General features: G+C 61.9%; 49 protein-coding genes, 1 tRNA gene and 1 riboswitch (1 of these 51 running past the window's edge). Of the genes, 15 read left to right on the top strand and 35 right to left on the bottom strand.

What is annotated here, in order from left to right:
• Positions 1–1244: the 3' portion of a phosphoglycerate dehydrogenase gene (gene serA / locus HX899_RS04610; protein ID WP_180196186.1), read on the top strand. Its footprint begins 352 nt before the window's first position; the window shows 1244 of its 1596 coding nt (coding positions 353–1596); the start codon falls outside the window, past its left edge; it ends in the stop codon at positions 1242–1244.
• 91 nt (positions 1245–1335) lie between these two features.
• Here serA and HX899_RS04605 read toward each other — a convergent pair whose 3' ends face one another.
• Positions 1336–1602, bottom strand: a complete 267-nt coding sequence (locus HX899_RS04605) for a hypothetical protein (RefSeq protein WP_011653392.1) — start codon at positions 1600–1602, stop codon at positions 1336–1338.
• Between the two features lie 164 nt (positions 1603–1766).
• Here HX899_RS04605 and HX899_RS04600 point away from each other — a divergent pair, with 164 nt between their 5' ends.
• The 3 genes from HX899_RS04600 to HX899_RS04590 all read left to right on the top strand — a co-directional run bounded on the left by HX899_RS04600 (position 1767) and on the right by HX899_RS04590 (position 5779).
• Positions 1767–3920: a bifunctional diguanylate cyclase/phosphodiesterase gene (locus HX899_RS04600; protein WP_181291725.1), complete on the top strand. Its 2154-nt coding sequence runs from the start codon at positions 1767–1769 to the stop codon at positions 3918–3920.
• A gap of 447 nt (positions 3921–4367) precedes the next feature.
• Entirely contained in the window at positions 4368–5567 is a 1200-nt protein-coding gene (gene mnmA, locus HX899_RS04595; RefSeq protein ID WP_181291724.1) for a tRNA 2-thiouridine(34) synthase MnmA, read from the top strand.
• A 135-nt stretch (positions 5568–5702) separates the two neighbouring features.
• Positions 5703–5779 (top strand) — tRNA-Met (locus HX899_RS04590).
• A 451-nt stretch (positions 5780–6230) separates the two neighbouring features.
• Here the strand turns inward: HX899_RS04590 and HX899_RS04585 are convergent.
• From HX899_RS04585 to pobA, 7 genes are all read right to left on the bottom strand, one after another.
• Entirely contained in the window at positions 6231–7064 is an 834-nt protein-coding gene (locus tag HX899_RS04585; RefSeq protein ID WP_138390900.1) for a VCBS domain-containing protein, read from the bottom strand.
• 406 nt (positions 7065–7470) lie between these two features.
• Positions 7471–8187, bottom strand: a complete 717-nt coding sequence (locus HX899_RS04580; protein WP_181291723.1) for an ABC transporter ATP-binding protein — start codon at positions 8185–8187, stop codon at positions 7471–7473.
• Complete coding sequence (locus tag HX899_RS04575; protein WP_181291722.1) at positions 8168–8932, bottom strand: ABC transporter ATP-binding protein; 765 nt, start codon at positions 8930–8932, stop codon at positions 8168–8170. Before HX899_RS04575 ends, HX899_RS04580 begins: the two co-directional genes overlap by 20 nt.
• Positions 8929–9933: a branched-chain amino acid ABC transporter permease gene (locus HX899_RS04570; RefSeq protein ID WP_181291721.1), complete on the bottom strand. Its 1005-nt coding sequence runs from the start codon at positions 9931–9933 to the stop codon at positions 8929–8931. The genes HX899_RS04575 and HX899_RS04570 overlap by 4 nt, the downstream gene beginning before the upstream one ends.
• 1 nt (position 9934) lies before the next feature.
• On the bottom strand, positions 9935–10798 hold the full coding sequence (locus HX899_RS04565) for a branched-chain amino acid ABC transporter permease (protein WP_026158858.1): 864 nt from the start codon (positions 10796–10798) through the stop codon (positions 9935–9937).
• A 75-nt stretch (positions 10799–10873) separates the two neighbouring features.
• Entirely contained in the window at positions 10874–12046 is a 1173-nt protein-coding gene (locus tag HX899_RS04560) for an ABC transporter substrate-binding protein (protein ID WP_181291720.1), read from the bottom strand.
• A gap of 209 nt (positions 12047–12255) precedes the next feature.
• Positions 12256–13428 (bottom strand): 4-hydroxybenzoate 3-monooxygenase, encoded by a 1173-nt coding sequence (pobA, locus tag HX899_RS04555; protein ID WP_181291719.1) that lies wholly within the window; start codon positions 13426–13428, stop codon positions 12256–12258.
• 127 nt (positions 13429–13555) lie between these two features.
• On the opposite strand from pobA, the gene HX899_RS04550 reads away from it, so the two are divergent.
• Positions 13556–14446, top strand: coding sequence for a helix-turn-helix domain-containing protein (locus tag HX899_RS04550; RefSeq protein WP_171600605.1), 891 nt, complete (start codon positions 13556–13558; stop codon positions 14444–14446).
• A gap of 22 nt (positions 14447–14468) precedes the next feature.
• On the opposite strand, the gene HX899_RS04545 is transcribed toward HX899_RS04550, so the two are convergent.
• From HX899_RS04545 to HX899_RS04535, 3 genes are all read right to left on the bottom strand, one after another.
• Positions 14469–14747 (bottom strand): hypothetical protein, encoded by a 279-nt coding sequence (locus HX899_RS04545; RefSeq protein WP_171600604.1) that lies wholly within the window; start codon positions 14745–14747, stop codon positions 14469–14471.
• Between the two features lie 79 nt (positions 14748–14826).
• Positions 14827–17211, bottom strand: coding sequence for a phosphoketolase (locus HX899_RS04540; protein WP_171600603.1), 2385 nt, complete (start codon positions 17209–17211; stop codon positions 14827–14829).
• A gap of 71 nt (positions 17212–17282) precedes the next feature.
• Complete coding sequence (locus HX899_RS04535; protein ID WP_181291718.1) at positions 17283–18461, bottom strand: acetate/propionate family kinase; 1179 nt, start codon at positions 18459–18461, stop codon at positions 17283–17285.
• Positions 18462–18753: 292 nt separating this feature from the next.
• Between HX899_RS04535 and HX899_RS04530 the strand changes: the two genes are divergently transcribed.
• Positions 18754–20355, top strand: coding sequence for an inorganic phosphate transporter (locus tag HX899_RS04530; RefSeq protein ID WP_171600602.1), 1602 nt, complete (start codon positions 18754–18756; stop codon positions 20353–20355).
• A gap of 71 nt (positions 20356–20426) precedes the next feature.
• Here HX899_RS04530 and HX899_RS04525 read toward each other — a convergent pair whose 3' ends face one another.
• The gene (locus tag HX899_RS04525) at positions 20427–21998 is read right to left on the bottom strand and encodes a bifunctional diguanylate cyclase/phosphodiesterase (protein ID WP_181291717.1); all 1572 of its coding nucleotides are present in this window, start codon (positions 21996–21998) and stop codon (positions 20427–20429) included.
• A gap of 416 nt (positions 21999–22414) precedes the next feature.
• Complete coding sequence (locus tag HX899_RS04520; protein WP_181291716.1) at positions 22415–22969, bottom strand: histidine phosphatase family protein; 555 nt, start codon at positions 22967–22969, stop codon at positions 22415–22417.
• Between the two features lie 106 nt (positions 22970–23075).
• Positions 23076–23151: riboswitch (cobalamin riboswitch) on the top strand.
• Between the two features lie 51 nt (positions 23152–23202).
• Here HX899_RS04520 and HX899_RS04515 point away from each other — a divergent pair.
• The 3 genes from HX899_RS04515 to HX899_RS04505 are packed head-to-tail and all read left to right on the top strand — an operon-like array spanning position 23203 to position 24869.
• Entirely contained in the window at positions 23203–23412 is a 210-nt protein-coding gene (locus HX899_RS04515; protein WP_003542661.1) for a CbtB domain-containing protein, read from the top strand.
• 26 nt (positions 23413–23438) lie between these two features.
• Positions 23439–24185 carry a CbtA family protein gene (locus tag HX899_RS04510; RefSeq protein ID WP_138390886.1) on the top strand — a complete coding sequence of 249 codons (747 nt, stop codon included), beginning with the start codon at positions 23439–23441 and terminating at the stop codon, positions 24183–24185.
• 51 nt (positions 24186–24236) lie between these two features.
• Entirely contained in the window at positions 24237–24869 is a 633-nt protein-coding gene (locus tag HX899_RS04505) for a hypothetical protein (protein ID WP_138390885.1), read from the top strand.
• Here HX899_RS04505 and HX899_RS04500 read toward each other — a convergent pair.
• The gene (locus HX899_RS04500; protein ID WP_181291715.1) at positions 24854–25516 is read right to left on the bottom strand and encodes a sulfite oxidase-like oxidoreductase; all 663 of its coding nucleotides are present in this window, start codon (positions 25514–25516) and stop codon (positions 24854–24856) included. The genes HX899_RS04505 and HX899_RS04500 overlap by 16 nt on opposite strands.
• 112 nt (positions 25517–25628) lie before the next feature.
• On the opposite strand from HX899_RS04500, the gene HX899_RS04495 reads away from it, so the two are divergent.
• The 6 genes from HX899_RS04495 to HX899_RS04470 all read left to right on the top strand — a co-directional run bounded on the left by HX899_RS04495 (position 25629) and on the right by HX899_RS04470 (position 33622).
• Entirely contained in the window at positions 25629–27503 is a 1875-nt protein-coding gene (locus tag HX899_RS04495) for a sensor histidine kinase (protein WP_281408831.1), read from the top strand.
• The gene (locus HX899_RS04490) at positions 27500–28834 is read left to right on the top strand and encodes a sigma-54 dependent transcriptional regulator (RefSeq protein ID WP_017961950.1); all 1335 of its coding nucleotides are present in this window, start codon (positions 27500–27502) and stop codon (positions 28832–28834) included. Before HX899_RS04495 ends, HX899_RS04490 begins: the two co-directional genes overlap by 4 nt.
• A 229-nt stretch (positions 28835–29063) precedes the next feature.
• Positions 29064–30047: a tripartite tricarboxylate transporter substrate-binding protein gene (locus HX899_RS04485; protein ID WP_029872004.1), complete on the top strand. Its 984-nt coding sequence runs from the start codon at positions 29064–29066 to the stop codon at positions 30045–30047.
• Positions 30048–30260: 213 nt separating this feature from the next.
• Positions 30261–30722, top strand: a complete 462-nt coding sequence (locus HX899_RS04480) for a tripartite tricarboxylate transporter TctB family protein (RefSeq protein ID WP_029872005.1) — start codon at positions 30261–30263, stop codon at positions 30720–30722.
• A gap of 9 nt (positions 30723–30731) precedes the next feature.
• Positions 30732–32237 (top strand): tripartite tricarboxylate transporter permease, encoded by a 1506-nt coding sequence (locus HX899_RS04475; protein ID WP_028742172.1) that lies wholly within the window; start codon positions 30732–30734, stop codon positions 32235–32237.
• A gap of 215 nt (positions 32238–32452) precedes the next feature.
• Positions 32453–33622: a M20 aminoacylase family protein gene (locus HX899_RS04470; RefSeq protein WP_181291713.1), complete on the top strand. Its 1170-nt coding sequence runs from the start codon at positions 32453–32455 to the stop codon at positions 33620–33622.
• Positions 33623–33704: 82 nt separating this feature from the next.
• Here the strand turns inward: HX899_RS04470 and HX899_RS04465 are convergent, their stop codons facing one another.
• From HX899_RS04465 to HX899_RS04365, 21 genes are all read right to left on the bottom strand, one after another.
• Positions 33705–34550, bottom strand: a complete 846-nt coding sequence (locus tag HX899_RS04465) for a metal ABC transporter permease (RefSeq protein WP_138391220.1) — start codon at positions 34548–34550, stop codon at positions 33705–33707.
• Entirely contained in the window at positions 34547–35407 is an 861-nt protein-coding gene (gene sitC, locus HX899_RS04460) for an iron/manganese ABC transporter permease subunit SitC (protein ID WP_173883602.1), read from the bottom strand. The genes HX899_RS04465 and sitC overlap by 4 nt, the downstream gene beginning before the upstream one ends.
• Positions 35404–36309, bottom strand: coding sequence for a manganese/iron ABC transporter ATP-binding protein (locus HX899_RS04455; protein WP_181291712.1), 906 nt, complete (start codon positions 36307–36309; stop codon positions 35404–35406). Before HX899_RS04455 ends, sitC begins: the two co-directional genes overlap by 4 nt.
• Positions 36306–37238 (bottom strand): metal ABC transporter substrate-binding protein, encoded by a 933-nt coding sequence (locus HX899_RS04450; RefSeq protein WP_181291711.1) that lies wholly within the window; start codon positions 37236–37238, stop codon positions 36306–36308. The genes HX899_RS04455 and HX899_RS04450 overlap by 4 nt, the downstream gene beginning before the upstream one ends.
• A gap of 311 nt (positions 37239–37549) precedes the next feature.
• On the bottom strand, positions 37550–39337 hold the full coding sequence (locus HX899_RS04445; protein WP_138335023.1) for an adenine deaminase: 1788 nt from the start codon (positions 39335–39337) through the stop codon (positions 37550–37552).
• Positions 39334–40254, bottom strand: coding sequence for a nucleoside hydrolase (locus tag HX899_RS04440; protein WP_138335024.1), 921 nt, complete (start codon positions 40252–40254; stop codon positions 39334–39336). Before HX899_RS04440 ends, HX899_RS04445 begins: the two co-directional genes overlap by 4 nt.
• Positions 40255–40258: 4 nt before the next feature.
• Entirely contained in the window at positions 40259–41284 is a 1026-nt protein-coding gene (locus tag HX899_RS04435; RefSeq protein WP_138335025.1) for an ABC transporter ATP-binding protein, read from the bottom strand.
• The gene (locus HX899_RS04430; RefSeq protein ID WP_181291710.1) at positions 41277–42056 is read right to left on the bottom strand and encodes an ABC transporter permease; all 780 of its coding nucleotides are present in this window, start codon (positions 42054–42056) and stop codon (positions 41277–41279) included. The genes HX899_RS04435 and HX899_RS04430 overlap by 8 nt, the downstream gene beginning before the upstream one ends.
• Entirely contained in the window at positions 42053–42880 is an 828-nt protein-coding gene (locus tag HX899_RS04425; RefSeq protein ID WP_138335026.1) for an ABC transporter permease, read from the bottom strand. Before HX899_RS04425 ends, HX899_RS04430 begins: the two co-directional genes overlap by 4 nt.
• A 68-nt stretch (positions 42881–42948) precedes the next feature.
• A complete protein-coding gene (locus tag HX899_RS04420; RefSeq protein ID WP_171600592.1) occupies positions 42949–43971 on the bottom strand; it encodes an ABC transporter substrate-binding protein in 1023 nt (340 codons plus the stop codon).
• A gap of 1 nt (position 43972) precedes the next feature.
• Positions 43973–45016, bottom strand: coding sequence for a LacI family DNA-binding transcriptional regulator (locus tag HX899_RS04415; RefSeq protein ID WP_181291709.1), 1044 nt, complete (start codon positions 45014–45016; stop codon positions 43973–43975).
• A 174-nt stretch (positions 45017–45190) separates the two neighbouring features.
• A complete protein-coding gene (locus HX899_RS04410; RefSeq protein ID WP_181291708.1) occupies positions 45191–46624 on the bottom strand; it encodes an efflux transporter outer membrane subunit in 1434 nt (477 codons plus the stop codon).
• A 150-nt stretch (positions 46625–46774) separates the two neighbouring features.
• Positions 46775–49885 carry an efflux RND transporter permease subunit gene (locus HX899_RS04405; RefSeq protein WP_181291707.1) on the bottom strand — a complete coding sequence of 1037 codons (3111 nt, stop codon included), beginning with the start codon at positions 49883–49885 and terminating at the stop codon, positions 46775–46777.
• Positions 49886–49933: 48 nt separating this feature from the next.
• The gene (locus HX899_RS04400; RefSeq protein ID WP_138335031.1) at positions 49934–51145 is read right to left on the bottom strand and encodes an efflux RND transporter periplasmic adaptor subunit; all 1212 of its coding nucleotides are present in this window, start codon (positions 51143–51145) and stop codon (positions 49934–49936) included.
• A gap of 169 nt (positions 51146–51314) precedes the next feature.
• Entirely contained in the window at positions 51315–51917 is a 603-nt protein-coding gene (locus HX899_RS04395) for a TetR family transcriptional regulator (RefSeq protein WP_011653308.1), read from the bottom strand.
• Between the two features lie 108 nt (positions 51918–52025).
• Positions 52026–52970: a phosphoribosylaminoimidazolesuccinocarboxamide synthase gene (locus HX899_RS04390; RefSeq protein ID WP_181291706.1), complete on the bottom strand. Its 945-nt coding sequence runs from the start codon at positions 52968–52970 to the stop codon at positions 52026–52028.
• Positions 52971–53054: 84 nt separating this feature from the next.
• Positions 53055–54800 (bottom strand): SLC13 family permease, encoded by a 1746-nt coding sequence (locus HX899_RS04385; protein ID WP_181291705.1) that lies wholly within the window; start codon positions 54798–54800, stop codon positions 53055–53057.
• Between the two features lie 103 nt (positions 54801–54903).
• Positions 54904–55590, bottom strand: a complete 687-nt coding sequence (locus HX899_RS04380; RefSeq protein ID WP_181291851.1) for a phosphoribosyltransferase — start codon at positions 55588–55590, stop codon at positions 54904–54906.
• 14 nt (positions 55591–55604) lie between these two features.
• The gene (locus tag HX899_RS04375; protein ID WP_138335034.1) at positions 55605–56411 is read right to left on the bottom strand and encodes a pseudouridine synthase; all 807 of its coding nucleotides are present in this window, start codon (positions 56409–56411) and stop codon (positions 55605–55607) included.
• Positions 56412–56568: 157 nt separating this feature from the next.
• Positions 56569–56775: a hypothetical protein gene (locus HX899_RS04370; protein WP_012758797.1), complete on the bottom strand. Its 207-nt coding sequence runs from the start codon at positions 56773–56775 to the stop codon at positions 56569–56571.
• 139 nt (positions 56776–56914) lie between these two features.
• Positions 56915–57253, bottom strand: coding sequence for a hypothetical protein (locus HX899_RS04365; RefSeq protein ID WP_017961927.1), 339 nt, complete (start codon positions 57251–57253; stop codon positions 56915–56917).
• Between the last annotated feature and the right edge of the window lie 418 nt (positions 57254–57671).

Genomic DNA, 57671 nt, shown 5'->3' with positions numbered 1-57671 from the left:
AGCTTCCGGCAGCCGATACCTCGACGCAGGCCGGCAAGTGGGAGAAGTCGAAATTCATGGGCGTCGAGATCACCGGCAAGACGCTCGGCGTCATCGGCGCCGGCAATATCGGTTCGATCGTCTGCGCCCGGGCCATCGGCCTGAAGATGCACGTCGTCGCCTACGATCCGTTCCTCTCCAAGGAGCGCGCCGAAGAGATGGGCGTCACCAAGGTGGAGCTGGAAGAGCTTTTCGCCCGCGCCGACTTCATCACGCTGCATGTGCCGATGACCGACAAGACGCGCGGCATCCTCAACAAGGAAGCGCTGGCAAAGACCAAGCCCGGCGTGCGCATCATCAACTGCGCCCGCGGCGGCCTGGTCGATGAGGCAGCGCTTGCCGAGGCCATCAAGTCGGGCCATGTCGCGGGTGCAGCCTTCGACGTGTTCGAGGTCGAGCCCGCCAAGGAAAGCCCGCTCTTCGGCCTTCCGAACGTCGTCTGCACGCCGCATCTCGGCGCCTCGACGACCGAGGCTCAGGAGAACGTCGCTTTGCAGGTGGCCGAACAGATGGCGGATTACCTCGTCAATGGTGCGGTCTCCAACGCCATCAACATGCCGTCGATCACGGCTGAGGAAGCGCCGATCCTGAAGCCCTTCATCCGTCTTGCCGACGTTCTCGGCGCCTTCGTCGGCCAGGTCACCGAAGAGCCGATCAAGGAAATCGAAATCCTCTATGACGGCATCACCGCCAACATGAATACGCGGGCGCTGACGAGCGCTGTGCTCGCCGGCCTCATCCGCCCGCAGGTTGCCGACGTCAACATGGTTTCGGCGCCGATCATGGTCAAGGAAAAGGGTGTCGTGCTTTCCGAGGTCAAGCGCGACAAAACCGGTGTCTTCGACGGCTATATCAAGCTGACGGTGACGACGGAAAGCATGACGCGCTCGGTTGCCGGCACGGTGTTTTCGGATGGCAAGCCGCGCTTCATCCAGATCAAGGGCATCAACCTCGATGCCGATGTCGGCTCGCACATGATCTATATCACCAATACCGACGTCCCCGGCATGATCGGCTTCATCGGCACGACGCTTGGTGCTGCCGGCGTCAACATTGCCAACTTCCAGCTCGGCCGTGACAAGCAGGGCGGCGACGCCATCGCGCTGCTCTATGTCGACGGCAAGGTTGATGACGCCGTGCTTGCTGAGTTGACCGCCCACCAGGCGGTTCGCCAGGCAAAGCCGCTGACCTTCAATATCGACTGAGTTTCCTTCTCTGGAATCTCGATCAAGGAAGAACGAAAAACCCGGCGCGGGAAACGGCGCCGGGTTTTTTCCGTGTCAGGAACCAGTGAATTTAGTGGTGCCGGCGTTTCCGACGAAGGATTTTGCCGAAACGGGCGACATCGTCTTCAGCCTTGGTGCGGTGGAGGAAGGCGAGCCTGCTGCCGTCGAGACCCTGGAAGAATTCGTCCCAGGAAATCTCTTCCTGCGTTTCAGAGGAAAAATCGACGCGGACGGTTTCGCTGTCCGGTGCGTTCTTGATCCGGGCGGGATGGCCGCCGCGCTCCTCGATCCAGTGTCTGATCCTGCTGTAATCCGTCGTCGTGCCGAACCTGCCCATGAAACCCTCCTCAGCAATTCGATTGCGACTTCGATGCCCAAGAACGCACGATCGAAGGAATTGTTCCACGGTGCCTCAAATATTTTATCGAGGACCGAGATCGCGATGGCAAACCGCCGTTTTTGCACATTCTGAAGGCGAAAGCCTAAAGTTTAACCCTGAGTATGATTCTGATTTTATTTAACTTTTCCCAGTATATCCCTGTCATCGGCATCAACCGCACGCGAATTTCGATGGCCCCCTTGCAGAAGCCCGAGCAGACCGAAGCACCGAACGACGACTTCCGGTCATTGTTTGCAACGCATCCGTCGCCGATGTGGGTCTATGATCCGATATCGCTGCGCTTTCTCATCGTCAACGAGGCGGCAGCAGCACTTTACGGCTATGGGGCGGACGAGTACCGGCGCATGACGGTTCTGGATATCCGTCCCGAGCATGAGCGGGAGCGGATGATCGACGCCGTCAGCGGCCGTACCGACATGGAAAAGGCGGAACGCTGGGTTCACCTCAAGGCGAGCGGCGAGACCTTCGAAGTGCTGACCTATGGCCGAGAAGTGCGTTTCGAGGACCGGGCCGCAATCCTGGCGATCGTGCAGGATCGCAGCGAGGTCAACGCCGCCAGACGCCAGATGAGCGATACGCGCTCGCTTCTCGACAGCATCGTCGACAACCTGCCGGTCGGCGTCTTCGTCAAGGACATGGAAGCGGACGGGCTTTACGTTCTCTTCAACGAGGCCTGCGGCGACATCGTCGGCATGAGGGCGGAGGACGTGGTCGGCCGAACCGACCGGGCGCTGTTTTCCCCCAGTCAGACAGACGCCTTTCGCGAGCAGGATCGCCGGGCCTTCAAAGCCAATGCGACGATCAGCTTTGAGGAGACGATGCTGCGCGCCGATGGGGCGCCACGCCTCTTGCGCACCGTCAAACGCGCCCTGCCGACGCCCGAGGGCCATGCGCCGCGTTATCTGCTCGGCATCTCGCAGGACGTGACGGAGGAGCGGACCGTCGAGGCAAAGCTTGCCCATCTCGCCATGCACGATTCGCTCACCGGCCTGCCGAACCGGGCGGCGTTTTCCAGGCACATCAACCAGCGGGCGGTCGAGGCGACCGCCGACAGCCCGATCGCGCTGCTTTATATCGATGTCGATCATTTCAAGCATATCAACGACAGCAAGGGACATGCCGCCGGCGATGCGCTGCTTTGCCAAGTGTCGGAGCGGCTGCTTCAGCTGGCGGAGGAGGGCGATCTGGTTGCCCGTCTCGGCGGCGACGAATTCGCCGTCGTGCTGGAACTCGACGAGCCGGAACGGGCCGGCCGTTTTGCGCAGCGGCTGCTCAAGGCGCTGAGCCATGCCTTCGATCTCGACGGCGCCCGGGAGCATGTCACCTGCAGTATCGGCATCGCCTTGGCGCCCGACCATGCCGGCGACGCGGATGTGTTGATGCGGCATGCGGATCTGGCGCTCTATGCCGCCAAGGAGAGTGGACGCTCGACCTATCGTTTCTACGAGACGGAGATGCGGCTTGCCGCTGAACGCCGGCACGTGATGACCGCCGAGCTGTGGGAAGCGCTGGAGAAGCGCCAGTTCGAGCTGCATTACCAGCCGATCGTGCAGCTCGACAATGACGGCATCGCTGGCTTCGAAGCGCTGATCCGCTGGCGCCATCCCAAGCGCGGTCTGGTGGCGCCGATGGAATTCATTCCGCTCGCCGAGGAAACCGGCCTTATCGTGCCGATCGGCGACTGGGTGATCCGGGAAGCTTGCCGCGCGGCCGCCGGCTGGCCCGCCCATCTGAGGATCGCCGTCAATCTCTCCGTCAGCCAGTTTCGGCATGCGAGCCTGCTTTCGACCGTGGTCGCGGCGCTCGACGAGACGGGCCTCAATGCCGACCGGCTTGAAATCGAAATCACCGAATCCGTATTCCTGACCGACGCCGACCAAAGCTTGCCGCGGCTGCGCGCATTGAAGGAGCTCGGCCTCCGCATCGCCATCGACGATTTCGGCACCGGTTATTCGTCGCTGAGCTATCTCCGATCCTTCCCCTTCGACAAGATCAAGCTCGACCGCAGCTTCGTTTCGGGCATCGAGACGGATGCGGGCAATCTCGCCATCGTGCGTGCCGTCGTTGGCATCGGCTCCGGCTTCAACGCGACGACGCTGGCCGAAGGGATCGAGACGGAAGAGCAGTTGCAGAAGCTGCGTGCCGAAGGTTTCAGTGAGGTGCAGGGCTATCTGATCGGCCGGCCGATGCCGCAGCACGAGGCAGAGGCGTTGATCCACGGCCGCGCGCTGAAGGCCGCTTCGTCACGCAGATAGAGTCGCTTAAGCGACAGCTGGCAGTGGCGTCCAGGGAAAGGTATTCGCCGGATGCCATCAAGCATTCGTCATTTTGAGAAAGCCGGCAGAAGCGGCATAATTGTCGTGGGCTGGAAAGGAGGATGTCTATGAAACGCTATTCATTATCGATGATCGGACTGGCGCTCGTAACCGCCATTATCGCCAATCCGGGCATCGCATTCGCCTGCAACAAGCTGATCGGCACTTGAGCCGCACCCCCTGCTCCAAGGCGCGGCTTCGGCTGCGCCTTCTCTTCAGGCGGGAATGCGAAATATCGGCGCCCGAAGGCTGCCCCTTGCGCCCAAGGACAATCCTTTCTATATCGGTGCCTCATCGAGAGACGGCGGCCGATCCCGCCGGAGATCAGCAATCCGCCGCAATTGCAGCGCAAGGGCGGATCGTGACCGCGCAGAATTGGCACCATCGTTGAACACACTGGATTTTGACAAGAAGCCGGAAGAGACCCGCGTCGTCGTCGCCATGTCGGGCGGCGTCGATTCATCCGTCGTCGCCGGCCTTCTCAAACAGCAGGGCTATGATGTGCTCGGCATTACGCTGCAGCTTTACGATCATGGCGCCGCCGTTCACCGCGCCGGCTCCTGTTGCGCCGGCCAGGATATCGACGACGCGCGCCGCGTCTGCGAAACGCTCGGCATTCCGCATTACGTGCTCGATTACGAAAAGCGCTTTCGTGAGACGGTGATCAACCCATTCGCCGAAAGCTATGTGGCGGGCGAAACGCCGATCCCTTGCGTTTCCTGCAACCAGACCGTCAAATTCGCCGATCTTCTGGCGACCGCCAAGGAGCTTGGCGCCGATGCGCTGGCGACCGGCCATTATATCCGCTCGGGACGGAATCCTTCGCCGGACAATCCCGGCCGCCGCGCGCTTTTCCGCCCGGCCGATGCCGACCGCGACCAAAGCTATTTCCTCTTCGCCACGACGCAGGAACAGATCGATTATCTCCGCTTTCCCCTGGGCGGCCTGCCGAAGGCCGAGACCCGCAGGCTCGCCGAAGAGATGGGGCTCGTCGTTGCCAAGAAGGCCGACAGCCAGGACATCTGCTTCGTGCCGCAGGGCAAATATTCCGACGTCATCACCAAGCTGAAGCCGAATGCGGCGCTCGCCGGCGAGATCGTCCATCTCGATGGGCGCGTGCTCGGCACCCATGAGGGCATCCTGCATTTCACGATCGGCCAGCGCCGCGGCATCGGCATCGCCACCGGCGAGCCGCTCTACGTCGTCTTTCTCGATGCTCGCTCGCGCCGCGTCATCGTCGGGCCAAAAGAGGCGCTGGAAACGCACCGCGTTTACCTGCGTGACGTCAACTGGCTGGGTGACGAGACGCTTGCGGAAGCCGCCGCCGGCAAGGGCTTTGCCTGTTACGCCAAGGTCCGCTCGACAAAGGCGCCGGCGCCCGCCGTCCTGCATATCGATGCAACAGGCACCTATGTCGACCTGACGGTCGGCGAGGCGGGTATCGCGCCCGGCCAGGCCTGCGCGCTTTATTCCGCGCCCGGCGACAACGCCCGCGTCTTCGGCGGCGGTTTCATCGAACGCTCCGAGCGTGAACCTTCGGCGGAAGCCTGCCTGAAGGCCCTTTTGGCCAGCCCCGTCGCCGCCTGAAACCGATCGGAAACAGGAGGCGGTAAAGCCCACCCTTTTTCTCGATCATGCGCTTGACACAAAGCCGAAGCGCACCTTATAAGCCGCTCATCCCACGAACCGGCATCGCTTCGCGAGCGGGTGTCGTTGACCAGTGGCGGAGTAGCTCAGTAGGTCAGAGCAGAGGAATCATAATCCTTGTGTCGGGGGTTCAAATCCCTCCTCCGCTACCATCTGTTTTCATTACATAAAATGCGAATTTTGGAGGCCGAAAAGACGGCCTCTTTTTTTGGCGTGATGGCACACTGGTGGCAACCACCAAACGTGGCGGTGAGGGGACAAAACCAGTCCGGCCCTGATCTGCAGGATTCCCGCCAACGCTGAGGACAGGCCTATCTGTAGAGCGTCAGAAGCAACAGAGGCATCTTCGTCGCCCAAAGGTGGGATGCGACAGCGATAATAATAGCCCATACGGCGAGCGAGAACATGACCGCCGCTAACCTGATCCCGACTGGCTGCATCATTTCCTCCATCCCAGCATAATCGTGCCCCCTCGAACGATCCAATGCTAGCAAGATGCAGGCCCGTCAGCTATCGCAAGAAATTGGTACCCAGATAGGCGCCGCAGAGCGCAGTCTGTGAAGGTGCACAGATTTCGGTGATGCGGCGCCCTTTCCCCATCAATCAGACGATGAAATGAAAGTTGTCGTATTGCGCGCCGTAATAATCCGGGCCGCTCGTTTCGTTGATGACCGGTTCGGTGTCGAGCACGAGAGAGTCGATTTCGCCGTAGGCGCTGAGATCGATCACTTGCGGGTCATGAATGCTGTCGGCGGTGACGTTGACTGTGACCAAGAATACGGTATCGCCGTCCAGCTTACCTTCGATCGTCAGAACGTTGTCATAGTCCGATGTGCCGTTTGCGACACTGAATTGCTCGATCTGAAAGTTGCCGCCATCGGCGGCTTGGATGGGTGTCCAGAACACGCCTCCTCCCAGATAGTGGTTGCCATCCGCTTCCTCCCGCACAGTCGCGTCGTCACCATCGTACCAGGCGCCCCAATCGAAGCCTTTGTAGCCCGTCGGGAAGTCGTGGTTGCCGACATCCTCGAAATTGACGAAGACGTCGCCGCGTTCCGGCAGGTCGACCGCGATGTTGAGCAAGCCGAAATCGGTGGCGCCTTTGCCATCCGAGATCTTGAAATTGAACTGGTCGACGAGTTGGTCTCCCGGGCCGAGCGCTGATACCACCGGGTTGGTGTGATCGAGCTCATAGGTGTAGTTACCGTTGGAATAGACGGTCAGAGTGCCGTATTTTCCCTCGACTGTGGTGGTCGTGGCAGGCCCGTTCGGATCGGCCGGTTGCGGAATTCGCTGTCCATTGACGAAGTTGAGACGCACCTGATCTCCGTCGGCATCCACCGAACTTGTATTGTCCAGGATGTTGCCGTCGATCGGGTTGTCGATGTTGAAAATAGGCTGGTATACATCACCTGCGACCGGCTTGTGGTTTGCCATTTCTACCTCCCGTGTGATTTTCTGCTCGACTATGCAACCCTATCGGGTATCTGGCAACCGAAATTGAGGGAGCGTCAGAGCAATTCCGCCCGTCAACGCCACACATTCCGGTCGATTACAGCTCAACTGTTCAAGTAAAGGGAGCGGCATAAACGTCGATCCCGTTTATGAACCAGGATTTACGTCTGGTCTTACGTTGCAGCCGCTTCATCGATCATGGTGTTTCTCGCCCTTTCAGGCGATCCATCAATTCGGCCAGCGGAAAACTTTCAGGCAAGCTAATAATCGCAGGTCAATGATGACGCGATCATGACGATATACTGCATGAATTGCTCGGCGTGCCAAGAGCAACCTGGAAGGCGGAATGGCACCTATCGGCAGAGGCCAAGCTTCAGCCGACCATCAATCAATGCAGGCCGCCGACCCCGAGCAGCCTCTCGACAGCCTCGTGATCCCTGGTGAGGTTCTCCGGCGTTCCGGTCCAGGCCAGTCTGCCGCGTTCGAGAATGACGACCTGATCGGCGAAATCGAGCGCGCTCTGGATGCGCTGCTCGACCAGCACGATGGTCATGTCTCCCGTCTTGGCAAGGTCGGCGAAGGCCGCCATCAGTTCCTCGCAGATAACGGGCGCGAGGCCCTCCAGCGGTTCGTCGAGCAGCAGGACGGACGGGCGGCCGAGGATGGTGCGGGCCGTGGAGAGCATCTGCTGCTCGCCGCCGGAAAGCTGGCTGCCGAGATTGCGGCGGCGCTCCTTCAAGCGCGGGAACATCGTATAGGCCTCCTCCAGCGCCGTTTTCGGTCGCGCCTTCAAGCCGACGAAGAGGTTCTCTTCGACCGTCAGCGTCGGGAAGACGCAGCGTGCCTGCGGCACATATCCGAGGCCTTTATGCGCGCGTGCAGCACTCGGTGCCGTCGTGACATCCGAATCGCCGAGGCGGATGCTGCCCTCGTATCGCCTGGTCTGCCCGGCAAGCGTCGCGAGCAGCGTGGTCTTGCCCATACCGTTGCGGCCGAGCACGGCAAGGCGAGCGCCTGCCGGCACGGAGAAGGAAATACCTTCGAGCACTTTTGTCGGCCCATATCCGGCCGACAGATTCTCGACCTCAAGCGATATGGCTGGCATTGGCATAGCTCCCGAGATAGGCCTCGCGCACGCGCGCATCCTTGGTGACGTCTTCCGGCAGGCCATCGAAGATGATCGTGCCTGATGCAAGCACGATGACGCGTCTGGCAAAACGGAAGACGAGGTCCATGTCGTGTTCGATCATCAGCACGGCGAGATCGGCAGGCAGATCGGCCAGCGCCTGCTCGATGCGGCCGGTATCGCTCTGCGGCACGCCGGCTGCCGGCTCGTCGAGCAGCAGCACCTTCGGCTTCAATGCCAGCGCCACGGCGATCTCGAGAAGTCGCTGCTGGCCATAGGCGATTTCGCTGACCTTGCGATGCATCAGGAAAGCCAGTCCGAGCTTGCCGAGGAGATCGTCGACCTCGGCCATGACATCGGGCATACGCAGGAAATTGCCGAACATGTGCCCGGTCTTTCCGTCGCGCTGAAGGACGGCAAGTCCCACATGTTCGGCCGGCGTCATGTCCTGGAAGAGCCGCGTCACCTGAAAGGAGCGGACAAGGCCGCGTCTGACCCTGCCGATCGCACCGACCTTCGTCACCACCTCGCCGCCGAGGCGAACCTCGCCGGAATCGGGCGATAGATTGCCGGTCACGAGGTTGACGAAGGTGGTCTTGCCGGCGCCGTTCGGGCCGATCAGCGCGATACGATCGCCAGGCGACATCGTGAGCGAGACATTATTGGTCACGGCAAGGCCGCCGAAGGCTTTCTTGAGATTGGCGACTTCGAAGACCGGGCTCATGAGCGCTGCTCCCTGCGGCGGCTAACGAAGGCTGCGGCCGTGCCATAGAGACCTTTCGGCGCAAAGAGCACGACGGCGATCAGCAGCGCGCCGACCATGGTCAGCCAATGGAAGGGATTGGCGGCGGAGACATAGTCCTCGAAGAGCATGAAGATGACGGTGCCTGAAAGTGCCCCGAAGAGAGAACCGGTGCCGCCGAGGACCAGCATCACAAGCGCTTCCGCCGACTGCGTGAAAGACAGGCTGTCGAGGCCGACGACCTGTGTCGAAATCGCGTTCAAGGCGCCGCCGACACCGGCAACGGCACCGGAGATCGCGTACATCCTGATCAGAGCTGCCTTCGGCGAAGCGCCCATGGCGCGGATGCGCAGCGGGTCCTGCTTGATGGCGCGGCAGAGCATGCCGAAGGGCGAGCGGACCAGAACCCTCAGCAGCACGAAGACGGTCAGCAGCAGCGCCATTCCGAAGAAGAAGGCGGTGTGACCGTAGAGATCGAACTCGAAGAGGCCGAAGACCGGGTCCGGCGCAATACCGGAAAGTCCGTCGCTGCCGCCTGTCCATGACGAGGCCTTGTTGGCGAATTCATGGAAGAGGTTGATCAGCGCAATCGACAGCACCAGCTGCGGCAGTCCATGCGCACGCAGGATGATGGCGCCGCAGAGCAGCCCGGCGACCACGCCGCCGACAATGCCGGCCAGCATCATCAGCAGCGGGTCATTGATGCCGTAATGCGCCGAAAGGATCCCGGCGGCATAGGCGCCGGAGCCGAAAAGTGCTGCATGGCCGAGCGTTGCGACGCCGCAATAACCGGTCACGAGATCGAGCGACAGGACGAGCAGCGCGATGGTGATCATTCGGGTCAGAAGGGCGAGATTATCGGGGAAGGCGAAATAGCCGATCGTGGCAATGGCTATGATGACCGCTATTCCGATGAAATCGCGGCCGATAAAGCCGCGACGATGCTGTAGACCTTCGTTTTCGTCGTTCATGACAAGCGCCATCCTATTTCGCCCTTCCGGCAAGGCCGCGCGGGAAGACGCAGATGATTGCGATCACCGCGAGATAGAAGAAGAATTCGCCGAATTCCGGCATCAGATACCGTCCTGTGGTATCGATCGCGCCCAGCAGCAGACAGGCGATCAGCGCGCCTGGAATGGAGCCCGCGCCGCCGACGGAGACGACGACCAGGAAGGTCACCATGTAGCGCAGCGCGTAATAGGGTTCGACGGGTAGGAGTTCGGCGCCGACCACGCCGCCGAAGGCGGCAAGCCCGACGGCAACGGCAAAACTCACCGCATAGATGATCTCTGTGCGCACGCCGAGTGCTGCAGCCATCGCCGCATCGTCGACGGAGGCGCGTAGCTTGACGCCGAAGCTCGTCCTGTCGATCGTAAACCAGAGGGCGAGAGCCACGGCGAGGCCGCAGAGGATGACGAAAAGCCGGTGAACGGGAATGGTGCGGAAGCCGAGATCGGCTGACCCCTGTAGCGCACCGGCAAGCGGTATGGTCTTCAGCGTCGGCCCCATGACATAATTGGCGATGCCGATGACGCAGAAGGTGATGCCGATGGTCATCAGCACCTGGGTCAGTTCCGGCGCGCCATAGATCCGGCGGTAGAGAAAACGCTCGATCGGAATGGCGACGATGATCGTGATGACAACGGCGGCGATGACCGCCGCGGCATAACCGAGGCCGAGGTCGCGTGCGACATAGGAGGCGATATAGCCGCCGATCATTGCGAAGGCGCCATGGGCCAGGTTGACGACACGCATCAGCCCCATGGTCACCGAAAGGCCGATCGATATCACGAACAGCACCATGCCGTAGGCAAGGGCGTCGACGGCTATGCTGAAGACTGTCTGCATGGAAATACCTTGCTTCCAAGCGCCGGGCTCGGCCTGATCGCAGGCCAAGCCCGTCACCTGTCTTGACGCTCGATGTTACTTGACGGCCGCCAGACCCGGATCGCCCTGCTTCTCGAAAGTCTGGACCTCCTTGTTGATGTAGGTCCCGTCATCGGCTTTCGTCACTTCGCGCAGATAGATGTTCTGCGTGATGTGACGACTTTCCGGATCGATCGAAACCGGGCCGCGCGGGCTCGTCCAAGCAAGGCCCTTGACCGCATCGACGGCCTTTTCAGCATCCTGCTTGCCGCCCGTCGCCTCGATCATCTTGTAGATGACATACATGCCGTCATAGGCGCTGACTGAGGGGAAGGAGAGTTCGGCCTTGTTGCCGATCGCTTTGGTCGCCGCCTCGACGAAAGCCTTGTTCTCCGGAGAATCGTGCGACACGGCATAGTGGAAGGTCGTCTGGATGCCGAGTGCGGCATCGCCGAGCGCCGGCAGATCGGATTCCTGCGTCAGGTCACCCGGCGCGAAGAACTTGATGCCGGCAGCCCTCAGGCCATTGTCGTTGTAAGCCTTGACGAAGCCGAGCGTCGTCGGGCCGGAGGGCAGGAAGGCGAACACGCCCTCAGCGCCAGAATCCCTGATGCGCTGCATGATCGGGCTGAAGTCGTTGGTCGCAAGCGGCATGCGGATCGCCTCGACCACCTGGCCGCCGGCCTTTTCGAAGCCGGCCTTGAAAGCGTTCTCGGCATCGATGCCGGGGCCGTAATCGCTGACGACGGAAATCACCTTCTTGACGCCGGCGTCGAAGGCGACCTTGGCGATCGGCGTCGAGGTCTGCCAGGTGGTAAACGAGGTGCGGACGACGAGCGGGCTCTTGGTGACGATCGCCGAGGTGGCAGCGTTCATGATGACCATCGGCACATTGCCCTGCTTCAGGATCGGCGTCACAGCCATGGCATCGGGGGTGAAATAGAAGCCGGCCAGATACTGGACCTTCTCCTTGACAATGAGTTCCTGCGCAAGCGCCTTGGATTGGGCGGGATCTGCCTGCGGCACATCGCGATAGACGATCTCGACCGTATCGTTGCCGACCTTGTTGCCGTTGACCGCCATATAGGCATCGATGCCGGCCTTGAAGTTCTTGCCTTGGAGCGCGAACGGACCGGAGAACGGCCCGATGACCCCGACTTTGATGGTGTCGGCATAGGCGCTCGTGCCCATGGCGACTGCCGCAATGGCGGCCAGAAATAGTTTCTTCATTCTCTCTCTCCCTTTTGGGCGCACTCCAGCGCCGTATTCGCTAGCCGCTAGAAATTTAGCGCTAACCTGTCATGCGAAATGGTGATGTAAAATGAAATAAGTACTGCAATCCATAACTGTACAATTATGATTGTGTTTCGAAGAGCTGAACTATCGACGGCCGGTTCTACGGTCGAATTCTGGTCCATGGCCCACCTCAGACAACCCTATCAGAATGGCAGTCCCACATAGTTCTCCGCAAGCGCCGTCGAGGCGGCGCGGGAGTGGGTGAGATAGTCGAGCTCCGCCTCCTGGATCTTCTGGTCAAAATCCCCGGTATCCGGAAAACGATGCATCATCGTCGTCATCCACCAGGAAAACCGCACGGCTTTCCACACGCGGGCGAGCGCCTTTTGCGAGTAGGCGTCGATGCCGCCATCCGATCCCTCGCGGTAATGCTCGATCAGCCCTGAGAAAAGATAATGAACGTCGCTGGCGGCAAGGTTCAATCCCTTGGCGCCGGTCGGCGGGACGATATGGGCAGCGTCGCCGACCAGGAAAAGCCGGCCGAAACGCATCGGTTCAGCGACGAAGGAGCGCAGCGGCGCGATCGATTTTTCGAAGGATGGCGCGGTCGCCAATGCTTCGGCATGATGCGTCGGCAGACGCCGTCTCAACTCGTCCCAGAAGCGATCGTCGCTCCAGTCCTCGATCTTCTCGTCGAGCGCACATTGGATGTAGTAGCGGCTGCGGGTCGCCGAGCGCATCGAACAGAGCGCAAAGCCTCTCGGATGGTTGGCATAGATCAGCTCATGGCTGACAGGCGCCACGTCGGCAAGGATCCCCAGCCAACCGAAGGGATAGATCTTCTCGAATGTCTTGATTGCCCGTTCCGGGACGGCCTTGCGGCTGGCGCCGTGAAAGCCGTCGCAGCCGGCGATGAAGTCGCAATCGATGCGCTCGACAACACCGTCTTTCAGATAGGTGACGAAGGGAGAATGGCCGTCGAAGTCATGCGGCGCGACATCGACAGCATCGTAGATCGACAGGGAGCCGCTTTCTTCGCGCCGCTCCATGAGATCGCGCGTTACCTCGGTCTGTCCATAAACCGTAACGCGCCTGCCGCCGGTCAATTCGTGGAGGTCGATACGGTGGTCGCGTCCGTCGAAGGCCAATGAGAAACCGTCATGCGGCAGGCCTTCGGCATGCAGCCGCGTCCCCGCTTTTGCCTGATCCAGCAGCCCGACGGTGCCTTCCTCCAGAACGCCGGCGCGAACCCGGCCGAGGATATAATACTTGTTCACACGATCGAGAATGACATTGTCGACGCCGGCTTCGGTCAGAAGCTGGCCGAGCAGTAGGCCGGATGGCCCCGAACCGATAATGGCGACCTGCGTTCGCAAATGCTGCCTCCCTGCATTTTTGCGTTTTGCCAGATTCTGCCGCGCCGCGCCTGCCGCAGCAATGGACATCCCAACCTAAAAATTGCACTAATCGAACATTGGTGCCGGAGAAGCCCCACGGAGCCCCATGAGCAGACAGGTCCCCACCTATGAACTCTACGGCGAAAAGACCGGGCGAGAACCGGATTTTTGGGTGCATTGCGAAACAATTCGCTCTCGCAGCAGTTTGCATCACTGGGAGATTCGCCCGCACCGCCACGAGAGTTTCTTTCAGATATTGTACATCGAAAGCGGTTCCGGCGATGCGATCTTCGGCGAAAGGAGCCATGCCATCCGTCCGCCGGCCATCATCACCGTGCCGCCCGGGCTCAATCACGGCTTTCGTTTTTCACGCGATATCGACGGCCTGGTGATCACCCTGTTGAGATCCCATCTCAGCCATCCGCTCGGTGATCGAAGCCAACTCGGCGAATGGCTGGCGGCGCCGCATCTGACGCCGCTCGATCCCGATAATGCCGAGGCCGTCTATGTCATGCAGACGTTGAAGCGGCTGGGCGACGAATTCGAAAACCGCCGCAGCGGCCGCAACGAGGCGTTGGCAGCCTATGTAGCTCTGGCGCTGCGGCTGACGGCGAGGATTTCTCATGAAGGGAATACGCGCGAGCTTCCGCCCAACGAGAACGAGCGGCGGATGGAAATGCTGAGCGAGCTCATTCAGCAACATTTTCGGTCACACAAGCCCGCGTCGTTCTACGCCAGAGAGCTTGGGCTTTCGCCGACTCATCTCACCCGCATCGTCCGGTCGATGACCGGCAACACGCCGCATGAATTGATCGCTGGCAAACTCGTCGAAGAGGCGAAACGCCAACTGGTTTTTACACTGGGCAGCGTGCAGGAGATCGGATTTCGGCTCGGCTTTGCCGATCCCGCCTATTTCTCGCGCTTCTTCGTTAAATACACCGGAGAAACGCCGCGGGTCTGGCGCATGAAGGAGAAGGTTCGGCTTGAACGTGTATAGGCCACCCGCAAGGTTTCCCGGTTTACCAGGCTTCGACGCCCTCTTCCGTGTTGCGGGCGCGTTCGCCGGCGCGGGTCTCGTATGCGTCTCGTTGCTCAGCTGATTTGACGGCATCGTCTGAGCCATCGCGCTGGGCTGCGGGCGTCATGTAGAAGGCGAGCGCCTTTTCCAGCCGGGCGGCGGTAAGCGTGGCAGCGAAACTTTTCATGTCGTTTCCTCGGTCGACGGCCTTGAAGCTTGCCCGAGACACATAGCCTACGATGCGGTCTTGCAGGAACAGTGCGCCGAGGGTTTTCACCAACTTTAGACTTTGCTTGACGATCGCTTCCGCCGGATGATCTCCGCCGACCAGTTCCGTGCGATTCCGTTTGGTTTTCGCTTCACGCCATCGGCCATGTCCAGTTCCGCACCTCCGGCATGTCCTCACCATATTCGCGGACATAGTCGTGATGTTCCGCAAGCTTGCCACGGAAGGCGGCGAGCGCTTCTCCTGCCTTTTCCTTCAGGCCCGGCACACGCTCGATCGCTTCGATGGCGAGGTGGAAGCGGTCGAGTTCGTTGAGGACGGTCATGTCGAAGGGGGTCGTCGTCGTGCCTTCCTCGATGAAGCCGCGGACGTGGATGTTGCGGTGGTTGGTGCGTTTATAGGTCAGGCGGTGGATGAGATAGGGATAGCCGTGATAGGCGAAAATGACAGGCTTGTCGGCGGTGAAGATCGCATCGAATGCCTCGTCGGTCAGGCCGTGCGGATGCTGATCCCTGGATTGCAGTGCCAGGAGATCGACGACGTTGACGGTGCGGATCTTCAGCTCGGGAATGGCCTTGCGCAGCAGATCGACCGCTGCAAGCATTTCCATGGTCGGCACGTCGCCGGCACAGGCCATGACGAGATCGGGCAAAATGGTGTCGTCCTCGTTGCTCGCCCAGCGCCAGATGCCGATGCCGGCCTCGCAATGTTTCACCGCCTCGTCCATCGATAACCATTGCGGCTCCGGTTGCTTGCCAGCGACGATGACATTGATGCGGTCATAGGTTCGCAGACAATGATCGCCGACCCAAAGCAGGGTGTTGGCATCCGGCGGCAGGTAGATGCGGACGATATCGGCCTTCTTATTGGCGACGAGGTCGACGAAGCCGGGATCCTGATGGCTGAAGCCGTTGTGGTCCTGACGCCAGACATGCGATGTCAGCAGGTAATTCAGCGACGAGATCGGCTTTCTCCACTCGAGTTCCCGCGTCACCTTCAGCCATTTGGCGTGCTGGTTGAACATGGAATCGATGATGTGGATGAAGGCCTCGTAGCAGGAGAACAGGCCGTGCCGGCCAGTCAGCAGGTAGCCTTCCAGCCAGCCCTGGCAGAGATGTTCGCTCAGCACCTCCATGACACGTCCATCTGGGGACAAGTGGACGTCGTAGGGTTCGATACGCTCCATCCAGACACGGTCGGTGACTTCGAAGACGCTGCCGAGACGGTTCGATTCTGTCTCGTCGGGGCCGAAGATACGGAAATTGGCAGCCTTCGCGTTGCGCTTCATCGTGTCGCGCAAGTAATGGCCGAGGATTTCCGTCGATTGCACCATGGCGCTGCCGCGCTTGCCGATATCGACCGCATAGTCGCGGATATCGGGAACATCGAGTTCCTTGCGCAGCAAGCCGCCATTGGCATGCGGATTGGCGCCCATGCGGCGCTCGCCGACGGGGGCTAGCGCCCGCAACTCGGGTTTCAGCCGGCCGTCGTTGCCAAAGAGGTCCTCCGGATCATAGCCACGCATCCAGTCCTCGAGGATCTTGCGATGCCCTTCATTCTCGCGGCAATTGGAGACCGGCACCTGGTGGGAGCGCCAGAAGCCTTCAACCTTCTTGCCATCGACTTCCTTCGGTCCCGTCCAGCCCTTCGGGCTGCGCAGCACGATCATCGGCCAGCGCGGGCAGATATCGGGTGCCTTGCCCTTGCGGGCTTCCTCCTGGATTTCGCGAATGCGATCGAAGACCCTGTCGAAGGTTGCGGCCATCTGCTGGTGCATGTCGCGCGGCTCGTGACCCTCGACGAAGAAGGGCTCGTAGCCGTAGCCTTCAAAGAGGCTCTGCAAATCCTCGTGACTGGCGCGGCCAAGAATGGTCGGATTGGCGATCTTGTAGCCGTTCAGATGCAGGATCGGCAGCACGGCGCCATCGCGGGCAGGGTTCAGAAACTTGTTGGAATGCCAGCTCGCAGCCAGTGGCCCGGTTTCGGCTTCGCCGTCGCCGATGACGCAGGCGACGATCAGATCGGGATTGTCGAAGGCGGCGCCATAGGCATGGACGAGGGCATAGCCGAGTTCGCCGCCCTCGTGGATCGAGCCCGGCGTTTCGGGTGCCGCGTGGCTCGGAATGCCGCCGGGGAAAGAGAATTGTCGGAAAAGCTTGCGCATGCCTTCGGCATCCTCGGAGATATCGGGATAGATCTCGCTGTAGATGCCTTCGAGATAGGTGTTGGCGACCATGCCCGGCCCGCCATGGCCGGGGCCGCACATGTAGATGATATCGAGGTCGCGAGCGCGGATGAGACGGTTCAGATGCGCATAGATGAAGTTGAGGCCGGGTGTCGTGCCCCAATGGCCGAGCAGGCGGGGTTTGATGTGCTCTGGTTTCAGCGGCTCGCGCAGCAGCGGATTGGCCAGCAGATAGATCTGGCCGATGGAGAGATAATTGGCGGCGCGCCAATAGCGGTCGATCAGGGTGAGTTCGGCATCGTTAAGGGCGGCGGTCGAGACATGCTTTTCCATGGGTTTCTCCCGTTCGAAAACGTCTTCAACGTCAATTCTACCGGCTGCTGCCGGCAAGCTGTTGATCTGGATCAGCCACTGCCAAGAACGGACAGCGCCTCCTCGGCGATGATCTGCTCCTCATCGGTGGCGATGACATGGGCGGCGATGCGGCTTTCCCTGGTGCTGATCGTAAAGTCATTGGCAGCATTGACCTTTTCGTCGATTGCAAAGCCAAGCCAGCATAGCCGTTTAGCCACGCCTGCGCGGATCTCCGGCTGATGCTCGCCGATGCCGGCGGTGAAGACGATGGCGTCAAGGCCACCAAGCGTCGCCGCCATGCGGCCGATTTCGCCGGCAACGCGCAGGGTGAAGAGGTCGATCGCCAGGCGCGCCTCCGGCCGTCCGTCCTTCAGCAGGTCGCGCGTATCGGCGCTGATGCCGGAGACGCCGAGCAGGCCGCAACGGTGATAGAGCAAGTCCTCGATCTCCTCGAAGGATTGTTTCCTCTGACGGGCCAGATGCAGGATGATGCCGGGATCGAGCCAGCCCGGGCGCGTCGCCATCGGGATGCCGTCGAGCGTCGAAAAGCCCATGCTGCAATCGCGGCTGATGCCGTCATCCAGCGCACAGAGGCTGGCGCCGCTGCCGAGATGGGCGACAACCACCTTTGCCGTGCGCGGCGCCTTGCGGCGAAGCTCTCCGGCGATGAATTTATAGGACAGGCCGTGGAAGCCGTAGCGCTTGATGCCCTCGTCATGCAGCGCGCGGGGAATGGCGAAGCGGCGAACGAGATCGTCCTGCGTGGCGTGAAAAGCCGTGTCGAAGGAGGCCGTCTGGGCAAGATGCGGTTTCAGATGCCGGAGGGCGCGGATGAAACGCAGCGCCTGCGGCTGGTGCAGGGGCGCAAGCGGGGTCAGCGCATCGACGGCATCGATTGCGGCGGCGTCGAGGGCGATCGGCCTGGTGAAGCGGTCGCCGCCATGGACGACACGGTGGCCGGCAGCACGCGTCGCTGTCATGTCGAAGTGATCGGCGAGACGCGCGAAGGTCTCATCGATGACGCCGTGCAGGTCTTCCGTCACCTCGGCCTTCAACGGCATCTCGACTATCTGCAGCCCTTTCGTCAGGCCGAGCGACAGCGGTTCGGCGCGGAAATCGATCACGCCTTTGCCGATGCGTCGTGCCTCGGCGCCATCTATCGCGAAGATGCCGATCTTAACGGTCGAAGAACCGGTGTTGAAGGTCAGCAGCAGGTCGGTCGATGACATGTCGTCTAAGACTCCGCGCGGGTGTGAGATGACCGAACTTAGCGTCGGAGTCCCAGGCGGGAAGGATTTATTCGCTCGGGGCGCGATTTTGTCACTGCGCAGCCAGTCATCTTGTGCGGCTGGGATTGTGACGCGTCATCCTTCGTGAAGGCGACGGTACCAAGCGCTTCACCGTCAATATCGTCCGACATCAGTGGCTTACGGGGCGGGCCGGGTGGGGCGTCATGAGAGCTTCACGCTGCGGAATTATTAACAAAAGGCAAATTTGCAAAACGGAACAAGGAACTATGCCATGGCCGATATTGCCCCCAGCCAGGTTCATAGCGACGCTTCCCACCCGCTCCACAGTTCGAATTCGGCCAGCAAGTGGTTCTTGCCGCTGTTTGCGCTCGTTCTGGTTTGTGGCCTTGGATATGTCGCCTATGCACTCGCCCGCGACCTGACAACTGCAGTTGCCGTTCCCTGGATTCTCCTAGGCCTTGCGCTGCTCATCGCGCTCGGCTTCGAGTTCGTCAACGGTTTTCATGATACGGCCAATGCCGTCGCCACCGTGATCTACACCCGTTCCATGCCGGCGGAATTCGCCGTCATCTGGTCCGGCTTCTTCAACTTCCTCGGCGTACTGACCTCGAGCGGCGCCGTCGCCTTCGGCATCCTGGCGCTGCTGCCGGTGGAACTGATCCTGCAGGTCGGTTCCGGCTCCGGCCTTGCCATGGTCTTCGCGCTGCTGATTGCCGCGATCGTCTGGAACCTCGGCACCTGGTATCTCGGCCTGCCATCGTCGAGTTCGCACACGCTGGTCGGCTCGATCATCGGCGTCGGCCTTGCCAACCAGTTCCTGGCGCCGGCAGGCACCGCGACCAGCGGCGTCGACTGGTCGCAGGCGACCAATATCGGTCTGTCGCTTTTGATCTCGCCGCTGATCGGCTTCGGTCTTTCCGCTGTTCTCCTGCTGGTCATGAAGTTTTTGGTGCGCAACAAGGCGCTCTATGCGGAGCCGAAGGGCAACCAGCCGCCGCCGCTCTGGATCCGCGCCATCCTGATCTTCACCTGCACCGGCGTCAGCTTCGCCCACGGCTCCAACGACGGCCAGAAGGGCATGGGCCTCATCATGCTCATCCTGATCGGCCTGGTGCCGACGGCTTTCGCGCTGAACCGCACGCCCGATGTCAACTATCTCGAAGCCTACAAGTCGGCATCGGCCCAGGTGGAAACCGCGCTCGGCAAATATGTGAAGCCTGGCGTGACGGTTGCGGACTACAAGGCCGAGGTCAGCAACGCCGTCAAGAACAAGACCTGGACGGATGCGACGACGCTGGCTCTGCAGCAATATATCCACCAGACCAGTGCTGAGGTCGCCGGCTTCCCGACGCTCGAAGCAGTACCGACCAATCTCGTCGGCAACGTCCGAAACGACATCTACCTGATCGGCGAGGCGCTGAAGCTGATCGACAAGCAGAAGCTGCTGCCGATGGATGCCGGTGACCTTAGCGCGGTGACGAACTACCACAAGGCGGTCGACAATGCGACGAAGTTCATCCCGCTCTGGGTGAAGGTGGCGGTCGCAATCGCGCTCGGCCTCGGCACGATGGTGGGCTGGAAGCGCATCGTCGTCACTGTCGGCGAAAAGATCGGCAAGACGCATCTGACCTATGGTCAGGGCGCGGCAGCCGAAGTCGTGGCGATGGTCACCATCGCTTCGGCCGACCATCTCGGTCTGCCGGTCTCGACCACGCATGTGCTGTCATCAGGCGTGGCCGGCACCATGGCGGCGAACAGCTCCGGCCTGCAATGGTCGACCGTGCGCAACATGCTGATGGCCTGGGTGCTGACGTTGCCGGCCTCGATTGCGATCGCCTTCGTGCTGTTCGTGATCATGCGCCAGGTTTTTTAGAGAAAATTCCCGGCAAAGCGCGAAGCGGTTTTGCCGGGAATTGCGTCAAAACAAAAGATTAGAGCATACCGTCAGGCCGTGGAGGCCAGACTGGCATTGCGATCGCTGATGAAGATGCCCGCCTCGGCGGCGGGCATCGCCTTGCCGAAGAGATAACCCTGGCCGATGTCGCAGCCAAGCTGCAGCAGGGAGGCGAGCTGGCCGTGCTCCTCGATGCCTTCGGCCGTCGTCTTGATGTTGAGGCTCCTGCCGAGGCCGAGCATGGCGCGGACGATCTTCTCCTGGCGCTCGTCGTCGCGATAGGTGGCGATGAAGCTTTTGTCGATCTTGATCTTGTCGAAACGATAGCGGGCGAGCTGGGCGAGGCTCGAATAACCCGTGCCGAAATCGTCGAGCGCGATCTGGATGCCGGCGGCGTGCAGCTCGTCGAGAATAAGCGCGGCGATGGCGGGATCCTGGATCAGCGCGTTTTCGGTGATCTCCACTTCCAGACGCTGCGGCGGCAGCCGGCTTGCCGAAAGAACCTTGAGAATGCGCGACGTCAACAATTTGTCTTCCATCTGCACCGGCGAGACGTTGAAGGACAACATCACATGCTCTGGCCAGGTGAGGGCGTCGCTGCAGGCCTGGGTGAGAAGGTCCTCGAACAATGCGGTGATCATGCCGGTTTCCTCGGCAATATCGATGAAGACCGGCGGCGGAATGTTGACGCCGTCGTCGCCGATCCAACGCGCTAAGGCCTCGAAGCCGCAGAGCTGGCCGGTCTTCAGGTCGATCAGCGGCTGATAGAAGGGCTTGATCGCCTTGTTGGAGATTGCGGCGCGCAGCCTGGTTTCCAGCGCGGCGCGTTCCGTTACCTTGTCCTGCATCGAAGGTTCGAAGACCAGGTAGTGGTTAGGCCCACGTGATTTCGCCTCGTACATGGCGAGGTCGGCACGGTGGGCGGCATCTTCCAGCGGCTCGGCTCCCTCCGCCCAGCGGTCATAGCCGACGCTGGCGCCGACTTCGACGGCAAAGCCATCGATATGGATCGGCCGGGTGACGGCCTGGATCAGCAGTTTGGCAAAACGCTCCTCGCGCTGCGCCGTCAGGGCGAAGGCGACGATGATGAATTCGTCGCCGCCGAAGCGATAGACGCAATCGGCATTGCCGAGCGCGCAGATGCGTCTGGCAACCTCGATCAACAGGATGTCGCCGCCCTTGTGACCGACGAGGTCATTGACCTTCTTGAAGCCGTCGAGGTCAACGGAGAAGATGGTGACGTTGCGGTCCCACTCCTCGATCTCGGCCTCGTCGTCCTTGATCGGCCGGGAGAGGATCTTGCGCTCGAAGGCGTATCGGTTCGGCAGCTTGGTCAGATGGTCGTGGGTTGCGGTCCAATCGGCTTTTGCCTGGGCGGCGGCGCGCAGGTCCATTTCCTTACGCAGGTCGGCGATGCGCAGCACCGAATAGACGAAGCTCATGGCGCCGGCGATGCCGAGCGCCAGAACGAGCTTGTCGGCGCCGTACTCGCCGAAACCAGTCATGAAGGCGACCAGACTGTCGTCGAGCTGTAGCAGCGTGCCGAGGAGCCAGAGCGTTACCCCAAATCCGACAATCGACACACATTGCCTTCCGGCCCTGCTTTGGAAAAACACCGGCATTATGCCTTCTCCATCTCCACCCTCGCGGAAATATCACGAAAGTCTGAAATGTTTGTTGAAACCAGAAGGCGAATTATCGGAGGCGGCAGCCTGTTGCTGTGCCGCAGAGAGACCCGACAGGGCTTGTGGGGAACCACGGCGTCGATGCGGGAAAAAACGAAGGCGAGCGTGCTAATGCATCGCTCGCCCTTTCTCGTGCTTCAGGCGGTGACGATCAGCAGCGGGACGCTGACGATGAGACCGACCAGAACCGTGACTGTGGCGACACGCATGAAACGCAGGCGCCGCGTGCGCTCGCCACTCCAATCATATGTCATTCTTCCATCTCCTTGGGACAAGGAAGTAGTCCCCGCAAAGCCGGGTTCAACAGAGATGACGCGATTTGCTTGTGCAAAGCTGGATAAGATCAGCAGTCTCTAATGCTGGAAGCGCAGAGACCAGCGCTGTCCGTTGCTGGTCATGCGGATGACGGAAAGCGGCTCCACGTCGCTCAACCAGAAGGAGGAGAGGGGCGCCTGCAGCACATGCACGATCGCGACCCGGATGACAGCCGCGTGGCTGACGGCAATGACATGGCCGCCGAGGACGGTCTGGCCATCCATCCAGCCGGCGATGCGCTTGCGCAGATCAAGAAGACTCTCGCCGCCATGCGGGGCCGCTTCTGGATCGCTCATCCACTCCATGAGGTTCTCCGGCTCTTCGGTTCCGATCGCCGCGATTGACCTGCCGGCCCAGCGGCCATGGTCGCAGTCGCAAAGCGCCTGATCTACCCGGGCTTCGAGGCGGAGCGCGTCAGCAGTCTGGCGGGCGCGCAAGACGGGGCTCGTGGCAATACGGTCGGCGCGGGGCGGGGCGATCATCCTGCCGGCTTCCTCCACTGCCTTGTCCTCCAGCGGTTCGTCGAGCGGGAACAGGGCCTTGCGGCTTGCTGCCGTCGCGCCATGGCAGATCCAGGTGAGGCGCGTGTTCACGGTCGTTCTTGTCTCCCGGAATGCGGCGACAGCGTCCTTCGCCGGCTTGTGAAGTTTCGTTGACAGTCTCTTCGGCGTGCAGATATAACCGTGCTGTTGCGGGTTTGGAAGCCGGTGTAAGTCCGGCGCGGTCGCGCCACTGTGACCAGCGTGTCGAAAGCTCTTCGCGCTGGAAGTCAGACCCTACTGCACAAGCACTCTTTCGACTGAACGCGTCATTCCCGGAGGAATACATGTCTGACACCACTTTCGCGCCCGTAGCAGTACCGGCGCCGATCCCTGTAGGAGAGATCCTGCCCTGGGCGATCTTCGGCGGCCTGCTGATGCTCATCGTCCTCTATTTCGTCGGCACCGAGGAAGGCGCGATGGCGCTGTTCAACGGCATGTATGTGCACGAATTCGTGCATGACGGCCGCCATCTCCTCGGCTTTCCCTGCCACTAAAGCGCTTCGCGATCGGAGTTCCTGACATGGTTGGAAACCTTCTGCTTCGCGGCATGCTCGCGGGCCTGATTGCCGGTATCCTCGTTTTCGCTTTTGCCCATACCTTCGGCGAGCCGATGGTCGATGCTGCGATCGCCTTCGAGGAGGCGAGCGCCCAGGCGGCCGGCGAAGCTGCCGAACCTGAAATCGTCAGCCGCGCCACGCAGGCCGGTCTCGGCCTTTTCACCGGCGTCATGGCCTACAGCGTCGCCGTCGGCGGGCTCTTCGCGCTCGCCTTCGCCTTCGTGCATGGTCGCTTCAGCCGCCTTTCGGCGCGCGGCACCTCGGCCGTCATCGCCATTGCCGCCTTCGTGGCGGTCGTGCTTGTTCCCAGCATCAAATATCCCGCCACTCCGCCGGCGGTCGGCAATCCCGACACGATCGGCGTCAGGACCGAACTGTTCTTCCTGATGATCGTCGTGTCGCTTGCCGCACTCATTGCCGCGGTGGCGCTGTCACGTCGTGTCTCCGAGCGCTTCGGTCCCTGGAACGGCGCGACTATCGCCGGCATCGCCTATCTCGTCTTCATCGGCCTCGTGCTCTCTCTGCTGCCGCCGATCAACGAGGTGCCGGAGAACTTTTCGGCGATGGTGCTCTGGGGCTTCCGCACGACCTCGCTCGGCATGCATGCGATCCTCTGGGCAACGCTCGGCCTCGCCTTCGGGGCGCTGGCGGAAAAGCGGCTTGCCGTTAAGGGCGGGCAACGTGGCCGACCGGCAACGGCATTTCACTGAACGCATTGAAGGGCGCCGCTTTTGCCGGCGCCCTGAACTTCTCGGGCGATTATGAAAAACGACAGAGCCAGACCACTGCTGCTGACGGCGTTTTCTGCCGCCGCGTTTTTTTGTGTGGTCGCCGGAAGCGCTTTTGCCCATAGCCGCGGCGACGGCGGCAGCCATGCCGGGCTGAATATCCCGCAAATCTCCCATGGCGAGATGGCTGTCATATCTGACTATCGCGGTCGGATCATCGATCTTGCATCCCGCGCCGTCGATACGAACGAGCCGTTCCGGCGCGTGCTGAACTATGCCGCGATCCAGTATTCCTACTGTCTGTGGGGCCGGATGCCGGGCAGCGTGACGGATGAGGAAAGCCCGTTCAACGAATGCGCCCATGCTTATCTCGCCGCGACCAAGGCCGTCTTGCTTTCGATGCGCGAGATGCCGCGGGAGGCTGCTGCGGCGGATGAAATCATTTCTGCGGTCGACGCCGACATGGTGCGGCGCGGGCTTGCGCTGATCAGCTGCCGCTTCAGCGGCGAAGCCTTCAACACGGCCGATATCGTCAAGCCGCGCTGGAGCGGGATCCCGTTTCATGCCGCCAGCATGGCGTCGCTGACGGGGCTTGCCTCTTTGTTCGGCTTTGGCGTGTTTGCGCTTCGCCGTTTCTCGCGGCCGAAAGCTCAATCGTCGGAATAGCGCTGCTCGCGCCACGGATCGCCATAGATGTGGTAGCCGTTCTTTTCCCAGAAGCCGGCCTCGTCGGCAGGCATCAGCTCGATGCGGCGCAGCCATTTGGCGCTTTTCCAGAAATAGAGATGCGGCACGACGAGGCGCATCGGGCCGCCATGCTCCGGCGTCAGCGGTAGGCCTTCCCAGGCGGTGGCGAGGATCGCATCCTCGGCGGCGAAATCGGCGAGCGGCAGGTTCGTGGTATAGCCGTCGTAGCTCGTCAGCATGACGTAAGCTGCTTCCGGCTGCGGCATGGCGAGGTCAAGCAGATCGCGCGTCGAAACGCCCTTCCATCTGTTGTCGTAGCGCGACCAGGTGGTGACGCAGTGGATATCGCTGACCTTGGTGCTCTGTTCGATCGCCTGGAAGTCGGCCCAGGTGAGGGTGAGCGTCGTTTCGACGAGGCCGCGCACCTCGAGCCGCCAGGTCTCGGTCGAGATGACAGGCTGCTGGCCGAGATCGAGCACCGGCCAGTTCTTGACAAGGTGCTGGCCGGGCGGCAGGCGCTCGGCTTCCGGACGGCTGATGCGGCCGGTCAGGAACTTGCCCTCTGCCGCCCAGCGACGCTTGGATGTGGTGAGTTTGCTATCGGCGGGCGTCTGGTCGTCGCTCATAGGCGGGATCTCCTTGCGATGCAGCAATAGGACATCCGCCCCTACCGGGTGTCAAGTTTCAGCAGCCCCTTGGAAATCGCGGCCGGCCTCATTAGACTTGGCGCCGTCGGGTATGCCTCGCTGGGGAGCGGAGGCAGAAAGGGAGGAGCTGGATCTGTCTTCGAGATATCGTGCGATAGCGGCGTTGCTCGTCGTGCCGCTCATCATTTTCGCCTTCTTCACCTATGGGAGCGCGATTGCGACGCGCGCCTATATGGAGGAAGCCTCGGCGCAGGCGGGGACGGCGCTGCGCCTTGCCGTTTCGGCACTCAGCGGCCATCTCAACCGCTACGAGGCGCTGCCGGCGCTGATCGCCGATCACGACGACATCAAGGAACTGGTGAGCGCGCCTGAAGATGCGGCGCTGCGCGATGCGGCCAATCTCTATCTCAAGGAGATCAATGGGCTGCTGAAATCCTCCGATATCTATGTGGTCAAGCCGGATGGAGAGACGATCGCGGCCAGCAACTACGATGGGCCTGCAAGCTTCGTCGGACAGAATTTCAGCTACAGGCCCTATTTCCAGGATGCGATCGAAGGCCGGCAGGCACGGTTTTACGCGCTCGGCACCACCTCGCTGAAGCGCGGCTATTATTTTGCCGCACCGATCCGAACCGACGCGGATATTCGTGGCGTCATCGTCTTCAAGGTCGATATCGACATGATCGAATCCTCCTGGGGCGGCGGCGAATACAAGATTTTCGTCTCCGATCCGGAGGGCATCATCTTCATGTCCGGCAGCCCGGAATGGCTCTATGGCGCGATCCTGCCGCTGACGGCCGACCGCGTCGCCCGCACCGAGGCGTCGCGGCGTTATGCCAATGCCAGGCTGGCGGCGCTGCCGGTGACGCGCCACCACTTCGAGCAGCATGAGCTGATGACGCTGGCCGGCGAGCGCGGTTCGAGCGAATATCTGGTGCTCTCGCATTACATGCCGGCCGAGGACTGGACGGTGAACGTGCTGATGGAGACGAGTTCCATCCGTGCCCAGGCACGCACGGCGCTTGCGGCAGTCTTTCTCTTCCTCTGCATCGCCGGGCTCGCGGTCGCGGTTCTGCGCCAGAGGCGGGCGCGGCTTGCCGAGCGCATGCAGATGCAAGCCGAAGCCCGCAACGAGCTGGAGCGGCGCGTCGAGGAGCGCACAGCCGATCTTGCCCGCGTCAACAGCCGCATCGAAGAAGAAATCGCCGAAAGGCGGCTGACCGAGCAACAGCTCCGACAGACGCAGGCCGATCTGATCCAGGCGGGCAAGCTTGCCGGGCTGGGGCAGATGTCGGCTGCCCTTTCGCACGAGTTCAACCAGCCGCTCGCCGCCGCCAAGACCTATACGGACAGCGCCTCGGTTCTCATCGACCGTGGGCGGACGGAGGAGGCGCGGGACAATATCCGGCGGATCGGCGGGCTGATCGACCGTATGGCTGCGATCAGCCGGCACCTGCGCAACTTCGCCCGCAAGCCGAACGAGAAGCTCGGTCCCGTTTCCCTCGACGAGGCGATGCGCGATACGCTCGAGATCATTGCCTGGCGGCTGAAGGCGGCAGATGCCGAACTGCTGCTCGATCTCGGGCCGCGTCCGCCGGTGGTACGCGCCGGTTCGGTGCGTCTGCAGCAGGTGCTGGTGAACGTGATCTCGAATGCGGCCGATGCGGTGGAAGGGCTGAATGATCGGCGCATCGAGGTTTCGGCCTTCGAGGACGCCGGCAAGGTGGTGCTGGCTGTGCGGGACCATGGACCGGGCGTGCCGGCGGCGATCGCCGAGCGTATCTTCGATCCCTTCTTCACGACGAAGGGCGTCGGCAAGGGGCTCGGCCTTGGGCTTTCGATCTCCTACAACATCATCAAGGATTTCGGCGGCAGCCTTACTGCTGCCAATCATCCCGAAGGAGGCGCAGTGTTCCGCATCGAGCTGCAGTCGGCGGCAGGTCTGATGCCGGAGGCAGCGGAATGAACGATGCAAAGATCCTGCTGGTTGACGACGAGGAGGAACTGCGCCGTTCGACGGCGCAGGCGCTGGAGCTCTCCGGCTTCAGTGTCGAGACCTATTCGAATGGCGACCACGTGCTGGAGCTGATCGGCTACAGCTTTCCCGGCGTCGTCGTCAGCGATATCCGCATGCCCGGCATGGACGGGATGACGCTGATGCAGAAGATCCGCGAACTCGACCCGGAGGTACCAGTCATTCTCGTCACCGGCCACGGCGACGTTCAGCTTGCGGTGAAGGCGATGCGCGAAGGGGCCTATGATTTCATCGAGAAGCCGTTCACGCCGGAGATGCTCGCCGGCGTCATCCGCCGGGCGATGGAGCGGCGCGGCCTGGTGCTCGAAAACCGGCTGCTGAAAGCGGTCGCCGGCAAGCGCGACGATATCGAGGCGCGGCTGCCGGGGCGCACGCAGGTGATGGTGGATCTGCGCTACCGCATCCGGGCGATCGGGGCGAGCGATGCCGATACGCTCATTGTCGGCGAGACCGGGGCCGGCAAAGAGGTGGTGGCGCGGGCGCTCCACGACATCAGCGCCCGGGCGAGCCGGCCGTTCATCGCGATCAATTGTGCCGCACTGCCGGCAAACCTGATCGAGAGCGAGCTTTTCGGCCATGAGGTGGGGGCCTTTCCGGGCGCGGTGAGGCCGCGTTATGGAAAATTCGAACATGGGCGCGGCGGCACGATCCTGCTCGACGAGATCGGCTCCATGCCCTTCGACCTGCAGGCGAAGTTCCTGCGGGTGCTGCAGGAGCGGGTGATCTCGAGGCTTGGTTCGAACGAGGTGGTGGCGCTCGACGTGCGCTTCATCGCGACAAGCAAGGTCGATCTGGAGGCGGAGGTGGCGGCGGGGCGCTTCCGCGCCGACCTCTTCTATCGGCTGAATGTCGCGACGCTGCACGTGCCGTCGCTGTCGCAGCGGCGGGCGGATGTTCCGCTGCTTTTCCTGCAGCTGGTGCGGGAGGCGGCGGCCCGCTACGGCCGCGACGAGATGGCCGTGCCGCCAGACGTGATTTCCGACATTGCTCAGCGCGACTGGCCCGGCAATGTGCGTGAACTGAGGAACGCCGCCGACCGTCTGGTCCTCGGTCTCGACAATGGCGGTCGGCAAGCCGAGGAGGCGACCGGGCTTGCGGAGCGCGTCGCCGAATTCGAGCGCGGGGTCATTGCCAGCGCGCTGGTGGCGCATGGCGGCAGCCTCAGGCCGGTCTATGAGTCGCTCGGTATTTCCCGGAAGACCCTCTACGAAAAGATGCAGAAATACGGTCTCGACAAGCGGATGCTGACCACCGAAAGCTAGCTGGGAGCTGGGGCGGCGCTGCAATCTCGCGGTGCGATGGGTGGATTTCCACCCACCGCCAGAGCCGTTTGTTTCCAAATCGACCCATGCTGCATCGCACTGTCGTAAAATCGTCTTTCGAAAGCGCATGCAATGATTGCGGGTCGATTTTTCCAGGCGGCAAATAGGTTATCCGAACCGGCGCGGAGGATGTGTCGGCGGGCTTGCTTATTTCATCAGGGAGGAAACGATGAAAATTCTGAAGGCCATGCTCGGCCTGACCGCGGCTGCCGCGGTCTCTCTTCTCGCCGGCGCCGCTTCGGCGCAGACCTATCCCGAGCGCACCATCACCATGGTCGTGCCCTTTGCGGCCGGCGGCCCGACGGATACCGTCGCGCGCCTGGTCGCCGAATCCATGTCGAAGGATCTCGGCCAGCAGATCGTCGTCGAAAATGTCGGCGGCGCCGGCGGCACGCTCGGCGCTGGCCGCGTGGCGAATGCCGATCCCGACGGTTACACCATCCTGCTGCACCATATCGGCATGGCCACCAGCGCCACGCTCTACCGCAAGCTCGCCTATGACACGCTTGGCGCCTTCGACTATGTCGGCCTCGTCACCGAGGTGCCGATGACGATTGTAGCCCGCAAGGACATGGAGCCGGCCGACCTCAAGGGGCTGATCGATTATATCAAGGCCAACAAGGACAAGGTGACGGTCGCCAATGCCGGCATCGGTGCGGCTTCGCATCTCTGCGGCATGATGTTCATGAGCGCTATCCAGACGCCGCTGACGACCGTTCCCTACAAGGGCACCGGCCCTGCCATGACCGATCTGCTCGGCGGTCAGGTCGACGTCATGTGCGACCAGACGACCAACACGACGAAGCAGATCCAGGGCGGCACGATCAAGGCCTATGCCGTGACCTCGCCCAAACGGCTTGACGTGATGAAGGACATTCCGACGGCCGTCGAAGCCGGTCTGCCGGGTTTTGAAGTCGGCATCTGGCACGGCATCTATACGCCGAAGGGCACGCCGGCTGAGATCAACGAACGCCTGTCGAAGTCGCTGCAGGTGGCGCTGAAGGATGCGAATGTCGGCGCCCGCTTCGCCGAACTCGGCACGGCGCCATCCTCCGACGCCGATGCGACGCCGGCTGCGCTGAAGGCCAAGCTCGAAAGCGAGATTGCCCGCTGGAAAACGGTGATCGAGGCCGCTGGCGAATATGCCGACTGAGGATTATCCTCGTCAGGACATGCCGGATAAGCCCCCTCACCCTAACCCTCTCCCCGCTTGCGGGGAGAGGGGACTTGCGTCACTCAACGGCGGCAAGGGGCGAAGGGCTTGCAGCACTTTCCCTTCTCCCCGCATGCGGGGAGAAGGTGCCGGCAGGCGGATGAGGGCAATCGCAGCAGCAGTGCGTCACGAACCATCTCCCCAGGAGACACCATGAAATCCATCAGTTTCGATACCACCAATGCGATTTGCGGCGCGCTTTTCGTCGCGACCGGCGCTTTCTTCGCCATCCAGTCGCTGGGGCTCGACCTCGGCACGACGGTGCGCATGGGGCCTGGTTATTTCCCGCTGGTGCTTGCCGGTGTGCTCGTGCTTCTCGGCGCGATCATCTTCATTCAGGCGCTGCGGGTCGAGGGCGAGCCGATCGACCCGTTTGCCTGGCGCGGCATGCTCTTCATCCTGCCGGCGCCGGTGTTCTTCGGGCTGACGGTGCGCGGGCTCGGCTTCGCGCCGTCACTGTTCCTCACCGCCTTCATCGCCTGCTTCGCATCGCAAAAGATGAACGTGTTCCTCGCGATCGTGCTGTCGTTGCTGCTGACCATCTTTTCGGTCGGGGTCTTCAGCTACGGGCTCGGGCTGCCGTTCGAGCGCTTCGGCCCCTGGGTCCGGTTCTAGGAGACGATGATGGATCTTTTCAGCAATCTCGCGCTCGGTTTTGCAACAGCCGGCACTCCGGAAAACCTGCTCTTCTGCTTGATCGGCGTGCTGCTCGGCACGCTGATCGGCGTGCTGCCAGGCATCGGCGCCACGGCGACGATCGCCATGCTCTTGCCGATCACCTTCCAGCTTGAGCCGGTTTCCTCGCTGATCATGCTCGCCGGCATCTATTACGGCGCGCAGTACGGCGGCTCGACGACGGCGATCCTGATCAACATGCCGGGCGAATCCTCCTCGGCCGTGACCGCGATCGACGGCTACCAGATGGCCCGCAAGGGCCGGGCCGGCGCAGCGCTTGCGATCGCGGCACTGGGTTCGTTCTTTGCCGGCACGGTCTCGACCTTCCTCGTCGCGATCTTCGCACCGCCGCTGACCGCAATCGCGCTGCAATTCGGCTCGGCGGAATATTTCTCGCTGATGATCGTCGGCCTCGTCTCCTCGATCGCACTCGCGCATGGCTCAGTCGTCAAGGCGTTGGCCATGGTGGCGCTCGGGCTGCTGCTTGGCCTCGTCGGCACCGACATCTACACCGGCACGCCACGCTTCACGCTCGGCATCCGTGAATATGCGGACGGGCTGAACTTCGTGGCGCTTGCCGTCGGCGTGTTCGGCGTGGCGGAAATCCTGCGCAACCTCGAGGGCGAGTCGACACGCACGGTGCTGATGGCCAAGGTCACCGGCCTTTTGCCGTCCCGCCAGGAATTCAAGGAGATGATCGCGCCGGTCATTCGCGGTACGGCAATCGGTTCGGCGCTCGGCATCCTGCCGGGTGGTGGCGCCATTCTCGCGGCCTTCGCCTCCTATACGGTGGAAAAGCGGATGTCGAAGACGCCGGAGGAATTCGGCAAGGGCGCGATCGCCGGCGTTGCGGGACCGGAATCGGCGAACAATGCCGGCGCGCAGACTTCGTTCATTCCGCTCTTGACGCTCGGCATTCCGGCCAATCCGGTCATGGCGCTGATGGTCGGGGCGATGATCATCCAGGGCATCGTACCCGGTCCGAACGTCGCCACCGAGCAGCCGGCGCTGTTCTGGGGTATCATCGCCTCGATGTGGATCGGCAACCTGATGCTGGTCATCCTTAACCTGCCGCTGATCGGGCTCTGGGTGAAGCTCTTGACCGTGCCTTACTACGTGCTCTTCCCCATCATCATGGCCTTTTGCTCGATCGGGGTCTACAGCGTCAACGCCAACGTCTACGATCTCTACGCCGTCGCCTTCTTCGGGCTCATCGGCTATGTGCTGGCGAAGCTTCGCTGTGAGCCGGCGCCGCTTCTGCTCGGCTTCGTGCTCGGGCCATTGCTCGAAGAAAACCTCCGGCGCGCCATGATCCTGTCGCGTGGCGATCCGACCACCTTCGTTACGCGGCCGATCAGCGCCATTCTTCTGGCCATTGCGGTCGCCGTCCTCATTGTCGTCTTCCTGCCGAGCGTCAAGAAGAAGCGTGAGGAGGTGTTCGTCGAGGAGGGCTAGAGTATGATGCCGAAAAGTGTGAGCGGTTTTCGGACGACATCATGCTCTAACTATATAATGTAGAATAGGATTCAGATTTTAGGCCGGCCTAAAATCATCCTGTTCTGGGGGTTGAACTTACTGCCTGGTTGATGAACAAGAGATAATCTGACGCGGGCGCCGGTTGGGCGCCCGTTTCGCTTGACAGGATCTCCAGGCCCCAGGAGCATTGCGCGATGAGCATTCCCGCCCGGATCAAGGACGATCTGCCGTTTCTGACCTCCCTGCGCCGCGACCTGCACGCCCATCCCGAACTCGGTTTCGAGGAGGAGCGCACCGGCGGCATCGTCGCGAGGCTTCTCGAGGAAGCCGGCATCACGGTGCATCGCGGTCTCGGCGGCACCGGCGTGGTCGGCACGCTGCAGCTCGGCAACGGCACACGCAGGATCGGGCTGCGGGCCGACATGGATGCGCTCGCCATGCCTGAAATGGCGGAGCGGCCTTATAAATCGACCGCGCCGGGAAAAATGCATGCCTGCGGCCATGACGGCCATACGGCGATGCTGCTTGGCGCCGCGCGGCATCTTGCGGCAACGCAGGATTTTTCCGGCACGGTGCATTTCATCTTCCAGCCGGCCGAGGAAGGTCGAGGCGGAGCAAGGCGCATGGTCGAGGAGGGGCTGTTCAAGCTTTTCCCCTGCGATGCCGTTTATGGGCTGCATAACATGCCTGGGCTTGCGGTCGATGAGATCGCCGTGGTCGAGGGGCCGCAGCTTGCCTCCTCCGACAGCTGGCGCATGACCTTCCGTGGGACCGGCACGCACGGCGCCAAGCCGCATCTCGGCCGCGATCCGATCACGGCGGCGGGGACCTTCCTGTCATCGCTGCAGACGATCGTCGGGCGGGTGGTCGATCCGCTGCAGCCGGCCGTCGTCAGCGCCTGTTTCCTGCAGGCGGGCGACTCGAAGGCTCTGAACGTCATTCCTGATATCGTCGAGATCGGTGGGACGGCGCGAGCCTATTCGCCGGAAGTGCGCAACCAGTTGGAAACCGAGATCGGACGATTGGCGCATGGCACTGCGGCCATGTACGGCATCGCTGTAGACTATGCATTCGAGCGGCGGATTCCGCCTGTCATCAATGACGCGGATGCGACCGCACGGGCGCTGGCAGCGGCCGGCTCAGTCTTCGGCGGGAAGGTGCAGACAAGCTTTCCGCCGTCGACGGCAGGCGACGATTTCGCCTTCTTCGCCCAGAATGCGCCGGGCTGCTATGTCTGGCTCGGCAACGGTCCGGCGGTGGATGGAGCGCTGCATCACAACACGGCCTACGATTTCAACGATGAAGCGCTGGGATATGGGGCAGCCTATTGGGCGGCGCTGGTCGAGCGAGAATTGAAGGTTTGATTATCTGCTGCCTAATTGCCTAAATCGGAATCGGTCTTAGGAATTAGGCAGCAGTTCAAATTGTTACATTCGTCAATGTCCATCAGTCCATCGGCGATTCCTCAACCCTTGCTGTCCCGCGCGTGGCATGGATGAAGGCGAACACGAAGCCGATCGCCAGCACAAGCACAATGGTCGGCGCCGGCGCGCTGTCGATGAAGAAGGACAGGTAGACGCCGACAAAGGAACCGATCACGGCAATGGCGACGGAGAGGAGCAGCATCGTGCTGAACTTGCGGGTGAGCAGGAAGGCGATGGCTCCCGGCGCAATCAGCATGGCGATCGAAAGGATGATGCCGACCGCCTGCAAGGCGCCGACGATCGTCAGCGAGATGAGGGCGAGAAGGCCGTAATGCAGCAGGTTGATCCTGAGGCCCACCGCTCTCGCCTGGGCGGGGTCGAAGGCGTGCAGCAGGAAGTCCTTCCATTTCACACCAAGAATGACAGCTGTGATCGCAGCGATGACGGCCGACTGCCCGATGTCGCGCCAGGAGACACCGAGCATGTCGCCGAACAGGATGTGGTCGAGGTGCACGTCGGACTGGATCTTGACATAAAGGACCAAGCCGAGCCCGAACATGCCGGAGAAAACGATGCCCATCACCGTATCCTGTTTGATACGGCTGTTGTCTTTCAGGAAACCGGTGGCGATAGCGCAAAACATGCCGGCCACGAATGCGCCGATCGCGAAGGGTATGCCGACGATATAGGCGATAACCACGCCGGGGAAGACGGCGTGGCTGATGGCGTCTCCCATCAGAGACCAGCCTTTCAAAACCAGGAAGCAAGACAACAGCGCCATCGGGATTGCGACCAGCACCGAGATCACCAGCGCATTGACCATGAAGCCGAACTGGAAAGGCGAAAGAAGCGTCTCGACCATGCTCATGGCGCTGCCCCCAGCGCCTGCGCGGCGCGTCTGCGCGCCGCCAGCATGCCGTGTTTGGGTGCGAAGAAGAACGCGATCAGGAAGATTGCCGTCTGCAGCACGACGATGATGCCGCCTGTCGCGCCATCGAGGAAGTAACTCGCATAAGCGCCGACGAAACTGGTCATCGATCCGATGATGACCGCGATCACAAGCAGCCGCGGGAAGCGGTCGGTCAGCAGATAGGCGGTCGCGCCGGGTGTCACCACCATGCAGATGACGAGGAATGCACCGACGGTCTGCAGCGCCGCGACGGTGGAGGCGGACAACAGCGTGAAGAAAATGACCTTGAGAGCGGTCGGATTGAGACCGATCGATCGGGCATGGCTCTCGTCGAAGAAAGTGACCATCAGGTCCTTCCATTTGACGAGCAGGACAGCGAGCGACACGAAGCCGATGATGGCGAGTTGCAGCGTATCCTCGGGCGTGATGGCGAGAATGTTGCCGAGCACGATCGTCTGGATGTTGACTGCCATAGGCTGGAGCGAAACCATGAACAGGCCCAGCCCAAAGAAAGAGGAGAAGATCAGGCCGATGATGGCATCTTCCTTCAGCTTGGTGCGCTGGTTGAGGAAAAGCATCGCTGCGGCAGCGAGTCCTCCGGAAAAGAAGGCTCCGATCGAAAAGGGAAGTCCGAGCATATAGGCGCCGGCGACGCCGGGAACGATCGCGTGCGAGAGCGCGTCGCCGATCAGCGACCAGCCTTTCAGCATCAGATAACAGGAGAGGAAAGCGCAGACGCCGCCGACAAGGGCGGACACCCACATGGCATTGAGCATGTATTCATAGGTGAAGGGCTGCAGGAGGTCGGCTATCATTCCCGACCCCCATTGCCACTATCGGACCTCCGGGCGGTCGCTTTTCCACCCTGCAGGATCAGGGGGCGCTCATCATCGGTTATGACGCCGATCGACGTTGGCCTGCCGTTCTGCGCTTCGCTGAACACGAAATGACGCAGTACGCCGCCAAAGGTCTTTTCCAGATTTTCCTGCGTAAAAGTCTCGACGGTCGGGCCGTAGGCGAGCACCGTGCCCTTGATCAGGATGGTCCGGTCGCAGAATTCCGGCACGGAGCCGAGGTTGTGGGTGGAGACCAGCATGACGCGGCCTTCATCCCGCAGTTCGCGCAGGAGCTTGGTGATCTGGTCCTCGGTCTTTACGTCGACGCCGGTAAAGGGTTCATCGAGCAGAATGACCCGGCCGTCCTGCGCCAGGGCTCGCGCCAAAAAGACCCGCTTCCTCTGACCGCCGGAGAGTTCGCCGATCTGGCGCTTGCGGAATTCGCTCATGACTACACGGGCGAGCGCGGAGGCCACTGCCTCGTGGTCTGCTGCCTTCGGGATGCGCATCATGCCCATGTGGCCGTAGCGGCCCATCATCACGACATCCTCGACCAGCACCGGGAAGTTCCAGTCGACTTCTTCCGATTGCGGCACATAGGCGACGAGGTTCTTGCGCAGCGCCTCTTCGACTGGCATGCCAAGCACGCGAATGTGGCCCCTGGCGAGACGCACGAAACCCATGATCGACTTGAAGAGCGTCGACTTGCCGGAACCGTTGACACCGACCAGCGCGGCGATCGTGCCCGTGGGGATCTGGAAACTCGCGTCCCTCAGGGCCGTATGTCCGTTGCGGTAAGTGACGGTCGCATCCTTTACCGTGATCCCCGATCCCGCATCCGAGGATGCGGGACGGACAAGATTGCCAAGCAGCACGGTCATTGCGACAACCCATCGGCAAGACCCTTCGCGACCGTATCGGAGGTCACGCGCAGAAGATCGATATAGGTTGGCACCGGGCCGTCGGCTTCGCTCAGCGAGTCGACATAAAGCACGCGGCCATAATGCGCACCGGTTTCGCGCGCCACCTGCCGGGCCGGTTTATCGGAAACAGTGCTTTCGCTGAAGACGGTTGGAATCTGGTGTTCCTCGACCGCATCGATCACCTTGCGGACCTGCTGGGGCGTGCCCTGCTGGTCGGCGTTGATTGGCCAGAGATAGAGCTCCTTCAGCCCGAAATCGCGTGCGAGATAGGAAAAGGCGCCCTCGCTTGAAACCAGCCAGCGCTTGTCCTCGGGAATTTTTTCGAGGGTGGCGCGGATCGGAGTGATCGTCGCTTCGATCTTCTGCTTGTAGGCCTCGGCGTTAGCCTTGTAGGTCTCCGCATTCGCCGGATCATACTTTGCGAAAGCATCCCGGATATTGTTGACGTAGATCAGGGCGTTCTTCGGCGACATCCAGGCGTGGGGATTGGGCTTGCCTTCGTAAGGGCCTTCCGAGATGCCCATCGGTTCGATGCCATCGGAGACGACCGCACCGGGGACGTCGTGCAGGTTCTGGAAGAACTTTTCGAACCAGCGCTCCAGATTGAGGCCGTTCCAGAGAATGAGCTGTGCACCTTGTGCTCGCTGTATGTCACCCGGCGTCGGCGCATAGTTGTGGATCTCTGCGCCCGGCTTGGTGATCGATTCCACGATCGCGGCATCACCGGCCACGTTTTTTGCCATGTCGGCAATCACCGTGAAGGTCGTCACCACCTTGAACTTCGAATTGGTTGTCTGTTGGGCAGCGGCGGGAAAGGCAACCAGCACGGCTGCGAATGCCACCCCTATCATTCCGGCCAAAACCGACCGTCTTTCCCCATAGAGCATATATTTCTCCTCTTGCTGCTATTGCGACCGAATTGCAAAAGCCGCGGAGAGTCGAACAAGTTGCGCTTCGGAATGATTTGCAAAAAATGCTTGGCGACCCTTGTTTCGACTATTGTGCAATTAAGAATGAATTGCAACAATGATCCGAACCGGAGGCCGAAAAAGATGACAGCGGGCCCCGACGGGCTGGCTGCGGTCAACCTCATCGAACAACGCATACCGGGATTTGCGTAACGGCGCATGGTTCGATCGGTTAGGCGTTTGAGGGGCACACGGCACCCCTCATGACGGAACTTGCGCGCCCTCGGCCTTTACAAGACCTTCAGCACGGGGTTTTCCAGCACCTTGCCCGTTACCACATCGGCAATCCCCTGATCGGTCTGATGCGGGCCGACATTGCAGGCGAGCGTGGCGCCGAAGCAGGCCTTGAAGACCAGATAGGGCGGCTTCCACGTGACGATCTTTTCCATCGCCTTGCGGATGCCGGCGAAGGCCAGGGCCGTGTCCTTCAGCGAGGCATCGGTCACTAGGCCTGAGAGCGGCAGCGGCAGCATCGCCTCGATCCTGCCGTCCTTGGCGACCGCCATGCCGCCGCCGGCTGATATGACGGCGTTGGCGGCGAGCGCCATGTCGCCGGCATTGCCGCCGAAGACGGTGAGGTTGTGGCTGTCATGCGAAACGGTGGTACAGAAAGCGCCGCGCCATTCACCCCAGCCGGTGAGGAAACCGATGCGCGGGATGCCGTCGGTCTTGCCGTGGCGATGGGCGACCGAAATCATGGCGCTGCCGGCCGGCGGCACGACGAAACCATCCCTGACCTCGGTTTCGGCCTCGCCCCATTGCGTGAAGCGCGGGCGGTCGATGGTGGCGACGCGGACGCGCGCGCCCTTCGCCGGAATGCGAAAATCATTCTCGGTCAGCGGCGGCAGCTTCACCGAATTGACAAGCGGCGCCGTATCGATCTGCTGGACGGCAACCTGCATGCCGCCGTTGCGGGCAACGATGCGGCCGCCTGATATGACGAGCCGCGCCCGGAACTCCGCGAGGTCTTCGAAGAGCACGATGTCGGCGCGGCGGCCGGCGGCGACGAGGCCGAGATCGGAGCGCTTCAGACGTTGTGCGGCGTTGAAGGTCGCGGCACGGATGGCCCATTCCGGCTTCATGCCGTAGCGCACCAGGCGCCTGATGACGTCGTCGAGGCCGCCACCTTCCTGGAGTTCGTCAGGAAAGACGTCGTCGGTGCAGAGCGTGATGGTCGGGGGCAGGTGGCCGAGACCGTTCAGTACCTCGACGAACTCCTGCAGCAGATGGTCGTGAGAGCCGCGCAGCTCGATCGTCAGGCCGGCGGAAAGCTTGGCGAGGAGATCGGCGCCGGAGGTAAGTTCGTGGTCGGAGGTGATGCCCGACGCCATGAAGGCGTTGAGATCGGCGCCTTCGAGGCCGCGGGCATGGCCGCAGACGAGCTTGCCGGCGGCAAGGCCGGCATTGACGATAGCAGTCATGCGCGGATCGCTGTCGATGACGCCGCGCATGTTCATCACTTCGGCGACGCCGCCGATGGCGGAGGAGTGCAGCATCTCGGCGACGACCGCAGCATCGAAATCGGCGCCGGCAAGTTCCAGGCCCGGCGCGGAGGGCACGCAGGAGGGCGCGAGAAGGATCATACGCAGCGGCAGGCTGCGCGCCGCCTCGATCGCCCAGCGCACGCCGTCGAGCCCGTGGACATTGCCGAATTCATGCGGATCCCACACGATCGTGGTGACGCCGCGTGGCAAGACGGCGCTCGCATATTCGGCCGGTGTCACCATCGAACTTTCGATATGCATGTGCGTGTCGATCAGGCCGGGCGTCAGGATACTGCCCGCCGCATCGATGATCTCGATGGCATCCGTGCGGCTTGCCGGGGCATGAACGCTTGATATCAGCGCGCCGACGAGGCCGATATCGGCTTGCCGGGTCAGGCCCGTCACCGCATCGAGCAGCCGGCCGCCGGTGATCAGCATGTCGAAGGGGGCATCGCCGCGCGCAGCGGTGACGGCGCGGGCCCGCAAGGCGGGATCGTTGAGATCGGCGGGTTCTTGGCGAGCGGTGACGTTCATTTGCGGGCCTCGTTGACCAGGGCAGCGAGAATGATGACACGCGCCATGTCGGCATCGATGTCGGCGGCGAATTGCGCATTGAAGGTCGCATGCGTGGCGCGGGTCTCGACGACGGTGCGGCCGCGGGTCAAGGCGCCCTGCAGCTCGACGTCGATACGGGCGGGGCGGAAGCTGACAATATCCGGAGCGACGAAGGCGACGGCGGCGGAAGGATCGTAAATTGCCATGGCCGGGCGGCCACGGCTGGTGCCGATGCGGATATAACCCGAAAACATATCGGCGATGAGTTCGGCATTGGCGCCGCCGGCATTGCGCACCGGCTCGGCGTCTTCGGGCCTGGCCAGCACCTTGCGGCAGAGGTCGAGATCGACCATGCGCAGCGGCAGGCCATGGGCGATGACGATCGAGAGGGCCTCGGGATCGGCGAGCGCGTTGAACTCGGCGGAGGCCGTATGGTTGCCGCTGGTGACGCCGCCGCCCATCCAGACGAGTTCGCTGATGCGGGCAGCAAGATCGGGCCGGGCCAGCGCCACGGCGGCGATGTTGGTGAGCGGGCCAAGCGCCAGGATGCGGTGCTGGCCTTTGCGCTCCAGCCAGCGGCAGAGTGCTGCGAAGGCATCGCTTTCGGCAAGGGCCGCCGCCTGCGGCAGGCTCCTGCCGATAGTGGGGATGCCGGTTTCGCCGAGGATCGCTTGAGCGGTTTCCAGCTTGCCGAGCACGGGCATGGCGCGGCCGGTGTGGATGGGGAATGTCCAGCCGAAGGCGCCGGCGGCGCCGGCGGCGTTTATCCTCACCTGCGGCAGCGGCGTATTGCCGAAGACCAGTGATATTCCGTCGATCTCGAATTCCGACTGTCCCACCACCAGAATGGCGGCGATGTCGTCGAAGCCCATGTCCGTGTCGATCCAGACGCCCATGATTTCACCCGAACCGTTTGAGGCTTGCCGCGCCGGCAACCGGCAGATCGAAGGTAAGCGGGCTGCCGATCTCGTGCGGCGGCAGGCCTGCATCGATCTCGGCCTTGATCGGGCCGAGCGGAGTGTCGAGCAGGTATTCGCGGGTGTTGCCGGCGAAAGACGTGCCGCACACGGTGCCCTGGAAAGCACCGGAGCCAAGCTTCACCATGCGCGGACGCCAGGCGAGGCCGGCTGCGGCTTCCGGCGCCGGGCCGGAAAGTCCGACCGGCCCATTCGGCGTCACAAGCTTTCCATCCTTCAGCGCGAAGACATTCTCGAAGCCGACGAAATCGGCGACGAAGGCCGAGGCCGGATTGTTGTAGATCTCCTCCGGCGTGCCGATCTGTTCGATGCCACCGTTCAGCATCACGACGATGCGGTCGGCGAGTGCCAAGGCTTCCACCTGGTCGTGGGTGACGAAGATCATGGTGACGCCGGTCTCCTTCTGCACGCGTTGCAATTCGGCGCGCATTTCAAGGCGAAGGCGGGCATCGAGATTGGAGAGCGGTTCGTCGAGCAACAGCACCTTCGGCTCCATCACCATCGAACGGGCGAGCGCCACCCGCTGCTGCTGGCCGCCGGAGAGTTCGGCGGGCTTGCGGCCGCTAAAAGCCGACAGGCCGACCGATTTCAGGCCGGCGCCGACGCGGGCGTCGAGATCCGCACCTGAGATACGCTTGAGACGCAGGCCGAAGGCGACGTTCTCATAGACCGTCAGATGCGGGAAGAGGGCATAGGACTGGAAGACGAGGCCAACGGCGCGTTTGTTGGCAGAGACGCGGGTGATATCGGCGCCGTCGAGGCGGATGCGGCCAGCGGTGGGCGTCAGCAGGCCGGCGATGGCGCGCATCGTCGTCGTCTTGCCGCAGCCGGAGGGGCCGAGAAGTGCCACCAGCTCACCTTTGCCGATCGCCAGGTCGAGGTTCTGCACCGCGACCGTGTCGCCATAGGCAAGGGTCAGCTTGTCGAGTTGAAGATAGGCATCAGACATAGCGCGAGAATCCCAGGAAGCGTTCGGCGAGAAAGACGATGCCGATCGAGAGAAAGGCGAGAAGGGCGGAGAGCGCCGCGATGGAAGGATCGTAGGTGGTTTCCATGTAACCCAGCATGTCGATCGGCAGCGTGCGAACGCCGGGACCGGACAGGAAGAGCGAGACGGGCACCTGATTGAAGCTGGTGACGAAGCCGAGGATGAAGGCGGCAAGGATGCCGCCGCGGATATTCGGCATCACCACGCGGAGGAAGGCGCCGAGCCGCGAGGAACCGAGTAGGACGGCAGCCTCCTCAATGTCCGAGCGCAGATTGTCGAGGCTCGCCGAGACGACACGCACGGCATAGGGCAGCACCAGCGCCGTATGGGCGAAGAAGAGCGCGAGCGTGATGTTGAAGCCGAAGGGCACGACGAGATAACGCAGCAGCGCCAGGCCGACGATGATGCCGGGCACGATGATCGGCAGCGACACGATGGTGCGGACGGTCTCGGCCGCGGGCAGCTTGTAGCGGGAGAGGGCGTAGGCGGCCGGGATGCCGAGGAGGAGGGCTGCGAGCGTTCCGAAGACAGCGAGGAACATCGACATGGCGAAGCTGTCGCGGAAACTCTCGATGGTGAACACCTTCATCACCCAACGCAGCGACAGGCCCTGCGGCGGGAAGGCCAGCGTATCTCCTGATGATAGCGAAGCGGCGATGATGATCAGGAACGGGCCGATCAGGAAGACCAGCAGCAGGAAAAGCACGAGGGGCGAAAACAGGCGCAGCGTCATCGGCGGTTCCTCGCCGTCGCAAGGCGTTTCAGCAGGATGTTGGCGGCAAAGCTCATGACGATCAGGATGAAGGCGATGACGCTTGCCGAAACGAAATCATTGGCGACGGAAACCTGCTGGTACATCAGCGTTTCCAGCATCAGCACCTTGGAGCCGCCAAGCACGGCGGGGGTGATATAGGCGGTCAGCGATCCGGTGAAGACAAGCGTGCCGCCGACGACGAGGCCTTCCCTGGTGAGCGGCAGGATGACTTTCCAGAAGACCTGGAACCAGTTGGCGCCGAGCACACGAGCAGCCGGAATCGCATCCTTCGGCATGTTTTCGAGCGCGCTGATCAGCGACAGGATCATCAGCGGCAGGAAGAGCTGCAGGAGGCCGATGAAGACGGCGGTCTCGGTGAACAGCAGCCGCAGCGGCTCGGCGCTGAGACCCAGGCCTGTTATCGCCTGGTTGACGATGCCGGTGCGGCCGAGAATGACGATCCAGGCATAGGTGCGCGCCACCGGAGAGATCATCAGCGGAAGGGTCACGAGGCCGATCATCCGGCCTTTGCCCTTCGCCGGCAGGTTGACGATGGCAAAGGCTGCGGCATAGCCGATGACCGCCGAAACGGCAGTGACTTCGAGGCCGAGCCGGAACGTGCGCAGGAAAACGGTGCGGTTCAACGTCCCGGAGAAGAAATCGGCATAGGCCGACAGGCTCCAGGCGCTGCCGGCGCGGAAGCCCTCCGACAAGAGGATCGCAACGGGCAACAGAAAGACCACGGTCGCAAAGATGGCTGCCGGCAAGGCAAGCGCCAGGGCTTCTGCGCGGTTCTGGAACATGAGGCGCCTTTCGAGCGGACAAGAGGGAGGCCCCGGCAGAGGCGCCGGGGCCAATTTTCACGCGGGCCTTACTGGCCGACCTTCTCGTTCCACGTCTTCAGCCAGCCGGCGCGATTGTCGAGGGCGACGGCTGATGGGATCAGCTTGAGGCTCTTGGCCGTTTCCTCGCCATAGGTGAGGTTGTTGGCGGCGGCTTCGGAAAGCTTGACCTCGCTGTTTGCCGGGCTGTCGATCAGCTTTTCGGCGAGTTTGGTCTGGATGTCGGTCGAGAGCCAGAAGTCCATGAACTGCAAAGCTAGATCCTGGTTCTTCGAGCCCTTGGTCAGCACCAGCACGTTCATGCCGCCGGTCTGGCCCTCCTTCGGCGTCGCCCAGGCGACCGGGACGTCGAGTTTGGTGAAGCCGGCCCATGAGAAACGGCCGATCGGCGCTGCCCAGATCTCCTCCTGCTGCATCAGTTGCACCAGCTGCGAGGACTTTTCGTAGAAGGTGACGATGTCGTCCTTCTTCTCGCCCAGCGCTTCGATCGGCCCCTTCAGATCCGGCGTGTCCTTGCCGAGCGCCAGGCCGAGCATATAGAGCGCCGGCGGGCCTTGGTTGGTGGTCACGTTTGGAAAGGCGACGTGGCCGACATATTCCGGCTTCAGAAGATCGGCCCAGGAGTCGATCTTCATCTTATCGGAGCGATAAGCAATCGAGGTGGCGTAGAAGGTGTAACCGACGCTCATGCCGTCACCGTTCGGATCCTTGGCGACGTCATAGAGCTTGGCGAAATCGGCGAGCTTCGCGGTATCGATCTTGTCGATCAGGCCGGCGCGCGAGGCGGCCAGCGCATCGGCCATGGAAACGGCGGCGAGATCGACGACCGGGTTGGCCTTGTTCGCCTCCATTTTGGCCAGACGCTCGACGCTGTTGCCGGTTTCGACCACGAGTTTGCAGCCGCATTTGGCTTCGAAGGGATCATAGACCAGCGTCTTGAAATCGTCCTGCGCAAAGGCATAGACGGAAATCGTCAGCGTCCGTTCTGCTGCGGCTGCGGTGAGCGGGCATAGGGCGGCGAGTGCTACCGAGGCAATGAGAGCCTTTTTCATCTTACATGTTCTCCATCTCTGAGGTTTTTGGTGCCGGGTTCGCAGGCCCGGATGATTGGCGGACGATCAGCTGCATGGCGACGCGTTCGATCTCCGCGGTAACGAGTACGCCCTCGCGGATGCTGCTTGTTCTTATGGTATCCACCAGCGCCGACACGGCAATCTCGGCAATCCTATCCATGTCCATCCGGACCGTGGTCAGCGACGGCGTGACAACAGGCGACCAGATGAGGTCGTCGAAGCCGGTGACGCTGACGTCAGTGGGAATGTTGATGCCCGCCTGCTGCAACTCCGTCAGCGCCCGCAGCGCCTGCAGGTCGGACAGGGCCGCGAAGGCGGTGAAACCCTGCCTGACTTTTTCGGCGAGGCCGAGCGGGCAGCCGCTGCCGTTCTCGTGCTCCTGCCTGTCGATCCACAGCGTTTCCGAATGCATGCCGCGGCGCATGCCGGAGCGGATGCCGCCGGCACGGTCGTTCTGGACGTTGGATTCCTGATTGTTGCCGATGATGAGGATGTGGCGATGGCCGAGGCCTGCGAGATGGCCGGCGATTTCATGGCCGCCCTGCCAATGGTCGGCGGCAACGGTGTTGCCGGGCGTCGAGGGAGTGTCGATGACGGCGACCGGACAGGCGGCGGACGAGATGCGGGTGGCGCGGCGGGGAATGACGACCATGCCGTCGACGCCGCGCTCGACCAGCCGGTTGATCGCCTCGGTCTGGGCGGCGACATCACCGCGAGAATCGGCGATCAGCACGCCGTAACCTGCGGCGGAGGCAGCGAATTCGATCGCCTGCGCGATCTTCGGGAACAGCGGATTGGCGATATCGGGCAGCACCAGACCGAGAACGCCGCTGCGGCCGGTCCGCAGCGCCCGCCCCGCCTGGCTCGGGACGTAACCGAGCTCGGCTGCATGCTCACGGATTCTTTCGACCAGTTGGCCGGAAACCCGGCCCTTGCCGGAAAGCGCATTGGAGACCGTGGCGACGGAGACGCCGAGCGACGTCGCTATTCTGCTGAGGTTCGGTCCCGGGCGCGATGCTGGCATGATTGACGATCATTCTGATTAATCGTTTAATCAAAGTGATAGCTCAGCTTTTCCCGCCTGTCGAATCCGAATTCATCTTATGCGCAATTATTCGGTTACGGCACGCGGCGGACAAGAAAAAGCCCCGCGAGACGATCGCGAGGCTCTGTACTTTCAGATCGATTGAAGAAGTTGTCAGCCCTTGACAGCCACAACCTTCGCCGCCGGTGCGGTGGTCTTGCCGCCGGGGGCGAAACCGCCGCCGATTGCGATATTCAGCGACACGTAGTCCTTGGCCATCTGCTGGACGGCTGCGGCAAGGCTTGCCTGGGCGAGCGAAACCTGGCGCTGGGCGTCGAGAACGTCGAGCAGCGAAGAGGCACCGTCCTTGTAGGATGCGGTCGAAAGTTCGAGCGTTTCCTGTGTCGTCTTCACCTGAGCCTGAAGTGCCGAGACCGTGCGGGCGTCACGGCGGACGGCCGAAAGTGCATTCTCGACCTGTTCGATCGCGGTCAGTACCGTCGACTTCCAGTTGAGATAGGCCGCTGCGGCATTGGACTGCGCCGTCTTGACGCCGGCGCGCAGGGTACCGCCATCGAAGATCGGCAGGTTGAGGGTGGGGCCGAAGGACCAGGGCGTCAGGCCGCCGTGGATGCCACGCTGGTTGATGTAGGCCGGCGAGATCGAGCCGCTGAGCGAGATGCTCGGATAGAGCTGCGCCTGGGCGACGCCGATCAGTGCCGTTGCAGCTGCGAGGTCGCGTTCCGCCACACGGATGTCGGGACGGTTGCGGATCAGGTCGGCCGGGATGCCGGAGGTGATGCCGCCGCGGAATACCGGCTGGCCATAGCCCTTCAGCAGATCATCGACAAGGGTTGCGGCCGGCAGGCCGAGCAGCGTGGCGATGTGATGGGCCGAAATGCGGATGTTGGTTTCGAGACCGGGAATTTCGGCGAGCGTCGACTGCACCAGGCCTTCGGCCTGAACGACGTCGAGCCGCGAGGCGGCGCCGGCTTCCAGCTGGAACTTGGTCAGTTCGTAGGTTTCCTGACGGGACTTCAGGTTGGCCTTCGAAAGCGCCAGGCGCTGCTGATAATAGCGAACGTCGATGTAGCTGGAGACGAGGTCCTGCACGAGGGTCAGCTTGGCAACGTCTGCCGATGCGTAAGCAGAATCGAGCGAAGCGAGAGCGCTCTCGGTGTTGCGCTTGTAGAGGCCGAAAATATCGAGCAGCCAGGTCAGCTGTGCTTCGCCGCCGCTGGTGTTGCGCGTGTCGAACTGCGTGCGCAGCTCGCCCCTCTGGCCGCTGACCGTGTGCGAGGCGCCGACGGTCAGGTTCGGCAGGGCGCCGGCTCCTGCGACGGTGACGTTGGCGGAAGCCGCATTGATGCGTTCGATCGCCTGCTGGATCGACAGGTTCTGGTCGAGGCCGGACTGGACGAGGCCGTCCAGCTTGCGGTCTCTGAAGGCGCTCCACCAGGCCACGGTGGTAACATCGCCATCACTCTTGGTTCCACCCTCTCCGAATTTGGCGGGCAGCGGCATCTCAGGAGGAACATGATCCGGGCCTACAACGCAGCCCGACAACAATAACAATAATGCCGGTGTGGCAAAACGAAGAGATACCATTCATTTCATCCTGTACTCGAGCAAGTCAATTCTTGTCCAAAGCTTCATGCTTCACTATCGGCCGCCGCGCCTCGTTCTACCAAAAACACCATTCCGAAGCAGTCGGGCGCAATGTAGCAACGGGAACTGCATTATCACAGTGCATTTATATCACAGTCCTGCCGCATTTTTGCCGCGTGTGGCAAAGATGCGTCGGATGACGACGAAAAACGACGGCACGAAGAAAATTCCGAGCATTGTCGCCGCCAGCATGCCGCCGAGAACGCCGATACCAATGGCATTCTGTGCCGCCGAGCCCGCGCCTGTCGCGATCGCCAGCGGCACGACGCCGAGAATGAAGGCAAGCGAGGTCATGATGATCGGCCGCAGCCGCAATCTTGCGGCTTCCAATGTCGCCTCGTAGAGCCCCATGCCGCTTTCCATGCGGTCCTTGGCGAATTCGACGATCAGGATGGCGTTCTTCGCCGCCAGCCCTATAGTGGTCAGCAAGCCGACCTTGAAATAGACGTCGTTCGCCTGGCCGAAGACCGTTGCCGCCGTCAGCGCCCCGAGGATGCCGACAGGCACCGCCATGATCACCGAGAAGGGGATCGACCAGCTTTCGTAAAGCGCTGCCAGGCAGAGGAAGACGACCAGCACCGAGATCGCGTAGAGCATCGGCGCCTGCGAACCGGACAGCCGCTCCTGATAGGAGATGCCCTGCCAGGCGACGGTATAACCGCCGCCGAGCTGATTGGTCAGTGCTTCCATTTCGTTCATCGCATCGCCGGAAGAAACCCCGGGAGCGGACGCTCCGTCGAGCGGAATGGCGCTGACGGCGTTGAAGCGGGCAAGCGAGGGCGCGCCCTTCACCCACTCCGTCCGGGTAAAGGCGGAGAAGGGCACCATTTCGCCGTCATTGTTGCGGGCGTACCAGTGGTTGAGATCGCTCGGCTGCATGCGGAAGGGCGCATCGCCCTCGACGTAGACCGGCTTGATCTCGCCGTTCAGCGTGAAGTCATTGACGTCACGGCCGGTGAAGATGATCGACAGCATCGAATTGACCGAGGCGATGTCGACGCCCATGGCGCCGATCTTTTCCTGATCGAGCACGATGCGCATCTGCGGCTCGACCTCCTTGTTGCTGCTGCGCAGCGCCACGATCTTGCCCGAGCTATTGCCCATCTGGATCAGCCGCTTGGAGGCGGCAGTCAGGGCGTCGTTGCCGTGGCCGCCGGTGTCGACGAGATACATGGAGAAGCCGCTCGACACGCCGAGACCCTGGATCGCCGGTGGCAGCAGCGCGAAGACCTGCGCCTCGCGGATCGCAAAGAAATTGCCAAGCGCCCGGTTGACGACCGATTGAGCGCTCAGCGTCGGATCGGTGCGTAGCGAGAAATCCTTGAGCTTGGTGAAGACGATGGCGCTGTTCTGGCCGGAACCGCTGAAGCCGAAGCCGAGCGCGCCGAATACGGAATCGACGGCGTCCTTCTCGTTTTCACGATAGTATTTCTCGACCTTCTCGACGACTGCCTGGGTCTGCTGCGTGGTCGAGCCCGGCGGTGTGGTGACGATGGTCAGCAGCACGCCCTGGTCTTCCTGCGGCAGGAATGAGCTCGGCAAGCGGGTGAAGAGATAGGCGCAGCCGGCGCCGACCAGAAGGAAGGCCAGCATGACGCGGATCGGCCGCTTCAGCAGATAGCCGATGGTCGTGATATAGCCGTTGGTCGAGCGCGTGAAGTTGCGGTTGAACCAGTCGCCAACGCGGTGCTTCCTGTGTTCGCCGACCGGCTTCAGCATCGTGGCGCAAAGTGCGGGCGTCAGCACGAGGGCGACGAGCGCCGACAGCAGCATGGCCGAGACGATGGTGATCGAGAACTGGCGATAGATGATGCCGGTCGAACCGCCGAAGAAGGCCATCGGAATGAAGACGGCGGTGAGGACGAGCGCGATGCCGACGATGGCGCCGGTGATCTCGCCCATCGATTTTTCCGTCGCCTCGAGCGGCGAAAGCTTTTCTTCGGACATGATGCGTTCGACGTTTTCGACGACGACGATGGCATCGTCGACAAGAAGACCGATCGCCAGCACCATGGCGAACATCGTCAAGGTATTGATCGAGTAGCCGGTGACCGCCAGCACCCCGAAGGTGCCGAGCAGCACCACGGGAACGGCAATCGTCGGGATCAGCGTCGCGCGGAGATTCTGCAGGAAGACGAGCAGCACCACGAAGACGAGCACGATCGCCTCGATCAGCGTGTGCACGACCTTCTCGATCGACAGTTCCACGAAGGGCGTGGTGTCGTAGGGATAGGTGATCTCGACACCTGCCGGCAGGCCGCGGCCGATAACCTCGAGCGCGGAGCGCACGCGGGCGGCGGTATCAATGGCGTTGGCGCCGATTGCAAGATTGACGGCGAAACCGGTCGACGGCTGGCCGTTGTAGCGCGAACTGCCGCCGTAGCTTTCCTGACCGATCTCGATGCGCGAGACGTCGCTCAGACGCACCGTCGCGCCGTCCTTTTCGACCTTCAGGATGATGCGCTCGAAATCGGCGACGGTGGTCAGCTGGCTTTGGGCGGTGATGGTGACGTTGATCTGCTGGCCGGGGATCGTCGGCTGAGCACCGAGCGAACCGACGGAGACCTGGGTGTTCTGCGCCTGGATGGCTGACGTCACGTCGCTCGGCGTCAACTGGTATTTCAGCAGCTTGAACGGATCGAGCCAGACGCGCATGGCGTATCCCGAACCGAAGACATTGATGCTGCCGACGCCTTCCAGGCGCTGAATCTGATCCTCGATCGAGGTCGACATGATATTGCCGAGGTCGACGGAGTTGCGCTTACCGTCGGTCGAAACGAGCGAGCCGACGAGAAGGATGCTCGAGGTCGAGCGGGTGACGCTGATGCCGGCATCGATGACGTCGCTTGGAAGCTGCGACTGAACCAGCTGCAGCTTGTTCTGCACCTGCACCTGGGCGATATCGGGGTCGGCGCTCGTCCCGAAGGTGAGCTGGATGCTGGCCGAACCCGTCGATGAGGTCGAGGTCATGTAGGTGAGGTCGTCGAGGCCGGTCATGCCGTCCTCGATGATCGTCGTCACCGATTTCTCGACAGTCTCGGCGCTGGCGCCGCGATAGGTGGCGTTGATGCGAACCGTCGTCGGGGCGATGTCGGGATATTGCGAGATCGACAGCGTGAAAATCGCCAGCAGGCCGGCGAGCATGATGGTGATCGCAATGACCCAGGCGAAAATCGGACGTCGGATGAAAAACTTGGCCATCGGTTGTTCCTGTGCGGCTGAGACGGTGACGATGCGGGCCTGCGGCGATTACTTCGCTGCGGGCTTCTGCGCGTCACCGGCCGCGGGCTGCTCGGCAGGCACGACCACGCCGGTGTCGTTGATCTTCATCGGGACCGGCTTCACCGGCATGCCTGAGGTGATCGATTGCAGGCCGCTGACGATCAGCTGATCGCCGTCCTTGATGCCTTCGGTCACGAGCCAGGAATTGTTGGAGGGCGAGCTGTTCTCGAAGGCGCGGGTTTCGACCTTGCCGTCGGCGGAAACGAACTGTGCCGTCAGCCGGCCGTTGGCGTCACGGCTCGTCGCCAGCTGCGGCAGCGCATAACCGGCCTCGGCGCCGAGCTCGACGGTTGCGCGGACATACATGCCGGGCAGTACGATACGGTCGGGATTGGGAAAGAGCACACGAATGATGAAGGTGCCTGTGGTCTCACTGACCACCTGTTTCGACATGTCGAGCTTGCCCTGCTGGTTATATTCCTTGCCGTTTTCGAGGATCAGGTGGAAGACGACATTGGCTTCGCCCTTGATGTCGCCGGCGGCCATCGCATCGCGCAGCTTCAGCAGGTTGGTGCTCGATTCCGTCAGCGAGATGTAGATCGGATCGAGCTGGCGGATTGTCGTCAGCGCCGTCGTCTGGTTGGCAGAGACAACGTTGCCGACATTAACGGCCGTCTGGTCGATGATGCCGTCGAAAGGGGCGACGATCCTGGTGTGGTCGAGGTCGATCTGTGCAGCGGACAGTGAGGCCTTCGCCGACTCGACTTCGGCCTTGGCCTGGAGCAGCGTCGTCTTGGCCGTTTCGAATTCGATCTGGGTGGCGCCGCTGCCGACGAGGCGCTGGTAGCGGTCGAGATTGCTTTCAGCGCTCGGCACGCTCGCCTGCGCCTTGGAAATCGCCGCCTTGGCCTGCTCGACGGCGGCGATATAGGGTGCATCCTCGATCTGGTAGAGAAGGTCGCCCTTCTTGATCTCGCCGCCGTCCTTAAAGGCGACCTCGCGGATCAGGCCGCTGACCTGAGGCCGGATATCGGCGGTCTGAAATGTCTCGGCGCGGCCGGGCAGGATCGTGGTGATCGGGAAGCTGCCCTTCGTCAGCGTGATGACGCCGACGGGGGCAGCCTGCTGCGCCCCGGCTGCACCCGCATTGCCGGCGGGCTTGGAGCCACTGTCGCTGCAGGCGGCGAGAAGGGCTGCGAATGCCAGGGCCGAGGAGATGAGGAGGGCACGCCGTATCATGCTGAATTCCTGTGCGGTGGCAATCGCCGTTCAATCCACGAGCTCGGGCCTGCGGGCTCGGCTTGAGCGAGCGCAGGCTTATATAGGCGTCAGGATTGGGTTGGCTTCAAATGCCGTTATCCGAATTTAAGAAAAGCTTTACGAAGTGACGTAATTCAGCAATCATCACTTAGCAAGCGCTATTTTGCAGTGCGGCATCGACGAAACACACGATTTTTTCGGCGCGGTGCACAAGGGTCTCCTTGTCGTCGCGAGCGATCAGGACAGGGTGCAGCACGCAGGCGAGGACGTCTGCAACGGTACGCGCCGCGCTCTCGGGATCGCGGCAATGATAACTTCCCTCCGCCATGCCTTCACGGATGATCTCGCCGAGCTTCGCCTCGATGCGGGCGCGATAGCGATTGCCGGCCTCGAGTTTGGCCTCGATCGTCGAAAGCACCATTTCGAAGATATAAGGGTTCTTCTGGATGTCCTGCAGGTGGCTTTCCAGCAGGCGCAGGATGAAGCGGAGCAGTTGTTCCTTTGGCGGCAGCTTCTCATCGAAGGCGGCGAAGCGCTCGGCGGCATCATCGAGATGACGTCCTGCGATCGCATCGACGAGCGCCACCTTGGAACGGAAATGCTTGAAGACATTGGCGGGCGACATGTGGAGCGCGCCGGCGATATCGGCGATCGACACCGCAACGAAGCCGCGCTCGCGAAACAGCATCTCCGCCATGGAGAGAATGTCTTCCCGCGTTTCCTCGGCCTTGCGTCTTGGCCTTCTTACCATTTGTTCCCCGCCGGGCTGAGCCCGATACCCCTTTTTGCCAATGCTAGCGCGATTGGAAGGAATGCCGCAAGCTGATGATCGGGCCGGCGGCTTTCGTCTGTCGCCATTTCAAGGGAAATAGGGAGCGAGGTTGTTTCGGACACGGGCAAGTGGCGTCTCGCCGCTATCGTCAGGAACGAAGCGCTCGCCGGTGATCGCCTCGTAGGCTTTGATATAGACGGCCGAGGTCTGCTCGATCAGTTCGGCGGGGATTTCCGGGATCTCGTCCTTATAGGGATCGCAGCGTTCCGCCACCCAGGCGCGGACGAAATCCTTGTCGAAACTTTCTGGGCGTTTTCCGGCGGCAAAGCTTGCCGGATAGCTTTCGGCAAGCCAGTAGCGACTGCTGTCCGGCGTGTGGATCTCGTCGGCGAGGATAATGTTGCCGTCACCATCGGTGCCGAACTCGTATTTGGTGTCGACCAGGATCAGCCCGTTTTTCGCCGCCATCTCCTGGCCACGGGCAAAGAGGGCGAGCGCATATGTCGACAGCGTCTGCCATTGTTCCTTCGTGAGAAGGCCGCGCGTGACGATTTCGGCCGGGGTCAGCGGCTCATCGTGGCCGCCGTCGAATTCCTTGCTGGTCGGCGTGATGACAGGTTCCGGCAGGATCTGGTTGTCGCGCATGCCGTCGGGTAGACGCATGCCGTACATCTCGCGTTCGCCCTTCTTATAAAGCGTCAGGATCGAGGTGCCGGTGGTGCCGGCGAGATAACCGCGCACGACGATCTCGACTGGCAGGATGTCGAGCCGCTTACCGATGACGACATTCGCATCGGGATAGTCGAGAACGTGGTTCGGGCAGATGTCCTTCGTCGCCTCGAACCAGTAGCGCGCTGTCTGCGTCAATACCTCGCCCTTATAGGGGATGCAGGTCAGGATGCGGTCGAAAGCGCTCAGCCGGTCGGTGCTGATAATAATGCGGCGTCCGTCCGGAAGATCGTAATTCTCGCGCACCTTGCCGCGATAATAGGCCGGCAATTCCGGGAAATGGGCTTCGGAAAGAATTCGCACGGTGCTCGACTGTCCTTAATTATTGGGTGAAGACTTCCTGCTCTAGTTTCATTGCTGGGGAAGTCAAGCCGATCGGGTATCGCGTCACAGCCAGAACAGACCGGTAAGAAGCAGGGCGAGGCCGTAACTTGTGACGGCAAGCGGCCAGCCGGCACGCAGGAAATCACGGAAGCGGTAGCCGCCGATGCCCATTGCCAGCGTGTTGTTGTGATGGCCGAAGGGCGTTAGGAAATCGAGCGACGCTCCGGCGGCGACCGCGATCAGATAGGCGTCCGGCGCATGCCTGCCGGCTCTTGCGAATTCCAGTGCGATCGGGGTCAGGACGATTGCGACCGTCGCATTGTTGACAAAAGGCGTCAATGCCATGGCGAGGAAGAGGATGAGGGCGATGCCGAAGAGCGGATGGGTGATCGGCGCGACGAGGCTGAGCCAGCCGGCAATGGTTTCGGCCGCTCCGGTGCTTGCCACCGCCTGGCCGATCGGGATCATCGCCGCCAGCATGATGATGATCGGCCAGTTGAGATCGGCCATCGCCTGACGGATGTTGAGGTGATTGAGCAGAGCGAGCACGAGCACGACGCCGGCAAAAGCGATGTCGGGACGCAGGCCGGCCGCCGAGGCGGCGACGCCGCAGGCAAAGAGCGCGAAGGGCCGCCAGGATAGGAGCGGCGCCGGTTTGCTCGGTGCTGTCGAGGCGAGCGGCAGGCACTCGCTTTCCTCCAACGCTTCGCCGATTGCAATGCGCGGCCCCTCCAGCGTCAATATATCGCCGATCGACAATTGCAGGTCGAGGAAGCGGCCCTCGATGCGTGGCGCGCGCATGGAAAGGGCGGTGACCTCGATGCCGCGACGGTGGAAGACTTCGAGCGAGCGGACGCGCGAACCGACCAACGTGCTCTCCGGCATGACGACGGCTTCGACACGGGTGAAATCCGGCTGCAGGCCATGCGGATGGGCATCGGCGATCAGCGCCTGCGTGGCGGCAAGGCCGGCAAAGACCGCATCGGCGCCTTCGGCAAGCAGCACGTCGCCGGGTTCGATCACCGACTGGTCGAGCGGACCGAAGACGAAACTGTCGCCGCGGATCAGCGCATGCGGCTTGATACCGAAACTTGCCGGGCAATCGGAAAGCCGCACGCCGATCAGCGGCGAGACGTCAGGGATGCGACGCTCAACGACGATGCGACGCGCGGCCGGAGAGATCTTTACCGGTGTTTCGTCGGGTTCCGGAAACAGGCGCTGCACGCGAAAGGCGATGAGCAGAATGCCGGCGATGGCGACCGGCAGGCCGACATAGGCGAAATCGAAGAAGTGAAAGCCGGTTCCTGTCGCCTTGGCGAGTGCATCGCTGACGAGCAGGTTGGCCGGCGTGCCGATCAGCGAAACGAGGCCGCCGAGCAGGGCCGCGAACGAGACCGGCATGACGAGCTGGCGGCGCGGGATCGTCAGGACCGTGCCCAAGCGTAGCGCGACCGGCAAGGTGATCGCAAAGGCGCCGATATTGTTCATGAAGATGGACATGAAGCCGGCGAGCGCGGAAATACCGGCGATGACCTTGAAGCCCGAAGGTCTTGCGGCCGCGAAACGGGCGGCGAGACTGTCGAAGAGCCTGGCGCGCGCCAACACCTGGACGATCAGCAGGATCTCGACGACGGTGATGACGACGGGACTGGCGAAGCCCGTGAAGATCTGCTCGGCGGGATAAAGGCCGAGCGCATGGCCGCTAAGCAAGCCGGCGATCGAGACCACCTCGATGCGGATGCGATCGAGCGAGAAGAGAATGAGCATCGCCAGCAGAAGGATCAGCAGGGATGCTTGCTCGAACGACATGGGCAGATCCGTTGTTTCATCGATCAGGCGGGACTGTAATCGTTCCTCATGCGCTGTACAGAGGCGCCTTCAGGCAAAGATTGAACAATCCTCATATCTCGCGTCAGGCTGGTGGTGCCTGCCACCGGCCCGTGGCGTTCCGCTCCAGAATGGGGGTTGCGAAGACGCCGACGGTGCGCGCGCTCCATTGCGGCCCGGCGGCTGCGAGACTTTCGCGCCAGCGCTCCGATTGCAGCATGGCCGCACCGATGACGACGGGTTCGATGCCGCAGCCTGTCAGCAGATGAAGACCCGCGACGATCGAGGCGCCGCTGGAAATGACGTCATCGATGAGTGCGACGCGTCGTCCCTGAAGCAGCGGCAGCATGCGCGGATCGATATAGAGACGTTTCTGCTGTGTCGGCGTGGTGATGGAAGACAGGGCGACGGAGAGCTCCTCGCGATACCAGAATTTGCGCGAGGTGCCGAGCGGAACGTAGCGGCTATGGCCGAGCTTCTGCGCCACGGCGGCGGCCAGCGTCAGTCCGAGCGTCGGCAGGCCGGCGACGACATCGATGCGCATGGGCCTGATCTTCTCGGCGAGGCTTTCGGCGAGCGCATCGAGCACGGCGAAGCTCGCCTGGTTGACGATCAGCGAGGCGAGGGCGTGCTCGCCATCCGCCAGCTCACGGATCGGCAGGCGAAGCTGGCGGCCGTCTTCGAGCGTGGCGACGTAAAAGGAGGTGAACTCCCCATCGCCGGCAAAGGTGCCGGGCGGGTGAAGTTCCTGCCAGAAGTCGTGCGGCGCCATCTCCGTCACAGCAGTCAATTGCGTCTCGTCCTCTCCATGCCGGTTTTCCGGCGCAGTGCCTGCAATTCGGGTTCGGTCAGCGCACGCACGGTGCCTTTCGGCAGTTCGCCGAGTTCGAGTCCGCCGATTGCAACGCGCACGAGACGCAGGCATTCGGTGCCGAGCGCCTCCAGCATGCGGCGGATCTGGCGGTTGCGGCCCTCGTCGAGCTCGACCTCGATCCACGAATTCCTGTCGCCCTGGCGCAGGCGCCGCGCGGCGGTCGCCGTCAGCACTTCGCCGTCGTGGCGGATGCCTGCTGTCATGGCGGCTATGTCCTCGTCGTCCATGATGCGGTCGATCTGGACATGATAGGTTTTTGTTACATGGGTGACCGGATCAAGCAGGATCTGGGCGAATTCGGTGTCGTTGGTGAAAAGCAGCAAGCCCTCGCTCGCCTTGTCGAGCCGGCCGATCGGAGAGAGATGCGGGATGTCGAAATCCCTGAGACAATCATAGACCGTCGGCCTGCCTTCGGGATCGTGGCGGGTGGTGACGAGACCGCGAGGCTTGTTGAGCATCAGATAGATTTTCGCTTCGGCAGCGATGACGAGGCCGTCGATGCTGATCCTTGCCGTGGCAAGATCGACCCATGCGGAGGTATCGCTGACGGTACGGCCGTCAACCGCAACACGATTTTCGGCAATCAGACGTTCGGCCTGCGTGCGGGAGCAATAACCGAGTTTGGAAAGGGCACGGGGAAGGGTGACCCGCTTGGCCGCGGCGGTATCTCCGGGCTTTGTTCGTTCACGCGTCTTGTGCGGGGGGCGCCGCTCCCTCATTTGCCATCCTTATCCTGCTTTCGATGCCGTTTTCTTGGCATGAACGGCAGAAGGATGCCAGCAACGTGAATAAAAAACGAGGGGAATAAAGGCGCTGCAACAAGGGGTCAGCGCTTTGGATAAAGCGCCGTCACGGCTTTGTTAGGGTGGTGCTGCCTCAGCGGCAGACCATGAAACCGGCCAGTTCCTTGCGGCTGACGACGATGCCGGCGGCGGCCTTGACCGGGTCCGGATGTGTGTAGGACAGACTAGGCATTTCCGGCAGATCGAGTGCCTGGCGCATATTCATGATACCGACCGCATAGCGGCCATCGGCGCTGTCGACGCTGACTTCAATAATGCAGTTGGCCCTCTTGTTTTCCATGGTAGTCCTCCCTTCGTTTTTTATGTTCCCATAGCTGGCATTAAAAATTGGTTTTTCTAAGACATAAGCATTTACGCACCCTGCCGAAAAACGGATCGGCGGGTGCGCAAAAACTGGTTTATGGGTGGATATGGCGTGTTCAGCGCCACCAATGGCGAGGCTGCGGCTGCGAACTGCCGGAAAGCAGGTATCCGGCAAGAAAGCCAATGGCGCCTGCAAGCACCAGGGCAGTGGTCGTTGCGGTCGGATGCTCGCGGGCGGCGTCGGCAGCAGCCACACCTTCGGCCCGGATCTGGGCGACGGCGTTCTTTGCCCGGGGCAGGGCTTCGTCATAAACCTTGCCGGCGCGGCCACGCACTTCGTAATAGGCTTCAGCGCCCTGAGCGGAAATCATCTTCTGCAGGCGCGAGACTTCCTGTTGGAGTGCGGCGATGTCCTTGCTGACGGATGCTCTGATATCATCGGTATTGGCAGCCATGTCGGTCTCCTTCCTTCAATGGGAAAGACAACACCCAACTCGGTGATAGGTTCCGAAATCTCAGCCGCTGATTTGTGACGGAAATTTAAAGCTTGCCGGTCGGAGGCGCTTTAATCCTCCGTTAACCATAATTTCGCGCAAGATCCTGTTTTCTCGCTATCTTTCGGTCGTTGAGAACGACGTTCCGATGGATTTTTGACCAGCCGGTAAATGAATTTTCGGGAATCCGTCCCGAAAGGGCGCCCTGTGGATAATATCGACCGGCAAAAATGCCAGCCGAATCAACCTGTTACAAAAATGTCAAAAAACTTTGGTTGGGTGTGTTGACTGTTTCGGTGGGTTAGTTCTATAAGCCCACTCACTGAACGAGGGCGGCGGCGCTGCTGGCGACGAAGTCTTTCGTTCTAAAGAAACTCAA

The sequence above is a fragment of the Rhizobium sp. WYCCWR 11146 genome (genome assembly GCF_013591995.1).
GTDB classification, from domain to species: domain Bacteria; phylum Pseudomonadota; class Alphaproteobacteria; order Rhizobiales; family Rhizobiaceae; genus Rhizobium; species Rhizobium indicum.
Note: the sequence above shows the minus strand (reverse complement) of the source record. Positions and strands in the feature narration are given on the sequence as shown.

Excerpts from the sequence above, each read along its gene's own strand:
- HX899_RS04605 (WP_011653392.1), bottom strand. The coding sequence starts at position 1,602 with ATGGGCAGGTTCGGCACGACGACGGATTACAGCAGGATCAGACACTGG.
- HX899_RS04420 (WP_171600592.1), bottom strand. The coding sequence starts at position 43,971 with ATGAAAAAGGCTCTCATTGCCTCGGTAGCACTCGCCGCCCTATGCCCG.
- HX899_RS04385 (WP_181291705.1), bottom strand. The coding sequence starts at position 54,800 with ATGTCGTTCGAGCAAGCATCCCTGCTGATCCTTCTGCTGGCGATGCTC.
- HX899_RS04455 (WP_181291712.1), bottom strand. The coding sequence starts at position 36,309 with ATGACCGTGCTGCTTGGCAATCTTGTCCGTCCCGCATCCTCGGATGCG.
- HX899_RS04570 (WP_181291721.1), bottom strand. The coding sequence starts at position 9,933 with ATGGCGCTTGTCATGAACGACGAAAACGAAGGTCTACAGCATCGTCGC.
- HX899_RS04540 (WP_171600603.1), bottom strand. The coding sequence starts at position 17,211 with ATGGAAAAGCATGTCTCGACCGCCGCCCTTAACGATGCCGAACTCACC.
- HX899_RS04395 (WP_011653308.1), bottom strand. The coding sequence starts at position 51,917 with ATGGTAAGAAGGCCAAGACGCAAGGCCGAGGAAACGCGGGAAGACATT.
- HX899_RS04430 (WP_181291710.1), bottom strand. The coding sequence starts at position 42,056 with ATGACGCTGCGCCTGTTTTCGCCCCTCGTGCTTTTCCTGCTGCTGGTC.
- HX899_RS04505 (WP_138390885.1), top strand. The coding sequence starts at position 24,237 with ATGAAAAACGACAGAGCCAGACCACTGCTGCTGACGGCGTTTTCTGCC.
- HX899_RS04500 (WP_181291715.1), bottom strand. The coding sequence starts at position 25,516 with ATGAGCGACGACCAGACGCCCGCCGATAGCAAACTCACCACATCCAAG.
- HX899_RS04440 (WP_138335024.1), bottom strand. The coding sequence starts at position 40,254 with ATGGGCGTCTGGATCGACACGGACATGGGCTTCGACGACATCGCCGCC.
- sitC (WP_173883602.1), bottom strand. The coding sequence starts at position 35,407 with ATGATAGCCGACCTCCTGCAGCCCTTCACCTATGAATACATGCTCAAT.
- HX899_RS04480 (WP_029872005.1), top strand. The coding sequence starts at position 30,261 with ATGAAATCCATCAGTTTCGATACCACCAATGCGATTTGCGGCGCGCTT.
- HX899_RS04535 (WP_181291718.1), bottom strand. The coding sequence starts at position 18,461 with ATGTCATCGACCGACCTGCTGCTGACCTTCAACACCGGTTCTTCGACC.
- HX899_RS04490 (WP_017961950.1), top strand. The coding sequence starts at position 27,500 with ATGAACGATGCAAAGATCCTGCTGGTTGACGACGAGGAGGAACTGCGC.
- HX899_RS04400 (WP_138335031.1), bottom strand. The coding sequence starts at position 51,145 with ATGATACGGCGTGCCCTCCTCATCTCCTCGGCCCTGGCATTCGCAGCC.
- HX899_RS04370 (WP_012758797.1), bottom strand. The coding sequence starts at position 56,775 with ATGGAAAACAAGAGGGCCAACTGCATTATTGAAGTCAGCGTCGACAGC.
- HX899_RS04465 (WP_138391220.1), bottom strand. The coding sequence starts at position 34,550 with ATGAGCATGGTCGAGACGCTTCTTTCGCCTTTCCAGTTCGGCTTCATG.
- HX899_RS04415 (WP_181291709.1), bottom strand. The coding sequence starts at position 45,016 with ATGCCAGCATCGCGCCCGGGACCGAACCTCAGCAGAATAGCGACGTCG.
- HX899_RS04475 (WP_028742172.1), top strand. The coding sequence starts at position 30,732 with ATGGATCTTTTCAGCAATCTCGCGCTCGGTTTTGCAACAGCCGGCACT.
- HX899_RS04410 (WP_181291708.1), bottom strand. The coding sequence starts at position 46,624 with ATGGTATCTCTTCGTTTTGCCACACCGGCATTATTGTTATTGTTGTCG.
- HX899_RS04525 (WP_181291717.1), bottom strand. The coding sequence starts at position 21,998 with ATGCCGGTGTTTTTCCAAAGCAGGGCCGGAAGGCAATGTGTGTCGATT.
- HX899_RS04365 (WP_017961927.1), bottom strand. The coding sequence starts at position 57,253 with ATGGCTGCCAATACCGATGATATCAGAGCATCCGTCAGCAAGGACATC.
- HX899_RS04575 (WP_181291722.1), bottom strand. The coding sequence starts at position 8,932 with ATGAGCCCGGTCTTCGAAGTCGCCAATCTCAAGAAAGCCTTCGGCGGC.
- HX899_RS04530 (WP_171600602.1), top strand. The coding sequence starts at position 18,754 with ATGGCCGATATTGCCCCCAGCCAGGTTCATAGCGACGCTTCCCACCCG.
- HX899_RS04495 (WP_281408831.1), top strand. The coding sequence starts at position 25,629 with ATGCCTCGCTGGGGAGCGGAGGCAGAAAGGGAGGAGCTGGATCTGTCT.
- HX899_RS04450 (WP_181291711.1), bottom strand. The coding sequence starts at position 37,238 with ATGCTCTATGGGGAAAGACGGTCGGTTTTGGCCGGAATGATAGGGGTG.
- HX899_RS04375 (WP_138335034.1), bottom strand. The coding sequence starts at position 56,411 with ATGAGGGAGCGGCGCCCCCCGCACAAGACGCGTGAACGAACAAAGCCC.
- HX899_RS04470 (WP_181291713.1), top strand. The coding sequence starts at position 32,453 with ATGAGCATTCCCGCCCGGATCAAGGACGATCTGCCGTTTCTGACCTCC.
- HX899_RS04380 (WP_181291851.1), bottom strand. The coding sequence starts at position 55,590 with ATGGCGCCGCACGACTTCTGGCAGGAACTTCACCCGCCCGGCACCTTT.
- HX899_RS04550 (WP_171600605.1), top strand. The coding sequence starts at position 13,556 with ATGAGCAGACAGGTCCCCACCTATGAACTCTACGGCGAAAAGACCGGG.
- HX899_RS04425 (WP_138335026.1), bottom strand. The coding sequence starts at position 42,880 with ATGTTCCAGAACCGCGCAGAAGCCCTGGCGCTTGCCTTGCCGGCAGCC.
- HX899_RS04435 (WP_138335025.1), bottom strand. The coding sequence starts at position 41,284 with ATGTCTGATGCCTATCTTCAACTCGACAAGCTGACCCTTGCCTATGGC.
- HX899_RS04485 (WP_029872004.1), top strand. The coding sequence starts at position 29,064 with ATGAAAATTCTGAAGGCCATGCTCGGCCTGACCGCGGCTGCCGCGGTC.
- HX899_RS04600 (WP_181291725.1), top strand. The coding sequence starts at position 1,767 with ATGATTCTGATTTTATTTAACTTTTCCCAGTATATCCCTGTCATCGGC.
- HX899_RS04585 (WP_138390900.1), bottom strand. The coding sequence starts at position 7,064 with ATGGCAAACCACAAGCCGGTCGCAGGTGATGTATACCAGCCTATTTTC.
- HX899_RS04565 (WP_026158858.1), bottom strand. The coding sequence starts at position 10,798 with ATGCAGACAGTCTTCAGCATAGCCGTCGACGCCCTTGCCTACGGCATG.
- HX899_RS04405 (WP_181291707.1), bottom strand. The coding sequence starts at position 49,885 with ATGGCCAAGTTTTTCATCCGACGTCCGATTTTCGCCTGGGTCATTGCG.
- HX899_RS04560 (WP_181291720.1), bottom strand. The coding sequence starts at position 12,046 with ATGAAGAAACTATTTCTGGCCGCCATTGCGGCAGTCGCCATGGGCACG.
- HX899_RS04515 (WP_003542661.1), top strand. The coding sequence starts at position 23,203 with ATGTCTGACACCACTTTCGCGCCCGTAGCAGTACCGGCGCCGATCCCT.
- HX899_RS04510 (WP_138390886.1), top strand. The coding sequence starts at position 23,439 with ATGGTTGGAAACCTTCTGCTTCGCGGCATGCTCGCGGGCCTGATTGCC.
- HX899_RS04445 (WP_138335023.1), bottom strand. The coding sequence starts at position 39,337 with ATGAACGTCACCGCTCGCCAAGAACCCGCCGATCTCAACGATCCCGCC.
- HX899_RS04580 (WP_181291723.1), bottom strand. The coding sequence starts at position 8,187 with ATGCCAGCCATATCGCTTGAGGTCGAGAATCTGTCGGCCGGATATGGG.